Origin of the sequence: Azonexus sp., assembly GCF_049652925.1 — a bacterium.
Lineage (GTDB): Bacteria > Pseudomonadota > Gammaproteobacteria > Burkholderiales > Rhodocyclaceae > Azonexus.
In genome coordinates this window covers 56474-113287 of sequence record NZ_JBASFI010000014.1, presented here as the reverse complement: position 1 = coordinate 113287, position 56814 = coordinate 56474, and the positions used below count along the sequence as shown (strand labels likewise).

The 56814-nt window shown below is 62.0% G+C and carries 52 protein-coding genes (2 of these 52 only partly in view); 30 read left to right on the top strand and 22 right to left on the bottom strand.

All coding sequences use genetic code 11. The annotated features are described in order from the left end of the window. The 10 genes from WBK19_RS06935 to WBK19_RS06890 all read left to right on the top strand — a co-directional run. Positions 1 to 993 carry the 3' portion of an ATP-binding protein gene (locus tag WBK19_RS06935; protein WP_511288192.1) on the top strand. Its footprint begins 489 nt before the window's first position, so the window shows 993 of its 1482 coding nt (coding positions 490–1482); the start codon falls outside the window, past its left edge; the stop codon is at positions 991 to 993. Next, complete coding sequence (locus WBK19_RS06930) at positions 990 to 1679, top strand: response regulator (RefSeq protein ID WP_511288190.1); 690 nt, start codon at positions 990 to 992, stop codon at positions 1677 to 1679. The genes WBK19_RS06935 and WBK19_RS06930 overlap by 4 nt, the downstream gene beginning before the upstream one ends. Before the next feature lie 257 nt (positions 1680 to 1936). Continuing rightward, entirely contained in the window at positions 1937 to 2464 is a 528-nt protein-coding gene (locus WBK19_RS06925; RefSeq protein WP_511288188.1) for a SoxR reducing system RseC family protein, read from the top strand. Further along, a complete protein-coding gene (gene rsxA, locus WBK19_RS06920) occupies positions 2457 to 3035 on the top strand; it encodes an electron transport complex subunit RsxA (RefSeq protein ID WP_511288186.1) in 579 nt (192 codons plus the stop codon). Before WBK19_RS06925 ends, rsxA begins: the two co-directional genes overlap by 8 nt. Positions 3036 to 3064: 29 nt before the next feature. Continuing rightward, on the top strand, positions 3065 to 3601 hold the full coding sequence (locus WBK19_RS06915) for an RnfABCDGE type electron transport complex subunit B (protein WP_511288184.1): 537 nt from the start codon (positions 3065 to 3067) through the stop codon (positions 3599 to 3601). Between the two features lie 11 nt (positions 3602 to 3612). Continuing rightward, complete coding sequence (rsxC, locus tag WBK19_RS06910) at positions 3613 to 5070, top strand: electron transport complex subunit RsxC (RefSeq protein ID WP_511288182.1); 1458 nt, start codon at positions 3613 to 3615, stop codon at positions 5068 to 5070. After that, positions 5067 to 6140: an RnfABCDGE type electron transport complex subunit D gene (locus tag WBK19_RS06905; RefSeq protein ID WP_511288180.1), complete on the top strand. Its 1074-nt coding sequence runs from the start codon at positions 5067 to 5069 to the stop codon at positions 6138 to 6140. The genes rsxC and WBK19_RS06905 overlap by 4 nt, the downstream gene beginning before the upstream one ends. Further along, positions 6137 to 6739 (top strand): electron transport complex subunit RsxG, encoded by a 603-nt coding sequence (gene rsxG, locus WBK19_RS06900; RefSeq protein WP_511288178.1) that lies wholly within the window; start codon positions 6137 to 6139, stop codon positions 6737 to 6739. The genes WBK19_RS06905 and rsxG overlap by 4 nt, the downstream gene beginning before the upstream one ends. Further along, positions 6736 to 7410, top strand: a complete 675-nt coding sequence (locus WBK19_RS06895) for an electron transport complex subunit E (protein WP_511288176.1) — start codon at positions 6736 to 6738, stop codon at positions 7408 to 7410. Before rsxG ends, WBK19_RS06895 begins: the two co-directional genes overlap by 4 nt. Before the next feature lie 10 nt (positions 7411 to 7420). Then, a complete protein-coding gene (locus WBK19_RS06890; RefSeq protein WP_511288174.1) occupies positions 7421 to 7738 on the top strand; it encodes an RnfH family protein in 318 nt (105 codons plus the stop codon). 695 nt (positions 7739 to 8433) lie between these two features. On the opposite strand, the gene WBK19_RS06885 is transcribed toward WBK19_RS06890, so the two are convergent. The 6 genes from WBK19_RS06885 to WBK19_RS06860 all read right to left on the bottom strand — a co-directional run bounded on the left by WBK19_RS06885 (position 8434) and on the right by WBK19_RS06860 (position 18321). Then, the gene (locus WBK19_RS06885; RefSeq protein ID WP_511288172.1) at positions 8434 to 8970 is read right to left on the bottom strand and encodes a hypothetical protein; all 537 of its coding nucleotides are present in this window, start codon (positions 8968 to 8970) and stop codon (positions 8434 to 8436) included. A gap of 401 nt (positions 8971 to 9371) precedes the next feature. Beyond that, positions 9372 to 10829, bottom strand: coding sequence for a complex I subunit 4 family protein (locus WBK19_RS06880; protein ID WP_511288170.1), 1458 nt, complete (start codon positions 10827 to 10829; stop codon positions 9372 to 9374). Continuing rightward, positions 10826 to 12325 (bottom strand): complex I subunit 4 family protein, encoded by a 1500-nt coding sequence (locus tag WBK19_RS06875; RefSeq protein WP_511288168.1) that lies wholly within the window; start codon positions 12323 to 12325, stop codon positions 10826 to 10828. Before WBK19_RS06875 ends, WBK19_RS06880 begins: the two co-directional genes overlap by 4 nt. Next, positions 12322 to 13848 (bottom strand): proton-conducting transporter transmembrane domain-containing protein, encoded by a 1527-nt coding sequence (locus WBK19_RS06870; protein WP_511288166.1) that lies wholly within the window; start codon positions 13846 to 13848, stop codon positions 12322 to 12324. Before WBK19_RS06870 ends, WBK19_RS06875 begins: the two co-directional genes overlap by 4 nt. Then, entirely contained in the window at positions 13845 to 16883 is a 3039-nt protein-coding gene (locus tag WBK19_RS06865; protein ID WP_511288164.1) for a DUF2309 domain-containing protein, read from the bottom strand. Before WBK19_RS06865 ends, WBK19_RS06870 begins: the two co-directional genes overlap by 4 nt. A gap of 1 nt (position 16884) precedes the next feature. Next, a complete protein-coding gene (locus WBK19_RS06860) occupies positions 16885 to 18321 on the bottom strand; it encodes a complex I subunit 4 family protein (RefSeq protein WP_511288356.1) in 1437 nt (478 codons plus the stop codon). Positions 18322 to 18530: 209 nt separating this feature from the next. On the opposite strand from WBK19_RS06860, the gene WBK19_RS06855 reads away from it, so the two are divergent. The 3 genes from WBK19_RS06855 to WBK19_RS06845 all read left to right on the top strand — a co-directional run bounded on the left by WBK19_RS06855 (position 18531) and on the right by WBK19_RS06845 (position 21465). Beyond that, positions 18531 to 19130 (top strand): peroxiredoxin, encoded by a 600-nt coding sequence (locus WBK19_RS06855; RefSeq protein ID WP_494648201.1) that lies wholly within the window; start codon positions 18531 to 18533, stop codon positions 19128 to 19130. A 136-nt stretch (positions 19131 to 19266) separates the two neighbouring features. Continuing rightward, complete coding sequence (locus WBK19_RS06850; protein WP_511288162.1) at positions 19267 to 19854, top strand: excisionase family DNA-binding protein; 588 nt, start codon at positions 19267 to 19269, stop codon at positions 19852 to 19854. A gap of 93 nt (positions 19855 to 19947) precedes the next feature. Continuing rightward, positions 19948 to 21465: a methyl-accepting chemotaxis protein gene (locus tag WBK19_RS06845; protein WP_511288160.1), complete on the top strand. Its 1518-nt coding sequence runs from the start codon at positions 19948 to 19950 to the stop codon at positions 21463 to 21465. A gap of 138 nt (positions 21466 to 21603) precedes the next feature. On the opposite strand, the gene WBK19_RS06840 is transcribed toward WBK19_RS06845, so the two are convergent. From WBK19_RS06840 to WBK19_RS06825, 4 genes are all read right to left on the bottom strand, one after another. Continuing rightward, positions 21604 to 22293 (bottom strand): PEP-CTERM sorting domain-containing protein, encoded by a 690-nt coding sequence (locus WBK19_RS06840; protein ID WP_511288158.1) that lies wholly within the window; start codon positions 22291 to 22293, stop codon positions 21604 to 21606. Positions 22294 to 22564: 271 nt separating this feature from the next. Then, positions 22565 to 23035, bottom strand: coding sequence for a WbuC family cupin fold metalloprotein (locus WBK19_RS06835; protein WP_511288156.1), 471 nt, complete (start codon positions 23033 to 23035; stop codon positions 22565 to 22567). Next, entirely contained in the window at positions 23032 to 26511 is a 3480-nt protein-coding gene (dnaE, locus tag WBK19_RS06830) for a DNA polymerase III subunit alpha (RefSeq protein ID WP_511288154.1), read from the bottom strand. Before dnaE ends, WBK19_RS06835 begins: the two co-directional genes overlap by 4 nt. Positions 26512 to 26553: 42 nt before the next feature. Then, positions 26554 to 27225 carry a Crp/Fnr family transcriptional regulator gene (locus WBK19_RS06825; RefSeq protein WP_511288152.1) on the bottom strand — a complete coding sequence of 224 codons (672 nt, stop codon included), beginning with the start codon at positions 27223 to 27225 and terminating at the stop codon, positions 26554 to 26556. Between the two features lie 146 nt (positions 27226 to 27371). On the opposite strand from WBK19_RS06825, the gene WBK19_RS06820 reads away from it, so the two are divergent. Beyond that, entirely contained in the window at positions 27372 to 28199 is an 828-nt protein-coding gene (locus WBK19_RS06820; RefSeq protein WP_511288150.1) for a hypothetical protein, read from the top strand. 86 nt (positions 28200 to 28285) lie between these two features. Here WBK19_RS06820 and WBK19_RS06815 read toward each other — a convergent pair whose 3' ends face one another. Together WBK19_RS06815 and WBK19_RS06810 are read right to left on the bottom strand one after the other, a co-directional pair. Continuing rightward, the gene (locus WBK19_RS06815) at positions 28286 to 29566 is read right to left on the bottom strand and encodes a cytochrome-c peroxidase (RefSeq protein WP_511288148.1); all 1281 of its coding nucleotides are present in this window, start codon (positions 29564 to 29566) and stop codon (positions 28286 to 28288) included. Between the two features lie 58 nt (positions 29567 to 29624). Continuing rightward, on the bottom strand, positions 29625 to 29927 hold the full coding sequence (locus WBK19_RS06810) for a DUF4242 domain-containing protein (RefSeq protein WP_511288146.1): 303 nt from the start codon (positions 29925 to 29927) through the stop codon (positions 29625 to 29627). A 180-nt stretch (positions 29928 to 30107) separates the two neighbouring features. Between WBK19_RS06810 and WBK19_RS06805 the strand changes: the two genes are divergently transcribed. The 3 genes from WBK19_RS06805 to WBK19_RS06795 all read left to right on the top strand — a co-directional run bounded on the left by WBK19_RS06805 (position 30108) and on the right by WBK19_RS06795 (position 32650). After that, positions 30108 to 30896: an enoyl-CoA hydratase gene (locus tag WBK19_RS06805; RefSeq protein ID WP_511288145.1), complete on the top strand. Its 789-nt coding sequence runs from the start codon at positions 30108 to 30110 to the stop codon at positions 30894 to 30896. Positions 30897 to 30995: 99 nt separating this feature from the next. Next, complete coding sequence (locus WBK19_RS06800) at positions 30996 to 32096, top strand: exo-alpha-sialidase (protein WP_511288143.1); 1101 nt, start codon at positions 30996 to 30998, stop codon at positions 32094 to 32096. Next, on the top strand, positions 32093 to 32650 hold the full coding sequence (locus tag WBK19_RS06795) for a hypothetical protein (protein WP_511288141.1): 558 nt from the start codon (positions 32093 to 32095) through the stop codon (positions 32648 to 32650). The genes WBK19_RS06800 and WBK19_RS06795 overlap by 4 nt, the downstream gene beginning before the upstream one ends. Positions 32651 to 32704: 54 nt before the next feature. Here WBK19_RS06795 and WBK19_RS06790 read toward each other — a convergent pair whose 3' ends face one another. The 5 genes from WBK19_RS06790 to WBK19_RS06770 form a co-directional block, all read right to left on the bottom strand. After that, positions 32705 to 33688 carry an SdiA-regulated domain-containing protein gene (locus tag WBK19_RS06790; protein WP_511288139.1) on the bottom strand — a complete coding sequence of 328 codons (984 nt, stop codon included), beginning with the start codon at positions 33686 to 33688 and terminating at the stop codon, positions 32705 to 32707. An 18-nt stretch (positions 33689 to 33706) separates the two neighbouring features. Beyond that, positions 33707 to 34369: a lamin tail domain-containing protein gene (locus tag WBK19_RS06785; protein ID WP_511288137.1), complete on the bottom strand. Its 663-nt coding sequence runs from the start codon at positions 34367 to 34369 to the stop codon at positions 33707 to 33709. A gap of 260 nt (positions 34370 to 34629) precedes the next feature. Beyond that, entirely contained in the window at positions 34630 to 35430 is an 801-nt protein-coding gene (locus WBK19_RS06780) for a response regulator (protein WP_511288135.1), read from the bottom strand. Between the two features lie 77 nt (positions 35431 to 35507). Beyond that, positions 35508 to 36062, bottom strand: a complete 555-nt coding sequence (locus WBK19_RS06775; RefSeq protein ID WP_511288133.1) for a flavodoxin family protein — start codon at positions 36060 to 36062, stop codon at positions 35508 to 35510. A gap of 34 nt (positions 36063 to 36096) precedes the next feature. After that, a complete protein-coding gene (locus tag WBK19_RS06770) occupies positions 36097 to 36804 on the bottom strand; it encodes a pirin family protein (protein WP_511288131.1) in 708 nt (235 codons plus the stop codon). A 105-nt stretch (positions 36805 to 36909) separates the two neighbouring features. Here WBK19_RS06770 and WBK19_RS06765 point away from each other — a divergent pair, with 105 nt between their 5' ends. Then, positions 36910 to 37833, top strand: coding sequence for a LysR family transcriptional regulator (locus tag WBK19_RS06765; RefSeq protein ID WP_511288129.1), 924 nt, complete (start codon positions 36910 to 36912; stop codon positions 37831 to 37833). Positions 37834 to 37894: 61 nt separating this feature from the next. Then, positions 37895 to 40981: a CHASE domain-containing hybrid sensor histidine kinase/response regulator family protein gene (locus tag WBK19_RS06760; protein ID WP_511288127.1), complete on the top strand. Its 3087-nt coding sequence runs from the start codon at positions 37895 to 37897 to the stop codon at positions 40979 to 40981. A 51-nt stretch (positions 40982 to 41032) separates the two neighbouring features. Here the strand turns inward: WBK19_RS06760 and WBK19_RS06755 are convergent, their stop codons facing one another. The 4 genes from WBK19_RS06755 to WBK19_RS06740 all read right to left on the bottom strand — a co-directional run bounded on the left by WBK19_RS06755 (position 41033) and on the right by WBK19_RS06740 (position 46219). Further along, complete coding sequence (locus WBK19_RS06755; RefSeq protein ID WP_511288125.1) at positions 41033 to 41659, bottom strand: nucleotide-binding protein; 627 nt, start codon at positions 41657 to 41659, stop codon at positions 41033 to 41035. Further along, positions 41656 to 42981 carry a TAXI family TRAP transporter solute-binding subunit gene (locus tag WBK19_RS06750; RefSeq protein WP_511288123.1) on the bottom strand — a complete coding sequence of 442 codons (1326 nt, stop codon included), beginning with the start codon at positions 42979 to 42981 and terminating at the stop codon, positions 41656 to 41658. The genes WBK19_RS06755 and WBK19_RS06750 overlap by 4 nt, the downstream gene beginning before the upstream one ends. Continuing rightward, the gene (locus WBK19_RS06745; RefSeq protein ID WP_511288121.1) at positions 42978 to 43952 is read right to left on the bottom strand and encodes a quinone oxidoreductase family protein; all 975 of its coding nucleotides are present in this window, start codon (positions 43950 to 43952) and stop codon (positions 42978 to 42980) included. The genes WBK19_RS06750 and WBK19_RS06745 overlap by 4 nt, the downstream gene beginning before the upstream one ends. Positions 43953 to 44074: 122 nt before the next feature. After that, positions 44075 to 46219, bottom strand: a complete 2145-nt coding sequence (locus WBK19_RS06740; protein WP_511288119.1) for a UvrD-helicase domain-containing protein — start codon at positions 46217 to 46219, stop codon at positions 44075 to 44077. Between the two features lie 217 nt (positions 46220 to 46436). Between WBK19_RS06740 and WBK19_RS06735 the strand changes: the two genes are divergently transcribed. From WBK19_RS06735 to holA, 4 genes are all read left to right on the top strand, one after another. Beyond that, entirely contained in the window at positions 46437 to 46787 is a 351-nt protein-coding gene (locus tag WBK19_RS06735) for a hypothetical protein (RefSeq protein ID WP_511288117.1), read from the top strand. A 256-nt stretch (positions 46788 to 47043) separates the two neighbouring features. Beyond that, a complete protein-coding gene (leuS, locus tag WBK19_RS06730) occupies positions 47044 to 49656 on the top strand; it encodes a leucine--tRNA ligase (protein ID WP_511288354.1) in 2613 nt (870 codons plus the stop codon). An 11-nt stretch (positions 49657 to 49667) separates the two neighbouring features. After that, positions 49668 to 50195 (top strand): LPS-assembly lipoprotein LptE, encoded by a 528-nt coding sequence (locus WBK19_RS06725; protein WP_511288115.1) that lies wholly within the window; start codon positions 49668 to 49670, stop codon positions 50193 to 50195. Then, positions 50195 to 51202: a DNA polymerase III subunit delta gene (gene holA / locus WBK19_RS06720; RefSeq protein WP_511288113.1), complete on the top strand. Its 1008-nt coding sequence runs from the start codon at positions 50195 to 50197 to the stop codon at positions 51200 to 51202. The genes WBK19_RS06725 and holA overlap by 1 nt, the downstream gene beginning before the upstream one ends. Here the strand turns inward: holA and WBK19_RS06715 are convergent, their stop codons facing one another. Further along, positions 51203 to 51454, bottom strand: coding sequence for a hypothetical protein (locus tag WBK19_RS06715; RefSeq protein WP_511288111.1), 252 nt, complete (start codon positions 51452 to 51454; stop codon positions 51203 to 51205). 113 nt (positions 51455 to 51567) lie between these two features. On the opposite strand from WBK19_RS06715, the gene WBK19_RS06710 reads away from it, so the two are divergent. The 7 genes from WBK19_RS06710 to WBK19_RS06680 form a co-directional block, all read left to right on the top strand. Next, positions 51568 to 52824, top strand: coding sequence for a glutamate-5-semialdehyde dehydrogenase (locus WBK19_RS06710; protein ID WP_511288109.1), 1257 nt, complete (start codon positions 51568 to 51570; stop codon positions 52822 to 52824). A gap of 74 nt (positions 52825 to 52898) precedes the next feature. Then, positions 52899 to 54074 (top strand): acyl-CoA dehydrogenase, encoded by a 1176-nt coding sequence (locus WBK19_RS06705; protein WP_511288107.1) that lies wholly within the window; start codon positions 52899 to 52901, stop codon positions 54072 to 54074. A gap of 49 nt (positions 54075 to 54123) precedes the next feature. Further along, positions 54124 to 54615 carry a methylated-DNA--[protein]-cysteine S-methyltransferase gene (locus WBK19_RS06700; RefSeq protein WP_511288105.1) on the top strand — a complete coding sequence of 164 codons (492 nt, stop codon included), beginning with the start codon at positions 54124 to 54126 and terminating at the stop codon, positions 54613 to 54615. Beyond that, entirely contained in the window at positions 54593 to 55501 is a 909-nt protein-coding gene (gene xerD / locus WBK19_RS06695; protein WP_511288103.1) for a site-specific tyrosine recombinase XerD, read from the top strand. The genes WBK19_RS06700 and xerD overlap by 23 nt, the downstream gene beginning before the upstream one ends. Positions 55502 to 55511: 10 nt before the next feature. Then, entirely contained in the window at positions 55512 to 55721 is a 210-nt protein-coding gene (locus tag WBK19_RS06690) for a hypothetical protein (RefSeq protein ID WP_511288102.1), read from the top strand. Between the two features lie 13 nt (positions 55722 to 55734). Further along, entirely contained in the window at positions 55735 to 56226 is a 492-nt protein-coding gene (ybaK, locus tag WBK19_RS06685; protein WP_511288100.1) for a Cys-tRNA(Pro) deacylase, read from the top strand. A gap of 91 nt (positions 56227 to 56317) precedes the next feature. After that, positions 56318 to 56814, top strand: partial view of a ZIP family metal transporter gene (locus WBK19_RS06680; protein ID WP_511288098.1) — the 5' portion only. 379 nt of this gene lie beyond the right edge of the window; only the first 497 of its 876 coding nucleotides appear in the window; it begins with the start codon at positions 56318 to 56320; the stop codon falls past the right edge of the window.

Here is a 56814-nt window from a genome sequence, read left to right as displayed (position 1 = left end):
GACTTTCCCGCACCACCGACACCCGCCAGTCCGGCCCTCATCGAGGCCTGCGTGGCTCGTCAAGAACTCATCTCGAAGCCGATTTCGGGTGGCCGTTTCTACGCACTGCTTCCACTTTGCGCGACCAGCGGCATTCAGGGCGTACTCAGCATCGATGTTGAATCCGACGTGCTGAAAAATCAGGATTCAATTGAATACATCAAGACGCTCGCTTCTGTGGTGTCGGTCGCCCTTGAGCGCTCTCGCTTTGCCGAGTTAGCCCGCGAAACGGACGTCAAGCATGCCTCCGAGTTGCTGCGCAACTCCATTCTCAGCGCCCTGTCGCACGACTTGCGAACACCGCTGGCTGCGCTGGTCAGCATGGCTGACACGGCCGCTCTCGGCAAAGTCTCGCAGGAGCGGCAGAAACATCTGCTAGAAGCAATCCGCAACCAGGCGATGTCGATTGGCCAGCAGATGATCAATCTTCTCGAAATGGCCAAGCTGAGTTCGGGGGCAATCGAACTCCAGCGAGCCTGGCAACCGATTGAGGAAGTGCTCGGATCAGTGCTGCAACTCATACGTACCCAATGGAAAGATCGCGAAATCAGCCTCGATATCGCTCCGAACCTGCCTCCCATCTGTATCGATGCAGTCCTGATTGAGCGGGTTCTGTGGAATCTGCTGGAAAACGCCATCAAGTTTTCGCCCGACGACGGCATGATCGAATTGGCCGTCCAGCAAGTCGGCGACCAGATTGAAATCTGCGTCAGCGACTCCGGCCCCGGCCTGCCCGAGTTCGATGCCAGCAAGTTGTTCAACGCCTTTCAACGCGGCCAAAAGGAATCAGACATCGCGGGCATCGGTCTTGGTCTATCCATCGCGCGCACCATCGTTGAAGCGCACGACGGTCGAATTTCAGCCGCCAATCGTCTTGGTGGTGGCGCTTGTTTCCGGATTCTGCTGCCGATCGGCGACCCACCGGATATTCTGGCCCAGGAGAACCCGCAATGAGTGACAACCAGACCATTCTACTTGTCGAAGACGAACGCCAAATTCGCGAAGCCGTCGCAACCTCTTTGGAATGCGAGGGTTTCAAGGTCTTCCAGGCTGGCACGGCTGGCCATGCAGCTGTCGAAGCAGGCGCCCGCCGGCCCGATCTGGTCATTCTCGATCTCGGCCTGCCCGATCGCGATGGGCTTGATTTCATCCGCGACTACCGGGCCTGGTCGCAGATTCCAATCCTGGTACTTTCGGCTCGCACTCAAGAGAAGGTCAAGGTCGAGGCTCTTGACGCCGGGGCGGACGACTATCTGAGCAAGCCCTTTGGCGTGGCCGAGTTGCTGGCGCGAGTCCGTGTCCTGTTGCGTCGCCCCCAAGTCAGGGAGCAGATATCCGAGCCGAAAATATGCTTCGGCGAGTTTGAAATCAATTGCGTCAGCCGTGTCGTCGAGCACGCCGGCAAGCCTCTGCACCTCTCCCAGATAGAGTACCGCCTCCTCGTTTTCTTCGCCGCCAATCCCGGCCGTGTGCTGACCCACCGACACCTCCTGACGCAGATATGGGGCGGACAGGCGGCCGACAACCATCAATACCTGCGCGTCTACGTCGGTCACCTTCGGCAGAAGATCGAGGCGAATACGGCCCGCCCTCGCCACATTCTGACCGAGATGGGCGTCGGCTACCGCTTCGAACCTTAGTTCAAGAACTACAGCGCTTACGCCCGACTCAAGGCCGCTGGCAATCCATCTAGAAAACCGGGACTTTTGATGGAATTTTTATATCCATTTTTATAACATCCGGCGGTTTTTGAGCAATTGCGTTGGCCCGCAATTGAGCAATGTAGACTCCCGTCGTCGACATCGGACCACCCGGATTGCCGCCAGTTGTGGGGTTACGGGAGTGCAGACCTGACCGACAAAAAGGCAGGCAGGTGGCGAAAAGGAATATCCGTACAGTGACCGATAACGAACAAGATTTCTTCCCCGGGGCCGGACACCCACCCGCCGAGTCCACCGCGCAGGCTCGCATCGTGGCTATCGAAGCCGGGAAGGTCTGGCTCGAACCGGTACAGACTGGCAGCTGCGGCGGCTGTGCCTCAGCTACGGCGTGCGGCACGAAGGGAATCGGCAGCATCGCCAATCGCCTTGAGGCACGCCGTTTTTCCGTCCCCGGAAGCTTCGCGCTGCGGGTTGGCGATCAGGTGGAAGTCTCCTTCGGCAATCGCAACCTCATAAAGGCAGCGGCGGTGGCTTATGTCCTGCCGCTACTCTCGGCACTCCTTTGTGCCGGGCTGGCCCAGCGCCTTGTCGGCATTGATGGTGTGACGATGCTCGGAGCGCTGTTCGGGTTGTTGGCCGGCTTTGCTGCCATGAAGTTTGTTGCCAAGCGCATGGAGGCTGGTGGAGTTTTACAGGCGCGCATTGTGCGCCGCCATCAACAAACAATCCACTTTTCACATCCTGGAGCGTCGTGCGATGCGTGAATATCTCTTGCTGATGGTCAGTGCCGCTCTGGTCAACAACGTCATCCTGGCCCGCTTCCTTGGCCTGTGCTCGTTCATGGGAGTCACCACGCGGGTCGATACCGCGGTTGGCATGGGTATGGCGACGACCTTCGTTATCACCATCTCGTCGATGGCCGACTGGGCCGTCGAAAACTGGCTGCTGGTTCCGTTCGATCTGGCTTATTTACGCACCGTAACCTTCATTCTGGTCATTGCCGGCGCCGTGCAATTCACCGAGATGGCGGTACGCAAACTGTCGCCGACACTGTTCCAGATGCTCGGCATCTATCTGCCACTGATCACTACCAACTGCGCCGTGCTCGGCGTTGCGCTGCTGCTCGTCGAAGGGAAGATGAGTTTTCTCGATAGCGCGCTGTTCGCCTTTTTCTCCTCGCTCGGCTACAGCCTGGTGATGGTGATGTTTGCCGGCCTGCGCGAGCGTCTCGCGGTCTGCGATTCGCCCCGCCTGTTCGACGGGCCGCCGCTTGGATTTATCACGGCGAGTCTGCTCGCCCTGGCCTTCATGGGCTTTTCTGGCATCGGCGCCTGACTGGAATCGCAAAAAGAAAGAGTGTCAAAATGATCGCAATCCTGATTCTTGCCGTCATGGGTTTGTTGATGGGCGGCCTCCTCGGTTTCGCCTCGCAGCGCCTGGCCGTTGAAGAAAACCCCGTCGAAGTCGAACTGCAGGCCATGCTCCCGGGCTCGCAATGCGGCCAATGCGGCTATGTCGGCTGCGCCCAGGCAGCAGCTGCCCTGGCACGTGGCGAAGCGCCGGTCACGCTCTGCCCGCCGGGCGGCAAAACGCTGGCCGAGGCACTGGCCAAGAAAATGGGTATCGCTGCCGATCTTTCCGGGCACGAAGACAAAGGGCCGCAATACGCCTTCATCCGCGCCGATCTTTGCTACGGCTGCACGCGTTGCATCCCCGAATGCAACGTAGACGCCATCATCGGCGCCACCAAGCAAATGCATGATGTCATCACCGAGCTTTGCCACGGCTGCGCCAAGTGCGTCGAGGTCTGCCCCACGGTCGCCATTGAAATGCGTCCGGTACCCACCACCGTTACCTCCTGGCATTGGCCGAAACCCGAAGCGCTGGCCGGTGCGAACTGAGGAAAGCTGCAATGAAGATTTTTGACCTGCCAGGCGGGGTGCACCCGGCCTACCGCAAGGAGTTGTCGAGCGAACAGGCAATCCGCCCGCAGCCCTTGCCAAAACGGCTGTACATTCCCCTCCAGCAGCATGTCGGGGCGCTCTCCGTACCCATCGTCACTGTTGGCGACACAGTCAGCAAGGGCCAGGTCCTGTGTGTGCGTCAAGGGGGCTTCTCGGCCACCCAGCATGCCCCGACCTCGGGCCGTATCGCCGCCATCGAGTCGTACCTGGCGCCGCATGCCTCCGGGCTGGCGCAGGAAACCATCATCATCGAGTCCGACGGGCTGGACGCCTGGGGTGAACTACCGGCACCGATCGCCGACCCTTTCACTGCCGAGCCGAAGGAAATCATCGACCGCGTTGCCATTTCCGGCATTGTCGGCCTTGGCGGTGCCATCTTTCCGGCCGCCATCAAGCTCAACATGGGGCAGCAATACAAGCTCGACACCCTGCTTATCAACGGCGCCGAGTGCGAGCCTTATTTGACCTGCGATGACCGTCTGATGCGCGAATACGCTGCCGAGGTCATTGACGGCGCCCGCATCATGGCGCGCGCCCTGGGCGCGCGACGGATTATCGTCGCGGTCGAGGAAAACAAGCCGCAGGCCATCGCCCGCCTCAAGGAAAAAGCGAAGACGCATGTTGAGATCAGTGTCACCGGCGTGCCAATCCGCTACCCGGTCGGCTACGCGCAGCACCTGACCAAGATCGTCACCGGTCGTGAAACGCCGGCCGAGCATCGCAATGCCGAAGTCGGCGTCGTCACCCACAACGTTGCCACCGCCCGCGCCGTACATCAGGCGGTACGCTTCGGCCGGCCACTAATCTCGCGCATCGTTACCGTGACGGGTGGCGCCATCCGTCAGCCGTCCAACCTCGATGTGCTGGTCGGCACGCCGGTCAGCGACTTGGTCGATTTCTGCGGCGGTTTCAGCGAAACACCAAAACAACTGGTACTGGGCGGCCCGATGATGGGACAGCCGCTGCCCGATCTTGCCGTGCCCATCGTCAAGGGCAGCGCGGGGATCCTGGCGATGAGCGCCGCCGAACTGGTCGAAGCCGGTCAGCGGCCGTGCATCCGTTGCGGCAGTTGTGTCGATGTCTGTCCCTGCGGGCTGTCGCCGATGGAAATGGCTGCCCTGATCCGCAAGGACAAGCTCGATGCCGCCGCGAAGATTTTCGTCGGTGACTGCATTGGCTGTGGCAGTTGTTCCTGGGTCTGCCCCTCGCACATTCCGCTCGTCCAGTATTTCAATTACGCCAATGGCGTTCTCAGCGAACAGGCCCAGCAGCGCCGCAAGAATGATCGTGTCAAGACACTTTCCGAAGCCCATGCGGTACGCGCCGAACAGGCCGAAAAGGCGCGCCAGGCAGCGCGGGCCGGCAAGACGGCGGCTCCCCAATCAACTTCCGAGGCACAAGCATGATGGCAGTCGGCAAAAGCGCGCCGTTTTCCCACGTCGGAAATAGCGTCCCTCGGGCCATGGTCCTGGTCATGGTGGCCCTGACGCCGGCCACCCTGTTCAATTTGTGGCTGTTTGGCTGGCCAGCCATTTTCCTGTTTGCCACGACCATTGCCGCCTGCCTTGCCGTTGAGGCGCTGTGCCTGCACCTGGCCGGCAAGGAAATCGGCTTTTATCTGGGCGACGGTTCGGCCATCCTCACCGGTTGGCTGCTGGCGATGAGCCTGCCGCCCTGGGCTCCGTGGTGGACGGCCGTGGTCGGGGCCATCGCCGCCATCGCCATCACCAAGCAAGCCTACGGCGGCGTCGGGCAGAACCTGTTCAACCCGGCCATGGTGGCGCGCGTCGCACTGCTCATTTCCTTCCCGCTGGTCATGACCACTTGGGTAACGCCCAACCCGCTGTTTGCCGCCAATTCACCCGGTTTCGCACAGGGGGTAGCGATCACCTTCGGCGGCAACCTGCCCGACGCGATGACCTCTGCAACTACCCTCGGCCACGTCAAGACCGAGTTGACGCGTGGTATTTCCGTGCTTGAATCAACAACCAGCATGCCCGCCTTGGGCGACATGCTGCTCGGCCTGCGCGCTGGTAGCTTGGGTGAGACTTCCGCGCTGCTCATCGTACTGGGCGGCCTCCTCCTGTTGTTCCAGCGCATCATTTCCTGGCACATCCCGGCGGCCGTGATCGTCGGTGTTATCGCACCGGCGGCGCTGGCCCATGCCATCGACCCGACCCGCTATGCCGGTCCGCTGTTTCACCTGTTCTCCGGCGCAACCTTTCTGGGCGCTTTTTTCATTGCTACTGACTACGTGACTTCGCCGGTCTCCAAGCTCGGCAAACTGATCTTCGGCGCCGGCTGTGGCCTGCTCGCCTGGGTCATCCGCACCTACGCCGGTTACCCGGAGGGAATGGCATTCGCCGTACTGCTGATGAATGCCCTGACGCCGATCATCGACCAATACACGCGGCCGCGCGTCTTCGGGCGGGCCCGCGACGGCAGACCGCTGGCTTTCAACGGGAATATCGAATGAAACAGGGCGCCTCCCGTCATTCCGTTGTCCTCGGCATTTTCTGTCTTGGCTTCGGCATGCTGCTGGCCGCAACCCACGGTTTCACGGCCGACGACATCGCCAGCCGCGCCAGCGAAGACCGACTGAATTCACTTAGCCAGGTGCTGCCGGCCGAACTCTACGACAGCAGCCCGCTCGACCACGTTCTTGCGGTCAACGACAGCGAAGGCAAGGAAATCAAAGTCTACCGGGCGGAAAAGGCCGGGCAGGTTACCGGTGTCGCCTATGAAATCCGCGGCACCGGCTACGCCGGCGAAATCCGTTTGATGATGGCGGTCGATGCCGGCGGCCGCATCCTTGGCGTGCGCGTCCTCGCCCACAAGGAAACGCCGGGGCTCGGTGACAAGATCGAGACCAAGAAGAGCGACTGGATCCAGCGCTTTACCGGTCTTTCGCTTGGCCAGCCACCGGCAGCGCAATGGAAGGTCCGGAAGGATGGCGGCCAGTTCGACCAGTTTGCCGGCGCGACAATTACTCCACGTGGCGTGGTTGCCGCCGTGCGGCGTGGTCTTGAATTTTTCCAGACCAACAAGGCCCAACTCACCGAGGTGAAATCATGAGTTCAGACTACCGTCGCATCGTCAAGGACGGCCTGTGGGACAACAACGGCGTACTGGCCATGCTGCTCGGCCTGTGCCCGAGCATGGCGATGACCACCAGCGCCACCAATGGTCTGGGTATGGGACTGGCCACCGCCGTCGTGATGGCAGCCTCGAACCTGCTTGTTGCGCTGTTCCGCAAGCACATCACGCAGGAAGTGCGCATTCCGGTCTATATCCTGATCGTTGCCGCCATGGTGACCGTCGTCGATCTGACCATGAATGCCTGGATGCACGAGCTGTACAAGGTGCTCGGCCTGTTCATCCCGCTCATCGTTTCCAACTGTCTGCCGCTGGCACGCCTGGAGGCCTTTGCCTCGAAGGAGCCGGTGCTGCCTTCGCTGATCGACGGCATTGCCATGGGTGTCGGTTTCACCATCGCCCTGACCTTGATCGGAGCTGTTCGCGAAATCTTTGGGTCCGGTACGCTGTTTGCCGATGCTTCGCTGTTGCTGGGGCCATCCTTCAAATTCATGGAGATGCGCCTGCTGCCGGAAAGCACCAACATGCTGGTCATGATCCTGCCGCCCGGCGGCTTTTTGGTCGCCGGTCTGGTCGTGGTTGGCAAGCGCATGCTCGACCTGCGCGCCGGCAAGGAAATCCGGATGGGCGGAGCCCACAGCGCCGCGTGAGGGTATCGCCATGAAAATAACCATTGCCTATGCCGTTCCCGGTCGCCAGGTCTTGCTGGTTCACGATGTGCCGGAAGGCACTACCATCCAGGCAGCCATCGAATCCTCAGGCATTCTCGAACAATTGCCGCAGGTCGACCTGCAGAAAAACAAGGTCGGCATTTTCAGCAAGGCGAAACCTCTCGACACCCTGCTCAGCGCTGGTGATCGGGTCGAAATCTACTTTCCGGTGACGATCGATCCGAAGACCCTATCCAAACGCAAGACAGTGGAAAAAACGGATGCAGCGAAAGCAGAAAGAACGCCGCCGCTACCATCTGGAGAGTAGGCAAAGCGATTTGATCAATGCTAAACCAAATTTTGCAGAGATTGCCAATGGCCGATAAGAACGCGTAACAGACATTTGCGACGCGTATAGCCAATTTCTATTCAGACCGAGGACTTCCGGTAGCCAGTCGTCAGGAACGACTGCTCCACTTTGTTACCTGCCTTTCAGCAGACGAACTGCCGAAGGGCAGCATTGGGCACAGAGGGAGCCATCCTCCCATCGGATTCATCGCCGGAGAGCAGTCAGTGAAATTTAAATTCCCGAAAGCAGCCATTCGTCATTTAGTACAAGGTGCCCTTTGCGGCCGCAGGCGAATTTGATCACTTCAATCGTTCTAGTTCGATCCGATCAAGCGGAGCGCAACAAAAGTAATCGCAAAAAGTAATAGCGACAAATGTACCCCTCGAAGCAAATTTCCAATGATGGGACGCCTTTTGGCGACTTCCCTTGAAATCGAAACATATGACCCGCCTTGGCTTTCTGCAATTTGCTGAAAGTCATTTCGACAAAGAATGCTCAGCAAAAGGCCAAGGACTTCGAACGCAAGAAGCCCCAAAAACAATAGATCATCCCAAGATGCCATTTGCGCAAACCCAGTGGTTAAACAAGGATGATCCTAGCATAGTGACTGGCTGCTCATGGCCGGTTTGCCTGATTCATCGTCTCGTCCTGGAAGAGCGAGATTGCTCCAAAGCCTATCGGAATTCTATCTGGTGATGAGTAAGACCTACGATGAATGCAATCCCAAACAGCACCCAACCAATCTTTCTTGATAGCTCTCCGAGCCTCTGGTAAATGTGTTCATTGTTACGACGATCGTAGTGATCCATCACGACAGCCGCCAAGTGTACCGAAGCGCATAGCATTGCCGCATACATTATCCATGCGGCAATGCTATGGAAATGTGATGCTGTTCGCTTTGCTATCGGCACTATTAGGTCGTCACGGCGAATACCCCAAAACCCGTATGCAATCATTCCGAGCGATAGCAGGCAGTTTGCGATCCTCGTCTTTAGTGCCACTCGATTTGGAACATACGTGCCATCGGCTGCGATATATCCGGGTGATCCATCGGATGACTCAGACTTAGTTAACACGCCAGTTCCCGAACTCTGGTTGCCTGTGTTGGAAGGCACATCATCGACCGCTTTGAGATCCTTGTTAATCCGCTCGATCGCTTCCTGTCGACGCTTTTGTGCAACGTCTGATGGATATTGAAGCTCTTCATTCATTTGATGACTTTGGTCTTTTATTTTTTTGAAATCAACGAGGCTAGGCTCACGTTTTTAGTAGTGGCCGAGCTATAAAACGCCGATAGCATACCTGTTGCACAACTGATTGTCCGCTTTGGGGCAAAGTGATCTACGGCTGCACTTGGCCAGGTTGCGGCTGTGGGGTCATCAATTTGCTCGCCGAATACCCGACGCTCACCTCGATCACAGGGCCTCTATCAGCGGAAATTGAAACGTAACCCCGACCGGCGGCTCATGGCCGACAGCAGCACCAACACTCTTCTCAACCGCTGCGATACAGCGCCATCTTTCTTCGGCTCCTGTCTGCCAGGGCGCCAAACTAGCCTTCCACGGTCAACCGGAAAAAACGGCCAAAATTGAAATCTTAAGTACGCCCAGGATCAGCGCCCCAACCCCGCCGCCCACGCTTCGGCGGCCGGCCTGACGATTTCTATCCACGGCCCGGGGTAGATGCCGATGCCGGTGATCATGACGATCAGCGCGACGAGCACGGCCCATTCGCGTGGGCGGAGGTCGCTGGCGTTGGCGACTGCGGCCCGGCTGACCGGGCCGAAAAAGGCTTTTCGATAGAGCGACAGAAATCCGCCGGCGGCGATGGCTAGACCGAACAGCGCGGCCATGCCGGCGCCGGTATGGTGTTCCAGAGCCGAGATGATGAGCATGAATTCGCCGGGGAAGCTGCTCGTGCCCGGCATGCCGACGCCGGCCAGGCCGCAGATCATGAAGCCGGTGGCGAGCAGCGGCATGGTTTTGGCGGCGCCGCCCAGCGCATTGACGTCGGTCGAGCCGGTGCGCTGGCGCAGGAATTCGAGCAGCACGAACGCCCCGCCGGTCGCCACCGAGAAGCTGAGCAATAACGACACCGCCCCCTGCGCCGCCTGCGCCGTGTAGGAAGCCAGACCGAGCACGGCCAGCCCGACGTGGCAGATGCTGGCGTAGGCCAGGCCGAGGCGCAGGTTGCTTTGGGCCAGCATGCCGACCGCGCCGTAGAGGATGGCCACGGTACCCAGTCCGGCGAGCAGCCAGTGCAGGTCGAGCGCGGCCTGCGGGGCGAGCGGGATCGCGAAGCGGATCAGCCCGAAGGCCCCCAATTTGAGGCCGACGAGCAGCGCCGTCAGCGAACCGGGCGCGGCCAGCGCAAACTGCGGCAGCCAGGTATGGAACGGCACGAGCGGTACTTTGAAGGCGAAACCGATCAGGCAGAGCAGGAAAACCGCCGTTTGCGTCGACCGCGGCAGGGGCACGCCGAGCAGGACCATCAGGTCGAAGGTCGGCACTGGCTGGCTGGCAGCGAGGATGACGAAAGCGATAAGCAGCGGAATGCCGCCGGCCAGCATGATCAGGAAGTAACGTGCCGCGGCCTGAGCGCTGCCGCTGGTGACACCCCAGCGGCCGAGGAGGAAATAAAGCGGAACCAGCGTCAGTTCCCAGAAAACAAAGAACAGCGCCGTATCGAGCGCGCAGAAAATACCTAGCGTCGCCGCCTCAAGCAGCAGGAGCAGGCTGAAATGCAGGCGCGGCGCGTCGTTAATCGCATTCCAGCTGGCGACCAGCGAGCCGAGGAAAAGCAGCGCCGTGGCGGGCAAAAAAAGCACGGAAATACCGTCTACTCCGACCAGGTAGTGAATATTCAGGCTGGCGATCCACGACACCCGCTCGAGCAGCTGGAAGCGCTCCCCGGCCGGGTCGTAGGCGACCAGCGCGGCGGTGGACAGGGCCAGCGTGACGAGCATGGTGAAAGCCACGACATGGCGGGTCGCCCGCGCCGGCAACAGCCAGATCGCGGCGATACCGGCCAGCGACCCAAAAATCAGCAGCGAGAGCAGCGGCAGGCTCATCGCACGAACCTCGCTGCCGCCGCCTGGCTGGCCGTTTCGGTCAGGTACAACCAGGGTTCGGTGAAGAAGCCGATGGCCAGCATGGCGGCCAGCGCAATGCCGCAGACGACGTATTCCATCGGCAAGGTGCGGTCGACATCGTGGCCGCCCGCTTTTGCCTGCGACAGGAAAGCCCGCTGAAAAGCCCAGAGCAGGAAGCCGGCCGCCGCCACGTTGCCAAGGGCGGTCGCCACAGTCGGCAGGGCGCCGAATTTGTCGATGGAGGCTTCGAGAATCAGGTGAGCGGCATCGAAACCCGGCGTGCCGGGCATGCCGACGATGGCCAGGCCGAAAGTCAGGAAGGCAATGGCGAGGAAGGGAATGCGCTCGAACAGGCCGGAGAGTTCGTGCAACTCGGTCGTCCCGGTGCGCCGAAAAACGAAGCCGACGATGAACCACATGCCGGTCACCGCCAACCCGAAGTTGGCGGCGAGCAGCATGGCGCCCTGAATGCCCGACTCGTGCAGGCTGAACAGGCCGATGACGAGCAGGCTGGTGTGGCTGACCACGGCAAAGGCCAGTAGCCGGCGCAGGTTGCTCTGCTGGAAAGCCAGCGCTGCCGTGAAAAAGACGCCGGCCATGGCGAAGCCGACGACATAGGGCTGCCAGGTTTCGACCGCCGCCGGCGTCAGCGGCAGGACGAAACGCATCATGCCGTAGATGCCGACCTTGACGCCGACCATGAGTGCCGGCGCGACGGCGATCAGGCCATGCTGCGCCATGTTCGGCAGCCAGCCATGCAGCGGAAAGAGCGGCGTGCGCACAGCCAACCCGTAGAACAACAGGTAAAAGGCCGCCGTCTGGAATTTGCCGACGGGAATGGCGCCGGCCAGATCAAACAGATCGAAGCTCCACCGGCCGCCCGTCGCCTCGGCGTGGCCCCAGCCGAGCACCAGGCAACCGGCCGCGAAGAGCACCCAACCGAAGGCCTGATACTGGACGAAGCGGGCCAGCGCGTGGATTTCGGCGCGCGACGAGGCCCAGCGCCGGAGCAGGAAAACCACCGCCCACAATTCGAGGGCCGAGAAGGCGGCGAACCACGCCACATTGACCGTCACCAGCATGCCGACCAGCCCGGCCTCAGCCAGCAGCAGCACGGCAAACAGCCGGCCCGGCGAGATCATGCCGCGGCTCATGCCGTACAGCGTCATGAGCAAAGTGAGCAGCGCGGCGAGCAGCAAAAAGAGCAGGCTCAGGCCGTCGACCGCGACGTGGTAGGCCAGCGGCGCGAAGCGTTCGGCCAGTTGCAGGGCGGGCAGGGTCGGATTGATGTGGCTGACGGCGACGATGCAGAGCAGCAGTTCGCCCAGCGCGAAGACCTTGCCGAGCGTGACGCCGGTTCGCCGCTCGTCGAAGGCATAAACCACGGCCGCGCCGAGCAGCGGCAGCAGTTGCAGGGCGAGCAGCAGCGGCAGGCTGGCCTGCTCGGTCCAGAAGATTTCGGTCAGGCCACTCACAGGATCACCACGAAAGTCGCCATCACGGCCATCATGAGGTAGCGCGGCTGTTCGAGCAGGTTTTCCAGCGTGCGCAGGTAGGCGCCGGCCCGGTGCATGAGCTTTTCGGCCGTGCCGCCCTTGCCGCGCAGCAACAGGCGGTATTCGATGCGCTGCAGGACATCCGAGGCCCAGGCCAGCAAACGCCCCGGCAAGCCATCGGCGACGACCAGCGGGCGGTCGGCGTGGACCGCCTTGCCCTGCCCCGGCTGGCCAATGGCGTGGTCGATGAAATGCTCTTCGAGGGCGTGGGCATCGCGGGAGAAGGATTCGGTCGGCTGGACGAACAGCGTGTCGGCCAGCTTGTCGAGCCAGAAACGTTGCAGCGCGGCGGTGTACAGCAACTGATTGTGGCGCAGCCAGGCCGGCGGCGGTGGCGGCCGCTCACGGGTGATGACCAGCCACGACGGCGCCACGAGAAATTGCCAGACCCGCCAGCCGGCATGCAAGCAGAGATGGACCAGAGCCAGCGTCGTCCAGCCCAGGCCGATGGCGACGAACATCAGCGAGACCTGGAACAGCGTCGCGAAGATCAGCGCCGACTTGACGTCGGTCTGCACCATACCGCACAGCCAGGCGTAGATCGCCGTGAGCGTGCCGGCGACGACGAGGCCGAACATGACGTCGGGCACCTGGATGAGCAAGGGTTCGAGGCGCAGCATCAGATAGACGCCGGCATGGACCATGACCGCGCCGTAGAAAATGGCCGACGACGGTGTCGGCCCTTCGAGCGCCTTGGTGATCCACGCCGAGAAAGGCAGTTGTGCCGACTTGGCGAGCGCCGCGATGACGAATCCGATGACCAGCAGACGGTCGTTGACGACGCTGATCTGCGAGGCTTTCGACAGCAGCGTCCACTCGAAACCGCCGAGCCATGTTGCGGCCAGGCCGAGGGCGAGCAGAAAGCCGGCATCGCCGCCCCGATTGGTGACAAAGGCGAACAGCGCATTGCCGGTCGCCACCGGACGGTGCCAGGCGTAGCCGATGAGCAGGAAGGAGGAGACGCCGCACATTTCCCAGCCGACGAAGGCGAGCAAGCCATTGCCGGCGAGCAAGACGAGCTGAATGCCGGCCAGGAAGAAACTGAGGGCGATGAAAAAGCGATGAAAGCCGGCCTCGCGGTGCAGGTAATTGGCCGAGAAGCGGATGACCAGCCAGCCGATCAGGGCAGTCAGCGTGCCCAGCGTTAGCGACAGCGGGTCGAGCATGAAGGAGAAGGTCGCCTCCCAGTTGCCGTTGCCGAACCAGTGGGCGAGGCGAAGGTGGCCGGGCGGGGCGTCGATCAGGGCCAGGGCGTCGATGGCGAGCAGCAGCACCAACCCGCCGAAAGCGGCGAGCGACGACAGCCGGGCGGTCAGCGGCTCGGCGGCATCGCCGGTGGCCGTGCCGAGCAGGACGCGGGCGGCGTTGATGATGACGGCGACCAGCGGCAGGACGGGGACGAGCCAGATCCAGTCGGGCAGGTTGGCGAGCAGCGGGGTCATCGAACGCCTCCAAGAATGATCGCCGGCGCCAGCGCTTCCGAGACACCGGCAAACCAGTCAACCGAATGGGCGACCTGCGGCAGCACGGCCGGGCCGGACCACGGCAGCCAGCCACGACGCGGGCAGTAAAGCTCGATTGCTGCGGTCAACGGGGATTTTGCGGCAAAAATGATCCATTCGTTGTTGATCAGCTCCTGCAGCGGCGGCTGGCGATTCAGGATGGCGGTCAGTCGCTCCGTGGTCTGTTCGACAACGACGAGCAGGCGCATCGGCTCATGGATCTCGACCATCTGCCAGGGCAGGCCGGTGCGCAGGTCGGAGTCGGCGCCTTCCATGACGCCGAACAGGCCGGTGATGTTGTGGGTGATTTTCGAGCCGCAGCCGAAATGTTCGTTGTCGACCGTCGAGAAATAATATTCGAGGGCGATGCCGGCGCCGACCGGGCCGGCGGCGAGCAGGATGTCTTCGGCGATTCGCCCATCGTCATCGCTCGTCGGATCGTAGGAAATCAGGAAGACGCGGCGGTCAAGGAAGAGGCCACGACTCATTTCGCGCCGGCCGATGAAGGCAGCGGCGTTGGTCGCGTGACCCAGTTCCGGCCGCGCCTGCGAAATGTCGCAGGCCCGACCGAGCATGTGCTGGCGTGCTTTCCACGGAGTCGGGCGCACGGGAGCTGAGGCCAGGCGCCGGCAGCGCTCGGCCGCATGCGCCCGACAGGCTTCGCCGACCTGCGCAAGCAAGGTGTCGAGTGCGGCATGAAAGCGTTCTGGCACGGCTTCGAGGTCGTACCACTCGACGCCGTCATCGCAGGTGTTGTGCTCGGCGGCGATGAACCAGCAGCTGTCGGGAATCGACAGGCCATGCGCGGCCAGCCCGGCCCGGACTTCCGGGCGATTGGCCATGGCCGCGAAAACCCGCGCATTCGGCCCGCCATGTTTGCCCGAGCAGGCGCCGCAGTCGTAGGCCGAGAGGTGCGGGTTGTTCTGGCTGCCCGAGCCGTGGCCGAAAAACAGGACGAGCGGTGCGAAATTGCCGGTCAGGCCGATCATGCGCAGGAAGTCCTCGACGCGCTCGATCTGCTCGGCGTCGGTCAGGCCAAGTTGCGGCTGCTCGGGTGTCGCCTCGACTTGCTGCTCGGCAGTCAGCTGGAGACGGGTCGGCAGCCGGCCGTCGTATTGTTCGCGCCAGCGCCGTGCCGTTTCGGCGAACCAGCCGGGGGCCAGCGTGACGGCGGTCAACGCGGCGAGCGCCGGCAGGCTGCCGAGGGCAGTCAGAATCGGCCCGGCGACAGCGCGACGGCGCGTCGACTGATAAAACCTTTCGCGCCATTGCAGGCGCTTTTCCCGGCGGGCGGCGCGCTGGCCCTGTTCGATTTCGGCGCCGACACCGCCCTGTTCGCGGACGAGCTGGGTTGGCCGGACAACGACCGGGCAAAGGGCTGTCCGACCGGCATCGTCGAGCCCCTGCCAATAGATCGGCACGCCGAAGAAGCCAACGGCGCCGTAGGTGACGATGTCCGGCGCGACTTCTTCAAGATGCCGGCGCGTGCCCTCTTCGCGGTCGTCCATGCACATGACTACCTGGGCCGACGGCGTGGCCGGCGCGGCCTGGCGCGGATGATTGGCGGTCAGTGCCGAGAACAGTTGTTCGCGATAATGCCGTTCGTAGGCGAGCAGCCAGATCTGGCTACGCTGTTCGGCTACCAGACTGCCGGCGCAGAATTGCAGGGCGGCGATTTCTTCACTGCTCAGCGTCTGCACGTCAGCCAGCGTCAGGCCGAGCGGCTGGCTCAGGGCGGCCAGTTGCCAGGCGGCGTTATCGGCCTGGGCGCTATGCATGGCCGGAGCGATGGCTTCGGCCAGATGGCGCCAGTCTTCGACATCGACATGGCCGTTGCGGGCAAGATCAACCAGACAGGCGGCGCGACCTTGCAGCTCTTCGGGTAGCCAGGCTTGGTGCCGGGCGTCGCGGACGAGAAACTCTTCCGGTCGGGCGGCGTAGTGTTCGGGCAATTCGGCTAGTTGCAGTGGGCCGCCGGTCAGCCGGCGGAGGAGGTCGTCGGTGAGCAGACGTTCGAGCAGGACGCGCACGGCGAGGTAATCGAGCATGGCCACCGGCGTACCGTCGCCACGGCCGGGATTGCGGCTGCGCCAGAGGAACATGCCGGACCAGCCGGGCAACTCGAGGCTCAGGCGTTGCAGATAGCCGGGCCAAAGGTTTTCGTCGGCGATCAGGCGCGGCAGTTCTTCGAGCAGGACGTCGATCGGGCTGTCGGGCAGATGCAGGATTTCATCGCGGACGTTGGGCAATTCGTCCATTTCCCAGGCCAGATCGAGGCCGGCGCTGGCTCGCCAGGCGGCGAAGAAGCCCTGCCCTTGCGCCGGGTTGCGCCAGGCCGCGACGCCGAGATCGAGATGTGCCGCGAGATGCCGCTGCAGGATGCTGCGCGCACGCTCGAGCACGTCCTCGCCGCTCAGATGTTCGAGCAGGCTGCGCCAGGTCCAGGATTTGCCGATGCGGCCGCAGAGTTCGGCCCAACGGGCCTGGGCGAGTGGCTGCCAAGGCCGCGCATGAGCCTCGGCCGGCACTTCCACGGTCAACCGGAAAAAATGGCCAAAAATGAAATCGTGGGTCAGCGCCGTTTCGCGCTGCAGCCAGCCCAGCCGGCTGGCATCGGGCGCCTCGCTGCCGGCGATCAGGCTGGCGAGCAGGACGTCGCGCCGGCTCAGGGCGCGGATCAAGGGTTCGTCAAGATCGGCGACGCCAAAATCGTCGAGGGCGGCATTCAGGTCGTCGGCGCTGATCCGTCCGCTGGCCAGACACTCGCGGAATTTGCCTTCCGGCCACCAGGTCGTCGCCCCGGTCAGCGCACTGGCCGCCGTTAGCGCTTCGGCGAAGGGCAAATGCTGGAAACCATGCAGGGTATTGTGATGAACAAAATCTCGGATCGGCGCCTGGGCCGGCAGCACATGGGTCAGATGCTCGACCCAGTGGGCCAGGCGCTGGCGGATGGGCAGGTCGTGTTCGGCGTTCATCTCATGTCCCGAACAGTCGGGCGACCTGGCCGACACTGCCGGCGATCAGGTCAAGCAAAGGCGCCGGCCAGACGCCAAGGCCAAGGATGCACACCGCCAGAATCCCGGCCGCCACCGCTTCCGTCCGCGTCATGTCGGGCAGGTCCATGGGCTTGCCTTTCAGGCACAGGCGACCGACGACGCGCAGGCTGTATGCCGCGCCAATCAGCATGGCGAGGCACAGGATGAGCACCCAGCCGCCCCAGCGCTGATAGCCGCCGACCAGCGCATGCAGCTCGGCGATGAAGCCGGCGCTGCCCGGCAGGCCGATCGCGGCGAGTAGCCCGAAGGCCGTGAAGAAAGCGAAGCGCGGTGCCTTGCCGAGCAGCGAGCCATAATCGGCCAGGTCGCGGCTGTGCGTGCGTTGGTAAAGCAGGCCGACGACGAGAAAGAGCAGGCCGGCGGTCAGCCCGTGCGCCACCATCTGCATGACGGCACCGGTCAGGCCGGTGACGTTTAGCGTGGCGATGCCGAGCAGGACGATGCCCATGTGCGAAATCGACGAATAAGCGACCATGGCTTTCAAGTCCTGCTGGCGCCAGGCCAGGATGCCGCCATACAGCAAACTGATGAAGGCGATGATGGCCAGCCAGTCCTGCGTCGCCAGTAGCGCGGCAGGCAGTGTTTCGGCCGCGCGGATCAGCCCGTAAGCGCCCATCTTGAGCAGCACGCCGGAGAGCAAAATGGACACCGGACTGGGCGCCTCGACGTGAGCCAGCGGCAGCCAGCCATGCAGCGGAAAGACCGGCATCTTGACGCCGAAACCGATGAAAAAGCCGGCAAAAATCAGCAATTGCGTATTGAGCGGTAGGCCGCGCCCGCCTTCGGCCATGTCGGCCATGGCGAAACTGTGACCGGGCGCCGCGTCATACAAGAAGAGCAGCGCGACGAGCATGAACACCGAGCCGCCCAGCGTGTACAGAAAGAAATTGAGCGCCGCGCGCTGCCGGTTCGGCCCGCCCAGTCGGTCGATCAGGAAGAACAGCGGGAGCAGCGTCGCTTCCCAGAAGACATAAAACAGCGACCAGTCGCGCGCCATGAAGACGCCGAACATGGCCGACTCAAGCAGCAGAACCAGCACGAAATAAAGTCGCGCCCCCGCGTCCATACGCCGCGACATGAGCACGGCGATCAGCGAGAGCAGCGCCGTCAGGAGCACCATGGACAGGGAAATGCCATCGACGCCAAGCGCGAAATAGGAACCAAGCCGGCGATTCCACGCCCGGCTCTCGAACATCTGCAACGCCGGCCCGGCCGCATCAAACTGCCCTGCCAGCCACAGCGCGTAACCCAGCGCCCCAAGCGCAAAAGCCATCGCCACCTGCCACAGCGGCAAGGCGCGACGCACTGGCAGCACGGCAAGCAGGATCGCCCCCACCACCGGCAAAAAAACCAGCACCTTCAGCAAGTCCCGGCCCCTCCGCCAGTCTGCTCGGCTATCATTATTTTCATGCCGTAATTATGCCAGCGAGCCGTGCTTTCCGGACAAGCCATGCCGCATCCCGCTCGGCCTGCTCAGACCAGAATACCCGTTTGACACGATATGCCCGCTTGGTTAAATTGCATGTTTCCCCCAACCGACAAACCACTTATTACAAGGAGTTCCCCATGGCCGTTCTCGTTGGCAAGCAAGCCCCGGATTTCACCGCCACTGCCGTGTATGGCAACAATGAAATCAAGGAGCTGAAGCTGTCCTCCTTCAAGGGCAAGCCCGTTGTCCTGTTCTTCTACCCGCTCGACTTCACCTTCGTCTGCCCGTCCGAACTGATCGCCTTCGATCACCGTCTGGAAGAATTCAAGCAGCGCGGTGTTGAAGTCATCGGCGTTTCCATCGACTCCCAGTTCACCCACCTGGCCTGGAAGAACACCGCGATCAAGGACGGTGGCATCGGCCAGGTCGGCTACCCGCTGGTTGCCGACGTCAAGCATGACATCTGCCGCGCCTACGACGTCGAACTCGAAGCTGCCGGCGTTGCGCTGCGCGGCTCCTTCCTGATCGACAAGACCGGCGTGGTCATGCATCAGGTCGTCAACATGCTGCCGCTCGGCCGCAACATCGACGAAATGCTGCGCATGGTCGATGCCCTCCAGTTCTTCGAAGAGCACGGCGAGGTTTGCCCGGCTGGCTGGAACAAGGGCAAGCCCGGAATGACTGCCTCGACCGAGGGTGTCGCCGCCTATCTGGCCAAGAACGCCAAGAAACTGTAATCACCGCTTTTGCCCACGGGCTGGGCATCTCCGGCAAAAACCCGAGCGCTGACGCGCCTCGGGTTTTTTTTATTGTAGTTTCGCGCGATTACAGGATAAAATTTGGCGAATTTGTAATTTCAGTAAAGACAAAATCATGGCCGATTCCGAATATCTCAGCACCCGGCAAGCAGCCCTCCGTCTGGGCGTTTCCTTGGGCACCGTTCAGAACATGGTTGAAAGCGGCGCGCTCGAAGCGTGGAAAACGGCCGGCGGCCATCGCCGGATTCCGGTTGCATCTGTTGATGCCCTGCTCGCCCGTCGGCGCAATCTGACGCCAAGCGCCCAGGAATATGGTGGACAGATTGAAATCCTCGTCGCCGAGGACGATCTGACCCTGCAGATGCTCTACCAGATGACCGTCGATAGCTGGAACCTGCCAATCAAGCTGCGCATCGTTGCCAACGGCTTCGACGGCCTGCTGCAAGTCGGCCAGCGCGTTCCTGACATTCTCATTGCCGACCTCATGATGCCCGGCATGGATGGTTTCGAGATGATCCGCCGCCTGCGGGCCAATACCGATCTGGCGCGCATGGACATCATCGTCGTCAGCGCCATCGACCGCGACGAAATTCTCGAACGCGGCCTGCCATCTGACATCACCGTTTTCGGCAAACCGATTCCCTTTCATGAGATCAAGGGATTCATCCTCGGCCGCCTAGCAGCGCGCCAGCGCAGCAGCTAAAAAAATATTGCCGCCACCCGGTTGCAGAGATCGGGCGGACGGCAAAAACTGCACCGCAATCCCGTTCACTAAAAAAGGTTCAGGAGACACACCATGGGATTTTTTGGCAACAGCGGCGCTCTCGAAAAGATTGACCGCGACATCGCGGCGATCGCTGACGGCAGCGCTGATCTTTCGTACTCGGTAGGCAAAGTCGGAAATGATCCTGCCGGACGCATTTCCGCCAACATCAACCGCTTTTTCAGTCGCGTCCGCGGCCTGATTTCGCACGCTCGCGAACGCAGCGTCAGCATTGCCGCCGATGCCGCCCGGATGAACAGCCAGGTGCAGCAGACCGACGATGCAGTACGCCGCCAGGAGGCTCTGGCGGCCAACGTTTTCGAGTCGAGCAACCTGGTCAACCAGGCGGTCAGCGAGGTGGCGAGGAATTCGGACGCGATCCAGGCATCGACCCAGAACAACCTCGATCTCGCCCAGCGCTCGCTCGAGCAGATGGAAACCGTGGCATCGACCATGCGGTCTACCAACGCCCACATCGAGCATTTCTCATCGACGGTTGCCGAGTTGCACACCAACTCGATGAAGATCGATCAGATCGTGTCGCTGATCAACGACATTTCCGACCAGACCAATCTGCTGGCGCTCAATGCCGCCATCGAGGCAGCCCGGGCTGGCGAGGCTGGCCGCGGGTTTGCCGTGGTCGCCGACGAAGTGCGAAAACTGGCGGAAAAGGTCAAGACCGCGACCCAGGTCATCGGCCAGAACACCCAGTCGATGATCAACCTCGTCTCCGATACCTCGGCCAAGACACAGACCATCGTCAGCGAAGTGACGCGGGCCAACGGCTACATCGAAACATCGGCAGCCGACCTGACAACCATGGTTGCCGACTTCAAGCAGACCACCGAGCAGTTGTCGTCGATCTCGAGCGCGATTTACAACCTGCGCGAAAGCAATCAGACGATACATCACGAAGTCGAAGGCATTCGCGACCACTCGCGCGACATTTCCGGCCGCATGAAACAGTGCCTGGACAGTGCCAAGACCCTGCGTGAATCGACCGAAGACCTGCAATGCACGCTGGCTGATTTCCGTACCGGTAACAGCATGTTCGACACGCTCCACGACAAGTGTGCCGGCTTCCGCGACAACGTCGTTGCCGTGCTGCAGCGAATGGCTGACCGCGGGGTCAATGTCTTCGATCAGGCCTACAAGGAAATCCCCGGCTCCAACCCGAAGCGTTACACGACGGCCTACGACAACCAGTGCGATGCCGAACTGACCCGCATGTACGACGACCTGCTACGTGACGTGCCCGGCCTGACCTATTCGCTGTCGGTCGACACCAACGGCTACGCCCCAGCCCACAACGGTGTCTTTTCCAATCAGCCAAGCGGCGACCCTGCCGTGGATCTGGTCAAATGCCGGCACAAGCGGATCTTCAACGACCCGGTCGGCCTCAAGTTGGCCAAGAACCAGAAGTCCTCGCTGTTCCAGACTTACGTCCGCGACACCGGCGAAATTCTGGCTGACCTCTCGATGCCCATCCTGATCGGTGGCCGCCACTGGGGCGCCGTGCGCATCGGTTTCAAGACCGATCTGGTCAAATAAAAATCCGACGCCAAGGTCTGGCAAAAACAAGGGCAACCGCCGACGGTTGCCCGACGGGTACATAAAAAAGCCTCTTGCATGCAAGAGGCTTTCTGCCAACTACGCCATCCATGCGGATGGCGTTATCAGACTGATCTTTCAGACACCAATCCGGCGACGGCGAACCATGGCGCCAACCACACCCAAACCGGCGAGCAGCATGGCGAAGGATTGGGGTTCCGGAACAGCTGCAACGCTGACATCAAGAATGACGTTGCTTTTCCCGATAGTCGCATAGCCGTCGTTCGCGGAAACAGCCCAAGCACCGAGGATATTGTAGATACTCACCGTAGCCTGGGTGGTACCAAGTTGGGCACCAGCCGAAGCCGTCCAAGGTGACGATACCAAGTCATCAAATGTGGTGCTATCAGTCAGCGGTGCCGACACCACGAGTTGCTTGGTCACGCTGGCGCCGGTGTTTACCAAATCCTGCACTGTCAAATTTCCGCCTGCAGACACTTTGGAGCCATCACCAAACTTGAGGTAAGAACCTTGTTCGCTCAGGTTGAAACCAGTCAGGGTGTAACCAGCATCTGCAGTGATGGTCAGCGCAACGATGGAACTGGTGTTTTTAATTCCCGAATAGCTTTCTACGCTGAAACCATCGCCGCTCGGAGCGAACGAAATTCCCGAAGCGGTAGGCATCAAAAGACCGAATTTTCCAAGGGCCGCATCATCATAGGTGATGGTGTAGTTGCCGGCGTCCAGCGTCTGCGTTGCAGCCAGCGCGCTGGTTGAGATCAAGGCCGTGGCGATTAGCGCGGCCAGCGGTTTAAGTTGATTGAACATTAGCACTCCTGCAAAGGACTAGCGAAGGGAAAGGTATTTGCAAAGACAATGCAAACGGAATGTCATGTTAGCAGCAGAAATTCCAATGTCAATTATATTTTTGCATAGCAACATGTCGCAATTTAGCGACAACCATTTAATTTAATTGGGTATTTTTTATAGCTGCCAAATCCATGCTGCGCCGCAATATTTTGTAAAAATGACAATGTCAGCGACAAATATTACGGCGCATCTAGTCCGTAGACGAACCGGGCACACGGAATTGGGCGACTCAGGCGAACAGTGTCTGCAGCGCTTTCAGGTAGTCGAAAGCAGCAGGCGCCCCCTCGGCTGGCGCCCAGGGGGCGCGTTCGGTTTCGGCGACAGGCACGTAGGGGCCAGCCTTGGCCTCGAAGAAGACGGTGCCTGGTTCCAGCGCGAGAACTGTATGGAAAACGCTATGCGGAATGTCGATACCGATCGCCTCGCCGCCGGCCTGCAGCACAATGCTACGGTCAACGGCATTTTCGGCCCGAAAAATGACAATTCCCAGTCGCCCACGGACGACAAGCAGCGTCTCATCCTTGTTCGAATCGAGGTGTCGGTGTGGAGCGACATACGATCCGGGCTCGATGGCAATCAGCAAACGGTGGGCCGGATAGGCATCCCCCGGATGAAAATTGCGATTTTTACGCCGGCGAGGTGCCTGCTCGGCCTCGGCTGTCAGGCTATCGAGCAGCGCCCGGTCGATCAGCCTCGTCACGAATAGACTATTTCCACGTTTTCGGGCTGTAGCCAGCCTGACAAGGCTTCGAGCAAGGCATCATCGAGCCGGACCCGCAGATCCTTGCCGAGTTGCAGTTCGCACTCGGCATCGGCATTCCGGTAGCGCACGCGCACGTCTGCCGAGCCCGGCGCGAACGGCGTCAGCAAGGACTTCAGTTTGCGGGCATCGGAATTGCCGTTCATTTTGAGCAGCAGATGCCGGGCGAAACGGGCGCGGGCTTCGCCCAGCGTCATGAGCTTGTCGGCAGTAACGCTATTGCCGCCGGAAAAGTCGTCGTAACGCACCTTGCCTTCAATAATCAGCACTTCGTCGGTGACGATCTTGGCGCGTTCGGCTTCGAACAGCTCGTTGAAGACGGTGACCTCGATCATGCCGGTGCCGTCGTCGAGTTGCACGAACAGCATTTTGCCGCGGCGGGTCATCTGGGTGCGGACGCCGACCACGACGCCAGCCAGCGTCGTCAGCTCCTTGGAAGGCTCCAGCCGATTGAGCGGCCGGCGCACGAAGCGCGACAGTTCTTTCTTGCAGGTGTTGTACGGGTGGCCGGAGAAGAAGAAGCCGAGCGCCGTCTTCTCTTCCATCAACTGCGTCTTTTCGTCCCACGGACGAACGTTGACGTATTCCGGGGCATGCTCGTCAGCCACGTCGCCGACGTCGAACAGGCTGGTCTGCATGGCGTTGCGTTCCATCTGCTCGGCAAAGTCCATGGCAATGCCAACAGTAGCCAGCAGCTTGGCGCGATCAGCGCCTTTGCCCGGCGCAACCAGCGGTGCGATGGCGTCAAAGGCGCCGGCCTTGATCAGCGCCTCGGTGGTCCGCCGATTGACCATGCGTTTGTCGCAACGCTGGCAGAAATCGAACAGATCCTTGAATGGGCCGCCGGTCTCGCGGGCCTTGAGGATCACGTTCACCGCCTGCTCGCCGGTACCCTTGACCGCGCCCAGACCGTAACGGATGGTGCCGCGGTCAACCGGCTCGAAACGGTAATTCGAGACATTGACGTCGGGGCCGAGCACCTTGATCTTGTTGGCGATGGTGTCTTCGTAAAAGATCTTCACCGAGTCGGTGTTGTCGAGATCGGACGACATCGTCGCCGCCATGAAGGCCGCGCAGTGGTGCGCCTTGAGCCAGGCGGTGTGATAGGTGACGACCGCGTAGGCGGCGGTGTGCGACTTGTTGAAGCCGTATTCCGCGAACTTGGTCATCAGGTCGAAGAGCTGCTCGGCCAGCGCCGGATCGTAGCCCTTTTCCTTGGCACCCGCCGCGATGGTCTCGCGGTGCTTGGCCATTTCCTCGGCCTTCTTCTTGCCCATCGCCCGGCGCAGCATGTCGGCGCCACCGAGCGTATAGCCGCCGATGATCTGCGAAATCTGCATAACCTGTTCCTGATACACGATGACGCCATAGGTCGGCGACAGGCAGGCGGTCAGGTCGGGGTGGAAATAGTCGATCTTCTGCTGACCCTTCTTGCGCAGGATGAAGTCATCGACCATCCCGGAACCGAGCGGGCCGGGGCGATAGAGCGCAAGCACAGCGATGATGTCTTCGAAACGGTCGGGCGCCAGCTTCTTGAGCAGCTTCTTCATGCCCTCCGATTCAACCTGGAAGATCGCCGTCGTATTGGCGTCCTTGAGAATCTGGTAGGCGGCCGGGTCGGTGAACCCGAGGCTCATCAAATCGAGCTTCTCGCCCGTCATCCGGCGGATGTACTCGACGGCCAGCTCGATAATCGTCAAGTTGCGCAGCCCCAGGAAGTCGAACTTGACGAGGCCGACCTTCTCGACGTCATCCTTGTCGAATTGCGACACCGTCGACGCGTCGCTGCCGGTGGCCTGATAGATCGGGCAGAAATCGGTGATCTTGCCCGGCGCGATGAGCACGCCGCCGGCATGCATGCCGACGTTGCGCGTCAAATCCTCAAGCCGGCTGGCCAGGTCGAACAGTTCGCGGACGGTTTCGCCATCGCCGTCGCCCTGCATCATTTCCTTGAGCTGCGGCTCCTGCTCGAGCGCCTCGGCCAGCGACACCGGCTTGTTCTGAACGATCGGAATGAGCTTGGAAATCCGGTCGCACATCGAATAGGGCAGACCAAAAACGCGGCCGACGTCGCGGATCACCGCCTTCGACGACATCGTGCCGAAGGTGGCAATCTGACTGACCGCGTCCTCACCGTAGTGCTGACGCACGTACTCGATGACGCGCCAACGGTTGTCCTGGCAGAAGTCGATATCGAAGTCGGGCATCGACACCCGTTCCGGATTCAGGAAACGCTCGAACAGCAGGGCGTAGGCCAGCGGGTCGAGGTCGGTAATGCGCAGGCTGTAGGCGACCAGCGAACCGGCGCCGGAACCCCGGCCCGGGCCGACCGGCACGCCGTTGTTCTTGGCCCAGTTGATGAAGTCGGCCACGATCAGGAAGTAGCCGGGGAAGCCCATCTGGAGAATGGTCTTGCACTCGAAGACGAGACGCTCGTCGTATTCCGGCCGGCGCTGGGCGCGCACTTCCGGGTCCGGGTACAACTCGGCAAGGCGAACTTCCAGCCCCTTCTTCGCCTCCTCGACCAGATATTCGCCATCGGTCATGCCCGGCGGAATCGGGAAATCGGGCAGGAAGTTCTTGCCCAGCGTCATCGTGATATTGCAGCGCCGGGCGATTTCCAGCGTATTTTCCAGCGCCTCTGGCAGATCGGCGAACAGCTCGACCATGTCGGCCTGGGTCTTGAAATACTGTTCCTCGGTATACAGCTTCGGCCGCCGCGTATCGCCCAGCACGTAGCCTTCGGCGATGCAGACCCGCGCTTCGTGGGCGCGGAAGTCGTCGCGGTTGAGGAACTGGATGGGATGCGTCGCGACCAGCGGAATGCCCGTTTCGCCGGCCAGATCGGCCGTCTGCTGGACGATGGCCTCCTGCTGCGCCTGGCCGTAACGCTGCACTTCGAGATAGAAGGCGCCGGGGAAGATCGCCTCCCAAGCCTTGGCCCGCTCGCCGGCCAGATCGAAATTGCCGTTCAACAGCGCTTCGCCGACATCGCCGAGATGCGCTCCGGACAAAGCGATCAGGCCGTCGCAGCCAACCTCGCCAAACCAGTCGCGATTGAGTTCAGCCCGGTCACGCCGGCCTTCGACCAGATAAGCCTTGCTCAGCAACTGGCACAACTGCTTGTAACCGGCGTTGTTGCGCGCCAGCAGCAGCAGGCGATAAGCATCGTCCGGCGACTCCGGATTGGCAATCCACACATCCGCCCCGGCAATCGGCTTGACCCCCTTGCCGCGCGCCCCGGAATAGAACTTGACCAGCCCGAACAGATTGCCGAGATCGGTCAAAGCCATGGCCGGCATGCCATCCCCCGCCGCGCGCTTGACAGCATCGCCGATGCGCACGATGCCATCGGTGACGGAGTATTCGGAATGGAGGCGGAGGTGGACGTAACGCGGCGAATTCATGGGCGACATTTTACCGCGGCCGGCCGGAGCGTTCCCGATTACATGATCAGGCTAGCCCTCGCTGACCACCCGCCGCAACCCGGCCACGTCGCGAATCAACGAAACCCCGCGCCGCGTCTCGACGAAATCCAGCGTGACGAATTCGCCCAACAGTCGGGCCACCACCTCGCGCGTCGTCCCCAGATGGAAGGCCATCTGCTGCTGCGTCATGCGCAGCACCCCGTCCGACGAAGCGTGCGTCAGCAGCAGGTTGGCCAGCCGCTGGTTGAGCTTGAACGAATGCACCTCCTCAAGCTCCGCCATGAGCCGGAAGACCAGCGTCGACAGCGTGCGCACCGTCAGATCGCGAATCACCGGCTCCTCGGCAAAAAGCGCCCGGAACAGCGGACCGGGCAGGAAAGCCAGCGTCGTTTCCGCCACAGCCTGCACCCAGGCCGGATAGAGCAGATCGTTGAACAGGCTGTTCAGGGCAAAGACGCAAGTCTCGCCGGCATCGATCAAATACATCGTCGCCTCAGTGCCGTTCGGCGCCAGCGAATAAACCCGCAAGCGCCCTTCCAGCACGAAGTAGGCCCCGGAAATCTGCTGCCCCTTGAACAACAAGGGCGCCTCGGAAACCGCATGCCGACTCACCACACCCTCGCGCAACCGGCTCTTGCCAGCCGCCGTCAGGCTGGAAAACGGACTGAAATCCTCAAGCTTGATCATCGCCTGCCCTTGCATGACCGACCCCCTCCCTGCTCACGGCCGGGCAACGAAAATCAGATACACCACCGACCGGCAGTGCCGACGAGTTTAATGCCATAGGAATTAACCAAACAAGAACCCGGCGATATGGCGAGACGTATTGCTACGGTCAACCGGAAAAAATGGCCAAAATTGGAATCCTTTTGCTGGACTTCCACGGCGCCCAAAACACTGCGCCAGAGACATGTCATTTGCAATTTCAGCCAAAAATTCATACTGTCCGGTATGTCATCCGGAACCAGTCGAATATATGCAAGCTCCCGCTCAAAATAAATGCTGCACATTCACCTTTAGTTGTCATATCCACCAGCTTATTGGACACGTTTCCGAATTGGGCAAAAGTTTTGTCGTCTGGTATTAGTAGACGTCACATGTCTTCCCCTTCCCCTGAGCTCCTGGCACTCCTCGAACACCGGGTTACCGCCGTTGCAATTGGGCATCTTGCGCTTAGACACTCCATGACTTGGGATGAGCCCCCATCCCTTCAAGTGTGCTTCGATGGAAAGCAGGTTATCGAAGGCAAAGCCACCGGCTTCACAAACGGAGCAATAGAAGCCGCTATCGTTCATTGTCGAGCGCTGCTGGAATTCCTTGGCCTTGCTGGTAAGAATCAAACGCAATTATTAGAGCGCAAAGCCAAAGCCAAAGCCAAAGATGATGACATCGGTGTTGAACACTTTCCTGGGTTATCCATGCTCTCAATTGAAAAAGCGGTGAGTTCGTATCCTGGCCCACACCTTGAGGCCGAATCCGCTCTAGCTTATGTCGCATACCTCGCAAACAAAGGTCTGGCACATACAACGTCCTCTTTCACCACGCACGACAGTGGAGCTGAACTGCTTGAAATTGCGTTCCGAGGCATCCCGGTACTGGTTGTGAACAATTTCTACGTGCCTCTCGGTATCCAACCTCCCTCCTATGAACTTCAAAGCCGCCTGCGTGCTGCCTAATTAGTAATTTGGCCTCATTCAAGCAGATTTCATTTTTAGCCACTTTTTCCGGTTGACCGTAGCAACGGCGCCCAATCCTCCGGAAATCAGCTTCTCCCCTTTCCAGCCCCGGCCACCAGCCGATCACTGCTCAACGCCTCCAGAAACGCCACGAGGTCGGCCACTTCCTTGTCGCCTATCGGTGAGCGGTCGGCCTTGCCGAGCTGGCGGTCATCGTTGAGCCAGGTGTTGAGTTTGCCGGAACGGCCGAGTTGGGCGCTGGCCATGATGCGGACGACGTTTTCGAGTTTGTCGACCGATCCGTTGTGCAGCCAGGGGCCGGTCAGCGCGACGTTGCGCAGCGAGGCTATGCGCCAGGTGCCGCGTTGGCCGTCGAGCAGCAGGTCGTACTGCTTTTCGTAGGGCGAGGCGTTGGCAGGGAAGATGCGGAAGGCCGATTCGCCGCCGATCAGGCCGGCGTCGCTGAAGCTGGGGCCGCGATGGCAGAGCACGCAGCCGACCGACTCAAAAAGGGCCATGCCGCGTAGTTGGGCCGGGTTGAGCGCCGTGGCGTCGCCGCGCACGAAGCGGTCGTAGGGGGCGTCGGGCGTGATCAGCGTGCGTTCGTAGGCGGCGATGGCCTGGGCGATGCGCTCGAAAGTGATCGGCTGGCGGTCGCCGAAGGCGCGGGCAAAGTCATTGCGGTAGCTGGCGTCCTGGCGCAGTCGGCGTTCGGCTTCGGCCGGCGTGGACAGGCCCATCTCGATGGGGTTGAGGATGGGCCCCGTGGCCTGTTCTTCGAGCGATGCGGCGCGACCGTCCCAGAATTGGCGCGACATGAAGGCGGCGTTCCACACCGTGGGAGTGTTGCGCGGGCCGCTCTGGCGGTCGATGCCGAGCGCCGTCGGCCGGGCATCGGCGCCGGCATGGCTGTACAGGTCGTGGCAGGCGGCGCAGGACAGCGTGCCGTCGCCGGAGAGTTTCTTTTCGTTGAAGAGCCGCTGGCCGAGGGTCACCTTGGCCGCGTTGCCGGGGTTGTCGGCCGGCTCGGGCGCCGCTTCCGGCAGCGCTTCCCAGACGTAGTGGGCTTGGCGGGCCGGCGCCGGGTTGATGAAGCCGGTGTCGAATTGTTCATCTCCCCTTGGCGCCACGGCCTGAATGGCCAGCAAGGGTGCGATTGTCTGTTCGGGCAGGCGTTCGATGGCCAGGGCGACGGCCATCTTGATGCCGAAGGCGACAAAGCCCATGCCGAACAGGCCGGTGAGCAGCCAGCGCCCGGCAACGTTGAGGCCGGCGAACGGCCCGAGTTCGCGGTGCACCATGAAGGCGAGGGTGGCGAAGCCGATGAGGACGGCGGGAAGGCCGATGGCTAGTAGTGCGTTGTCCATGATGGAACCTTTGGGATAACCAGCGGCAGGCGCTTGTGGCCCGCCGCCCGGCCGGCAATCAGGCGCGACGACGGAAGAAGGTGTCGCCCGGCGTGGCTGTAGTGATTTCGCTGATGTCGTCGTAGGGCAGGCCGACGCGCTGGTGGGCGCGGCGCACCGACTCGGCGTCCGGCGCCAGATTCAGGCAGAAGGCGCGGCCTTCGGCAAAGCCGACATGGGTGCGCAGGGGAATGACGCCCTCGGCCTGACAGGCGGTTTCGTACTGGGTGAAGAAGACTTCGAATTCCTCCGGGCTCAGTTGCGCAGGGAAGGTGCCGCGAGCGCGGTCGTGGGTGTCGAGAAAATAACGCATGCCTTGCATTTGGCTGTTCTCCTTGAATGATCACGGGATGCTGCGGGAGCTACCTTAATCACCGGCCAAACCGCGGTCTGTACCAAAAGCCACACAAGCGACAGCCCGATCTCCGGGGGTAGAATCAGCGTTTATTGATAGACCATCGGCCACACGGCCGGCCCCATAACACCAACGATGGAGACACCCATGACCACCACCGAACCCCTCGTCCTGCGCACCGACCGCGCCGACGGCCTGACCACACTGATCCTGAACCGTCCCGGTCAGTTCAACTCGCTGTCGAAGGACATGCTGAGCGCCCTGCAGGCTGAACTGGACGCCATCGCCGGCTCGAACGGCGTGCGTGTGGTTGTTATCGCCGGGGCTGGCAAGGCGTTTTGCGCCGGCCATGACCTCAAGGAAATGCGCGGCAATCACAGCAAGGAGTTCATGCAGGCGCTGTTCAAGCAGTGCGGCCAGCTCATGCTGAGCATCACGCAGATGCCGCAGCCGGTCATCGCCCGCGTGCATGGCATCGCCACGGCTGCGGGTTGCCAGCTGGTGTCGATGTGCGATCTGGCGGTGGCGGCCGATGTCGCCAAGTTTGCGGTTTCCGGCATCAACGTCGGGCTGTTCTGCTCGACGCCGGCCGTTGGCCTGGCCCGCAACCTGGGCCGCAAGGCGGCGCTCGAAATGCTGCTCACCGGCGAGTTCATCGACGCCATGGAAGCCCGCGCCAAGGGCCTGGTCAATCGCGTTGTCCCGCTTGATGCGCTGGATGCTGAAATCGAACGACTGGCCGGCAACATCCTCGGCAAGAGCGCCGTCGCCATCCGCATGGGCAAGGGCATGTTCTACAAGCAGCTGGAAATGGGCCTGACCGAGGCCTATGACTACGCCGGCGAGGTGATGGCCTGCAACATGATGAGCGAGGATGCCGGCGAGGGCATCGACGCTTTCATGCAGAAGCGCAAGCCGGAATACAAGGGTTGCTGAGCGGCTGGTGGTCATTCCCGCTAAAGCGGGAATGACTCTTGACCCAAGCGGATCTCAGCCGACCGGAACTCGCCGGAAAGCGGGTTAGAATTCCGGCCCATGCCGGTCGCCGCCCGCCCTCTCCTGTTGCTGCTGTTCATTGGCGCGCTGGCCGGGGCTTTCTGGCGGGCGCCAAGCCCTGCCGCGCCGGCTTTCGCGCCGCCCCCCGCCGCCACGCTATCGACGCTGCCTGCGCTCTTCGTCAATGAAATGCTGTGGCGTGAAACAGGTGCGGCAGCCGCCCCCAATCTGACCGAATTGCCCGACGGCCGCATTGCCGCGGCCTGGCTGGCTGGCCCTGAGGACGCGATGACCGTCCATTTCAGCGTGCGTGATCGTGGCGGCTGGCGTAGCCCGGTGCGGGTCGCCACAGCCGAAAGCACGGCCGGCGGCACCTTTGCCCAGATCGGCCGACTCGGCAATCCGGTCCTGCACGCCGAAGGGAGCTGGCTGCATCTGTGGTATGCCAGCAGCACGCTGGGCAGTTCGATCAACCATAGTTTTTCTACCGACGGCGGCAAGAGCTGGACCAAACCGGCCCGCCTGCAAACCTCGCCGTTCGCCAATTTCGGCGGCGCTGTCCGGACCGCCCCCGTGCCGCTGGCCGATGGCAGTCTGGGGCTGCCGATCAGCCACGATTTCATCGGCCAGCATGGGGAATGGCTTCGCCTGTCAGCAACCGGCCAGATTCTCGACAAGACTCGCCTGCCCGGCGCTGGTGCCACGCTGCAACCAGCCGTTGCCGCCCTCGACGAGCAGCGGGCGATAGCCGTGTTGCGTGATGCCGGCCCGGCGCCCGGTTCGGTTCGCGTGGCGACAACCGACAATGGCGGCCGGCACTGGCAGGCGGGCGACGCCCTCGGCGTAGCCAACCCGAATTCCTCCGTCGCCCTGCTGCGCCTGAAGAGCGGCCGGCTTCTGCTCGCCGGCAACCCGGCCAGCGGGCGGCAAGCCTTGATGCTCTGGCTGTCGGCCGATCAGGGCAAGACCTGGCAGGAAGTGCGCACCGTCGAAACCGCCCCCGACGGTGGCGCCGACTACGCCAACCCGTCCCTGCTGCTCGGCCGCGACGGACGCATCCACCTCGCCTACGACTGGCGCCGCCAAGGCATCAAGCATGTCGTCTTCAGCGAAGCCTGGCTCGACGGAGGGCAGCCATGAACCTGCTGGCCGCCTACGGTCTACTCGCCCACGCCCTCATTTTCGGGGCGCTGACCGCCCTCGTACCCTTCGGCGAGATGCGCGCCCGCGTCGCCCTGGCGGCGACCACGCTGGCTTTGGTGGTCGGCATTGCGCCCGGCATGCACGCTTTTTTCGGGACGCCGTCGCTGACCCTGGTGGCGCTGGCCGTCCTGCAACTGGCTGACAAAACGCCCTTGCCGATTGGCTACCGCCCAGCTCTTGGCCTGCTCGTATTCGCCATACCGTTCTATGCGGCATCGCTCGGCTTGGGATCGTTCGATCCGTATGCCCTCGGCTATCAGCCGACATTACTGCTGGCCGCGTTGCTGCCGCTCGGTCTGGCCTTGTGGTGGAAGCGGCTGGATATCTGGCTGGCGATTCTCGCCATCGACCTCGCCGGCTACGCCAGCGGCGTTTTCGCCAACCTGTGGGATGTTCTGCTCGACCCGATGCTCGTGCTGCTGGCGCTGATCGTCGTCGTCCGCCGGATCACCATCCGCCGGCTGGCGACAAAAATTGGCAAGGCCGGCTGAGTCAACGAAAACGGGGGCCGAAGCCCCCGTCTGTCTCGCTGAAAATCCCGCGGATCAGGCCGTCAGTTTCCTGCGGCGAGCCACGGCACCGAGCAGACCAAGACCAGCCAGCAACATGGCATAGGTTTCCGGCTCGGGAACCGGGGCGGCCAGCACTATCAGCCGCGAACGGGCCAGGCTGTCGAGCACGCTGCCATCCTGTTCCTGCTCGGCGACCAGATAGATGATGCCCTTTTCGTCGATGGTCACGCCTTCGATTGCGTTGTGCGGAACGATGCCCGACAGGTCGAGGCTGCTCTTGATGACGCCGGAACGGGTTACTTCAACCAGCATGTTCGAACCGAGGCTGAGAATCAGCAGGTTGTCGGCAGCCGTGGTACCGACCAGCGAATTGACGCCGGAGAGGGTCTGGATGTCAGACAGCGTCGCCAAGCCCAGGGAACCGGGGTTGAACAGTTGCGTCATGTTGGCCGCACCGCCGCCCGAGGCAAAACTGAGGGTGCCGCCCAAGACATCTTCCGGGTCAAGCTGTTTGACGGTGATGAAGCTGCCACCGTTGCGCGCATCGTAGCTGATGCCTTCCATGCCGTTATTGCCAACAGAGTCATTGCTGATCGACACGCTGCTGCTGGCCAAGGTGGCTGTACCGCCGGCCACGTAGGAAAAGCGATAGGCGTCGTACAGGCGCTCTTCGCCGACGACCAGCACGCCACCGCCCAGATAGGTCAGGCCTTCGGTGTCGTGCTTCGTGCTGCCGGTGCCGGCCCATTCGAAGTTCATGTAGCCCAGCGTCTGGCCGGTCTTGGAAATTTCGATGACGCCAGTGCCCTCGTCGCCGACGAAGAACAGCGAGCCACGATCCTGGGCGTAGGTAATGGCCGAGGCTTCCAGGCCGGAAATACCGCCGCTCGTGCCGTTAAACGCATCCAGCGAGTAGATACCGCTCACCGCGTAATTGGCCAGATTCAGTGAATCTGCGGCGTGCGCGGCAAAGCTGCTGGCGGCGGCCAGAGCGAGAATCAGATGTTTGAGTTTCATGGTCGATGCCTTCCTGAATCAGCGCTGACGCTTGCGCGCCAGGGCGCCGACAATGCCAAGCCCGGCGAGCAGCATGGCGTAGGTTTCGGGTTCCGGAACGGCGGCAATACTGCCCGGCGAGCCGATTTCGCTAACACTGTTGGCGGCCACGAAGGCGCCGTTGATACCGACGACGCTGAGCTGGGAAACGGCCGCGTTGTTGAGGCCGGCAGCGTTGTCGAAGCTCTGGTAGGGCGTGCTCGAATCCGATGCGCCGAAGGTGACCTTTGCCTGCAGGGCGCCGGAGGCGTTGAAAATATTGAGCGCATCGCTGCTGGTGCTCAGGCCGATACTCGAGCCACTGTAATAGCCAACGGCGAGGCTGGCAGGAACGCTGCCGCCAAACCAGTTGGTCTTGAAGAGTTCAGTTTTGGCGGCATTGCCTTCGAGAAAAATCACCGACTGGCCCGCAGCAATGCTGGTAATGCCGTTAAGGGTCGCAGCAGAGGAGAACAAACCCGAGCTGTCATCCACCTTCCAGCCGGTGATGTCGACCGCGCTGCTACCGGTATTGGTCAGTTCGAACCAGTCGGCGCCGACCGGTGAATTGCCGCTGCTCCACGGAGCGACTTCGGTAATGGTGACCGCCGCGGAAGCGGCAAACGAAGTGACAGCCAGCATGGCCGCGGCGATGTAACGCATTGAGTTCTTCACAATTGCTCCAGTCGATTCCGAATAGGGGAAATGGCACCCCTCGGCCGAATGCGAGTTGTGGCGACACCGGCACCGGGGAATGCTCTGGAGATTGGCGGATGCACATTGCAGGTTTGTGACACAGGCCGCAAACGGCATAGTCCGAATGGATCAAGGCCTCATTGCTGGCGCGCCGAAACCGTGAAGTTTTTCAGGTTTCGTCGCAAAAACCTGCCGGGAAGCGCGGCGCTTCAACGGCACGAGCGTGCTTAGCGGGTCAGCGCTTCGCTGATCAGGCGGCGAATGCTGCCGGCCTCGAAAGGCTTGTCGCAGATGGCGGAAACACCGGCCCGCTCGACGGCGGCCAGACGGCCCATGTTCTGCTCGCTGGTCACCATGAGCACCGGCACCTCGGCCTGCCAGCTTTGCGTGCGGATATATTCGGTCAGTTCGCGACCATCCATTTCAGGCATGTTGTAGTCGGTAATGACCAGATCGACCATGGCCTGTTCGAGCAGCGCCACGGCCTCCTTGCCATTGACCGCCTCGGTAACGCGCTCGATGCCGAGTTCAGTCAAGAGCCGGTGCAAATGGCGACGCGACGACAGGCTGTCGTCGACGAGCAGGACGCGCAGGTTTTCGATTTCGGCGACATCAAGGTCTTCCGGCGGATTGAGGTAGTCGGCGGCGGCATACAGCGCGCGCGACAACTGCTGTTCGTTGAAGGGCTTGGCGACGATGCTGCAGGCACCGGACTGGCGCACCGGCTCAAGCACCTGCGGCCGGGTTTCGCTGGAGACCAGGATGAAGGGTACGGTTTCGAAATCCGGATTGGCGCGCATGGCGGCGACCAGCTCGGTGCCGGCCAGATCGGGCAGGTAGAGGCTGCTGATCACGATGACGTTGGCGCTTTCTGCTTTGAGCAAAAGCAGCGCGGCTCCGGCCGTGTCGACGGTGGTGACTTTGCGGACGCCCTGGTGTTCCAGCATACGTGTGACCAGATGCGCCTGCATCTGCGACGGCTCGACGAGAATGATGGCGAGGTCAGCCAGCGAGGTAGTCAGTGCCATGCGATCACTCCGGAGCAAAGGGGAATGATCTCACTATAGCAGCGAGCGGGCAGCCGGGGGGCCACCCGCTCAAGCCTTTAGCCCTGCAGGCGGGTGGCGATTTCGGCGACGCGCTGGCCGTAGCGTTTGGCAGTATCGAGATCGCCGGTCGGGACTTCGTCGACGCTGGCGTCGGAGGGCGAGCGGACGAGCAGGCCGGCCGAGCCGCCGAGATGGTTCACATCGGCATGCGTTGCGGCCTTGCTATTGGCCGGCAGGATGCCGAGGCTGACCCAGATGCCACCATGCTGCGAGGCCAGCGTGTGCAGCTGAATCATCGTCGCGCCTTTATCGCCGACCGGGCTGGCGCTGTTGGTGAAGCCGCCGAAGACCTTGTCCTGCCAGGCCCGCGAATACCAGGGCTTGGACGAGGCATCGGCAAATTTCTTGAACTGCCAGCTCGGGCCGCCCATGTAGGTCGGCGTGCCAAAGATGATGGCGTCGGCGGCGGCCAGCTGTTCCCAGCCAGCTTCGGGCAGGTTGCCTTCGGCATCAATGGCCAGCAGCTCGGCGCCGGCGCCTTCGGCGACGACTTCGGCAACTCGCTTGGTGTGGCCGTAACCGGAGTGATAAACGAGGATGGTGTTGCTCATGCTGTTTTCCTTTTATTAATTATTGAAAGTCGGGTCATGCGACAGGCGGCAGGTCAAAGAGCAAAAATTCCGCTTCTTCACTCGCCAAAAACTTGAGATCGGTTTCATCGGCAATCTTGGCGCCGTCGCCGGCATTTACGTTTTTGCCGTTTATTTCCAGTTGACCGTAGATAACCTGAACGTAGCCCAGCCGGCCGCCCTGCAGGCGGTAGTCGATGCTTTCGCCGGGCGCCAGTACGCTGGCCCACAGCCGGGCATCCTGGCCGATGGTCGTGCTGCCGTCGGCACCGTCCGGCGAAGCCACGAGCCGCCAGCGGCCGCGCATTTCGTCGAGCGGCAGGGCCTGTTGTTCGTAGCTGGCCGGCGTACCGTGCTGCGCCGGTTGGATCCAGATCTGCAGCAGGTGCGTTTCTTCGTCGGCCGACGGGTTGGATTCGCTGTGCAGGATGCCCTTGCCGGCGCTCATGCGCTGCACTTCGCCGCGCCGGATCAAGCCGCCGTGGCCGAGACTGTCCTTGTGCTCCAGCGTACCGGAGAGAATGTAGGTGACAATTTCCATGTCGCGATGGCCGTGCCGGCCGAAACCGGTGCCCGGGGCGACGCGGTCCTCGTTGATGACGCGCAGGGCGCCCCAGCCCATTTCGTCCGGGTCGTGATAATCGGCAAAGGAAAAACTGTGTTTGGCGCGCAGCCAACCGTGATCGGCATAACCGCGTTCGGCAGAAGGGCGAAGCTGGATCATTGCAGTCTCCTTGTGAATGAATCGTAATGATTAGTCACCATAGTATTGATGGTGTTCAACAATAAACAGCGAATAATTGCGGCGTTACCGGTTAATATTTTTCACATGAAAATCTCGCTCGATCTGCTCCTCATCCTCGACGCCATCGAACGCCTGGGCAGCTTCACCGCGGCCGCCGCTTCGCTGCATCGTGTGCCGTCCGCGCTGTCACATGCCGTGGCCAAACTCGAATGCGATCTCGGCATCACGCTGTTCCGGCGCGAAGGACGCAAGGCCACGCTCAACGAGGCCGGGCGCACGCTGCTCGACGATGGCCGCCACCTGCTGCGCGCGGCGAGCGAACTGGAGCGCCGCGTCCAGCGCATCGCCGACGGCTGGGAAGCCGAACTGCGCATCGCGCTCGATGCGGTCATTCCGATTGAACGCATCTTTCCGCTGCTCAAACGCTTCTACGCCGCCGGGCACGGGACGCAGATCAGGCTCTCCAACGAAGTACTCGGCGGCACCTGGGACGCCCTGGCGACCGGCCGGGCCGACCTGGCCATCGGGGCGCCGGGCGACCCACCGTCACGCAGCGGCATCGCTACAAGCCTGTTGTGCACGCACACCGATTTCGTCTTCGCCATCGCCCCAGAGCACCTTCTGGCCGCCTGGCCGGGCATCATCCCGGCCAGCGAACTGCTGCACCACCGCGCCGTCGTCGTCGCCGACACTTCGCAGGAGCTCGATGCCCGCACCATCGGCCTGCTTGAAGGGCAGGATGTTTTGCGCGTTCCCGACATTCGCGCCAAGGTGGCGGCCCAGGTCGCCGGACTGGGCATTGGCCACCTGCCGCGCTGGCTGGCCGAGCCAGAAATCGCCAACGGACGACTGGTGAAAAAAGACCTCGCCACAGCCCGCCCGTCCATCCCGATGCACACCGCCTGGCGCACCCGCCAGGACGGCAAGGCGCTCCTCTGGTTCATTAATGAACTGGCCGACAGCACAATGACAAACGCATTAACCGAAGGTCTCCATTCCGGGCATTAACCCGGTCCACAGCTGCGTCATATAGTGCTATCGTAAAGAGCGTTCGACAAAAAACACAGCAATGAAAAAGTCCAGCCCAAGCCCGTTCGACAGCATGCAAAGGGGCCACTATCTCCCGCAGTTTCTGCTGCACGAAGGCGGTGCCTGGATTGCCCTTGGCATCATTCTGGCCGTCACGGCGGTGCTCTACGGCATCGTTCGGCAAAGCACCGAGGAACAGATTTACCAGCGATTCCTCTACCGGGCCGAACAGGAACGGAGCACCCTGCTCTTTCGCCTTCAGGCCCACGCCCAGGTCCTGCGGGGCGCTGCAGCCTTCGTCGAGGCGAGCGATGACGTCAGGCGCGACGAATGGCAACGCTATGTGCGCAACCTGCAGCTCGACAAAACGCTACCCGGCATCCAGGCCACCGGGTTTTCGCTGATGGTCGAGGCGCGCGACAGGGCTGCACATGAGCAGACAGTCCGCAACGAAGGTTTTTCGGGCTATGCCATCAAACCCGAAGGGGCACGCGAGCAGTACAGCAGTATCGTTTTTCTCGAACCATTTTCCGATGTCAACCAGCGCGCATTCGGCTACGACATGTTCTCCGAGCCCGTTCGCCGCCTTGCCATGACGCGGGCGCGGGACAGCGGCGAACCAGCCCTGTCGGGAAAAATTACCCTCCTTCAGGAAAACGACGGGCAGCCCCAGCCGGGCTTCCTGATTTACGTACCGGTGTTCCGCAGCGGCCAGCCCCACGACAGCATCGAAGAACGCCGGGCGGCACTGCGCGGCTTCAGCTATGCCGCTTTCCGCGCCCGCGATCTGCTCGGCAGCATCTTCAACCCGAATAACAAGGATGTCGAAATCGAGTTATACGACACGACAGTGGCGCCGGAAAATCTGCTTTTTGATTCGCACCCCGGCAACAAGGCAAGCACCTACGGGCGCCAGCGAGTAACCCTGCCCATCGAATATGCTGGCCACCAGTGGATCGCCCAGCTACGCAGCAGCCCGGAGTTCGACCGCATCACCCTGACAGCGCTGCCCTTCAGCATCGCCTTCAGCGGCATTCTGGGCGGCCTGGCGGCCTTTTTCTGGGTGCGCCGCAACAATGGCTACCGGCGGCACATCACGATCTACGCCGATCGCCTGCGCAAGAATGAGAAACGCCTGCGCACGCTGATCGACACCTTGCCTGACATTGTTTGCCTGAAGGATGGCGCCGGCCGCTGGACGGAAGCCAACAGCACCCTGCTCCGCATGCTTGGCCTGGGCAACACCGACTACCGCGGCTCGACCAGCCAGGAGTTGGCCACCTCGGGCAAATTCAACACGATGCCGCTGACGCTGCTCGATGCCTCGGATGAACGCACCTGGGGCAACGGCGGCCGTCTTGATGAAGAACTGATTTTTCTTGACCACGAGGGCAACGAACAGGTTTTCGAGATTGCCAAGGTGCCGCTTTTCGGGCCCGACGGCAACCGGCAGGCGCTGGTCATGGTCGGCCACGACATCACCAAGCGTGTTCAGGTTGAAAAGGAGTTGCGCTCAGCCGAGCACAAGTTCCGCGGTCTGGTCGAGCAGTCGCTGGCTGGCGTCTACATTATTCAGGGGCGCTATTTCCGCTACGTTAACCCATGGTTTTCCAGGGTCTTCGGCTACGACTCGCCGGGGGAAATCATCAACCACGTTGCGGTCATCGATCTGGTGGCCCCGCAAGACCGGCAGATGGTTGCCGACAACGTCCGCCGGCGGGAAAGCGGGGAAATCGAAGCTCTGCACTATGGGTTCACCGGCCTGCGCCGGGACGGCGGCACGGTGGACGTCGAAGTCTTCGGCACGGCGGTCGATTACGAAGGGCAACCGGCCGTGATCGGGATCATCATCGATATTTCCAAGCGCAAGCAGGCCGAGGCTGAACTGAACCGCCACCGATTGCACCTCGAAGAGCTGGTCGCCACACGCACGGCCGATCTGCAACTGGCCAAGGAGTCGGCCGAAGCGGCCAGTCGCGCCAAGAGCACTTTCCTCGCCAACATGAGTCACGAATTGCGCACGCCGATGAATGCCATCATCGGCCTGACGCATATCCTGAACCGGCGCAGCAGCGACCCTGATCAGCGCGACAAGCTGGGGAAGATAGACAAGGCGGCCAGCCATCTGCTGAGCCTGCTCAACGACATTCTCGACCTGTCGAAAATCGACGCCGAGCGGCTCAAGCTGGAACAAACGACGCTGCGCCTGGGCAGCGTCATTGCCAATATCGAAAGCCTGGTCAGCGACAAACTGGCCGCCAAGGGCCTGCCGCTTCTACTCGACATCGAGCCGCGGTTGGCCGATGCCAAATTGCTGGGCGACCCGCTGCGCCTGCAGCAGATTTTGCTCAACGTAGTCGACAACGCCGTCAAGTTCACCGAGCACGGCAGCATTTCCATCGCCGCCACAACGGCCGACGAGACGGCGAGCTCGCTGACCGCCCAGCTGACCATTCGGGACACTGGCATCGGCATTTCACCCGAGGCGCAGGGCAGGATCTTCTCGCCGTTCGAACAGGCCGACGGTTCGACCACCCGGCGCCATGGCGGCACGGGACTGGGACTGGCCATCGTGCACCAGCTCGTCCGGCTCATGAATGGCCGCATTGAACTGCACAGCACACCGGATGTTGGCAGCACCTTCACACTGACCATCTGCTTCACCAAGGCGGAGACGGATACGGCGGATCTCTCCGCGACGCCGACCGAAACGGCAACCGACGCCTGGCTCGGCGACTTCAGCGGCAAGCTGGTGCTGCTGGCGGAAGACGACCCGATCAATCAGGAAGTGGCGCTCGAATTGCTGCAATGCCTGCCCGGGCTGACCATCGACGTCGCCGATGACGGGGCCATTGCGCTCGAAAAGGCCGGCAAAAACCGCTACGACCTGATCCTGATGGACATGCAGATGCCGAACCTGGACGGCCTGGAAGCGACGATTGCCATTCGCCTGCTACCCGGCTATGAGGCCACGCCGATTCTGGCCATGACCGCCAATGCTTTCGCCGAAGACAGGGCGATGTGCCTGGCGGCGGGCATGTCGGACTTCATCGCCAAGCCGGTCAAGCCGGAACTGCTCTACGCCAAACTGGAGCAATGGCTGGGCATGACGGCCAATTCGGCCTGATTTCGTTTTCGGCTGTTTTTCCCGGTTGACCGTGGAATTGCGCCGAGTCGGTCAGTTGGCGTCGACCCAATTGATGATCGCCTGCCATTGCTCGATATCGCGCTCGGCACGCGACGGCGGCAGGTCGAAAATGGTCATGCCGGCGGCGGTAGCCTGGACATAGGTCTGCGTGTCGCGCAGATAGGCCAGCACCGGCAGCTCGAAGGTGGCGAAGAAGCGTTCCAGTTCGCCGGCGGCGCGCGTTCGCGCATCGACCCGCATGCCGATCACGGCGACGTCGGCCTTGCCCTTGCGGATGGCCTTTTCGGAGAGCAGTTCGGTCAGGAAATGGCGCGTCGCCAGCATGTCGAACATCGACGGCTGGACCGGGACGATGACCCGTGTCGACAATTTGAGGACGCGCTCGAGCATCTTGCCGTGCAGGCCGGCCGGGGTGTCGAGGACGACGTGCGTGGTGCCCTTGGGGGGCCGCGAAATCTTGTCCTCGCCGACCTGCCAGGTGTCGATGGTCGGCAAGGCGAAAGGACGGATGTTCAACCACTCGCGCGACGACTGCTGACGATCGATGTCGCCGAGCATCACCTCGGCCCCCCGGCTGGCGAAATAGCCGGCCAGGTTGGTGGCCAGCGTACTTTTGCCGGAACCGCCCTTGGGATTGGCGACGAGAAATGCCTTCATGCCGAAACTTCCTTTTTATCCAGGATGTGGCGAACCAGATTGACGTGTTCGCGCAGGGTATAGGCCAGATCGGTGAAGCCGAGCGGAATATGCAGTGCACTGGCTTCATCGTCGAGGGCATCAAGCCGGCCGCGGTAGTCGGCGAGCTTGGCCGGATCGAAATGCAGTTTGAGATCGTCCTCGAGGAATTTCAGCTCGCCGTAGATCCGGAAAACCTTGGAGCGCACCCGCCAGTTGTAGATCGCCGGCGCCACCTTGAGCAGCGGGATGAGCAGCACGAAGATCGGGACCAGCATGACGATCAGCCGGTCGACCAGCACAGCCAGCCAGAACGGCAGGTAGCGCTGCAGGAAGGACGGACCGGACTTGAAGTAGCGCTGAGCCTCGGGCGACAACGGCAACATCGGGTCCATGTAGGCAGGGAACTCGCCCGCATCCTGGAAGAAGCCGGTCTTCCCGTGGACCTCGCTGGCCGCCTGCAACAGCAAGGTCTGCAAGGCCGGATGCAGGTCGTCGCGGACGATCAGATTGGCCGTCGGCGCCAGCACCTTGATGTCATCCGGCGGGAAGTCGCGGACCAGATCGGCGACCCCGCGCGGGAAGGTCAGCTTGGTCAGGAAAGGAAAACGGCGCTGATAGGCGCGGTCCTGGGCGAAGCTCATGAGCTTGACGCCGGGCGAGCGGATCAGCACCTGAACCACCGGCGCCGTTTCGGCGGCGATGATGAAGGCAGCGTCGATCCGTCCCTGCTGCAGTTCTTCGGCCGCCGACAGGCCGGCCAGCGGGACCAGATGGGCGCCAGCGGGAATTTCGTTGGCATCGAGCAACTGCTGCGCCAACTGGCGCACCCCGGAGCCTTCCTGGCCGATGGCGATGCGCTTGCCCTTGAGCTCGGTCAGGCGCGTCAGCACCTTGTCACCACGATAGAAGACCCAGACCGGTTCGTAGAAAAGGCTGCCGAGCGAGAGCAGGCCGGATTCGTCCTCGGCGTCGGGATCTTCTTTGGGCGGCACCACGCCGCCCTGAACAAAGCCGATCTGCACCTCATCCTTTTTCAGGCGATCCAGATTTTCCAGCGAGCCGGCCGAGGTCCGGACTTCAAGCGTGATGCCGTTCTTGGCCAAGATGGTCGCGTAGCGCTTGGCGAACTGGTAGTAGGCGCCGCTTTCGGCGCCGGTGCTGATGGCAATTTTCGTCGGTGGCGCCGGTTCGACGAACTGGTAGGCCACCGCGAAGCCGATGCCGGCAAGCAGGACGATCCACCAGGCGGTGGCAAACAGGTCGCGCAGCGAAAGCAGTCCTGCCTTGATTTTGGCCATCATGGCAGCAGAATGGTTGAGCCCGTGGTCTTGCGCGCCTCCAGATCACGATGCGCCTGGGCGGCATCCTTGAGGGCATAGGTCTGGTTGACCTCGATCCTGACCTGGCCGGAGACAACGACATCGAACAGCTCGCTGCCCAGCGCGACGAGATCTTCGCGCTTCGCCGTGTAGTTCATGAGGGTCGGCCGGGTGACAAACAGCGAGCCCTTTTGCGAGAGGACGATCAAATCGAGCGGCGGCACCGGGCCGGAGGCATTGCCGAAGGAAACCATCATGCCCATCGGGCGCAGGCTGTCGAGCGAGCCGGCGAAGGTGTCCTTGCCGACGCCGTCATAGACCACAGCGACGCCTTCGCCGTTGGTGATTTCGCGGACGCGCTGGGCGAAATTCTCGGTGCTGTAGTTGATCACATGGTGGCAACCGTGCGCCTTGGCCAGTTCAGCCTTGGCTGGCGAACCAACGGTGCCGATCACCGTCGCGCCAAGCGCTCGCGCCCACTGGCAGGCGATCAGGCCGACACCGCCGGCCGCTGCCTGGATCAGCACGGCATCGCCAGCTTGTACGCGATAGGTCTTGCGCAGCAGGTAGGCCGCCGTCAGACCTTGCAGCATCATCGCCGCGCCGGTCTCGAACGAAATGGCGTCAGGCTGTTTGAGCAGGCGATGCGCCGGAATGTTGCGAATCTCGGCATAAGCGCCGAGCGGCCCGCCGGCATAGGCGACGCGGTCGCCGACCTTGAGTTCGCTGACGCCCTCACCGACCGCTTCGACCACGCCAGCGCCTTCCATGCCGATGCCGGAAGGCAAGGCGAGCGGATAGAGGCCGGTACGGTGATAGACGTCGATGAAATTGAGGCCGACGGCGTGGTGGCGAACCGTCGCTTCGCCGGCGGCCGGCGCCGGCAGATCGACGGCTTCCCAGGACAGCACTTCCGGGCCGCCGTTTTGGTGAAGGCGAATGGCGTAGGGCATGGTGATCTCCTCGTTATCTGCTTATTTTTGCGAGATAACGAGGTTATCACCGTGCCGGCCGGTGATCTACCGTCCGGCGATTTGAATTTTGGTCATTTTTCCCGGTTGACCGTGGGATTGCCTCAAACCGGCGTCAGCTTGGCGTATTCGAGCGCCAGCCACTTCATGCCGCTGCCGCCGAAGTTGATCTGGACGCGCGCATCGGCGCCGCGCCCTTCGGTCGACACGATGACGCCGATGCCGAACTTGGCGTGCTCGACCGTCTGTCCGATGCGCAGCCCGCCGGCCGCCGCCGGCTCGGCATAACCGCCGCCGAACGAGCCAAAGGCCGGAAAAGCCGCTGCCGGCGCCGCCTTCTTATTGAGTTTGAGCAGCAGTTGCTCGGGGATTTCATCGAGGAAGCTCGACGGCACGCAGTAGCGCGTCTGGCCATGCAGCATGCGGGTTTGCGCGCAGGACACATAAAGGCGCTGGCGGGCGCGAGTGACGGCCACGTACATCAGCCGACGCTCCTCCTCGAGCCCATCCTTGCCGGCGTTGATCGAGTTTTCATGCGGGAACAGACCCTGCTCCAGTCCAGTGATGAAAACCACGTCGAACTCCAGGCCCTTGGCGGCGTGCACCGACATCAGCTGCACCGCCTCCTGCCCCTCGCCGGCCTGATGCTCGCCAGCTTCGAGCGAAGCCAGGGTCAGGAAGGAAACCAGCGCCCCGCCCTCGCCGATGGCGCCTTCATCGTCGATGAAAGTCGCGGCAGCGTTGATCAGTTCGTCGAGATTCTCCAGCCGGTCCTGGCCTTCCTTGTCGGTCCGGTAATGCTGGGCCAGACCGGATTTTTCGATGATGTGCTCGACCATTTCCGGCAGCGGGAGGCCTTCGGTCTCGACGCGCAGCTGCTCGATCAATCGGATAAAGGCACCGACCGTCTGGCCGGACTTGCCGGTCAGCGAAGCGGCCGCGTTGTACAGGCTGGAATTGGTCTGATGTGCCGTGGCCTGGAGGTTTTCGAGCGAACGGGCGCCGATGCCGCGGGTCGGGAAATTGACGACGCGCAGGAAGGCCGTGTCGTCGTCCGGGTTGCCGAGCAGGCGCAGATAAGCCAGGGCGTGCTTGATTTCCTGCCGTTCGAAAAAGCGCAGACCACCATAGACCTTGTACGGCACATTCTTGGTGAACAGCTCGTTTTCGAGCACGCGCGACTGGGCGTTGGAGCGGTAAAGCAGGGCAATCTGCGTCGGCGAGATGCCGTCGCGGACCAGTTCGCGAATTTCCTCGACGACGAAACGCGCCTCGTCGAGATCGGAATAAGCCTCGAAGGCGCGGATCAGCTCGCCCTCGCCGGCATCGGTCCACAAATTCTTGCCCAGGCGCTCGCGGTTATTCTTGATGATGGCGTTGGCGGCAGTCAGGATATTGCCGTGCGAACGGTAGTTCTGTTCGAGCCGGATCACATTGTCGCCCGCGTAATCGCGCTCGAAGTCGCGCATGTTGCCCACTTCGGCGCCACGGAAGGCGTAGATGCTCTGGTCGTCGTCACCGACGGCAAAGACCACGGCACCGCCACCCGCCAGCAGTTTGAGCCAGGCGTACTGCAGCTTGTTGGTGTCCTGCACCTCATCGACGAGGATGTAACGGAAACGATCCTGATAATGTTTGCGCAAAGGTTCATTGCGCTGCAGCAATTCGTAGCAACGCAACAACAATTCGGCGAAATCTACGACGCCTTCGCGGTTGCACTGGGTTTCATATTCGGCGTACAACTCGACACGTTTTTGCGTGTAGTTGTCGTAAACCTCGGCCTGCGCGGCTCGCACGCCCTGCTCTTTATGGGCGTTGATGAAATGGCACAGCTCGCGCGGCGGATACTTCTCGTCATCGACGTTGAGGTTCTTGAGCAGCCGCTTGACCATCGCCAGCTGGTCGGCCGAATCGAGTATCTGGAAGGTCTGCGGCAGCCCGGCCTCGCGGTAATGCGCCCGGAGCAGGCGGTTGCACAAGCCGTGAAAAGTGCCGATCCACATGCCGCGCGTATTGATCGGCACCAGCGACGACAGCCGCGCCGTCATCTCCTTGGCTGCCTTGTTGGTGAAGGTCACCGCCAGCACGCCGTGCGGCCCCACTTGACCGGTCGACATGAGCCACGCAATGCGTGTCGTCAGCACCCGGGTCTTACCACTTCCGGCGCCAGCGAGGATCAGGGCATGAACAGGCGGCAGCGTAACTGCCTGAAGTTGCGGCGAATTCAGGTTTGCAAGGAGATCGGACATGAAGTCTCAAGGTTAAACCGGGCAACACCCGGTCAATTGGTCGGACCAATTAGTTGCGTTTGTACAACGAAAACTACAATTACGTGCATTTTTTCACAGTCACGAACCGAGTGCACACGTATACTTGCCTCAGATATATTGCAGTGCACAAAACTATTAGCCCACAAGGCAGTCTTACCCAACAGTAGCTACCGCTACACAGAGAAGGAGAATCAGCATGAACAGCATGAATGCACCGAAGATCCTGCCATGGATCGCCCGCAAAGCCGGCATCAGTGACGAGCTCGCGCTCAAGCTGTGGCGCCGCGCCGTCAGCGAAGCCGAGTATCTCACCGGCAAAACCGAAGGTTCCGCCTACTGGGGTCTGGCCATCGATCGTTTCCTGGCCATCGTCGAAGACGAAGTCGGCAACGTTCAGTCCTACAATCTGGCTCCCGCCCCCCAGCTTTCCTGGATGTGGCGTCACCAGTCCAGGATGTCCTTGCTTTCCCTTGCAGCAACCCAGAACGCTTACCGTTACTGGCAGAACACCTGGGAAGGCATCTACCAGCAAAAAAAAGCGGCGTGACCGGGCGACAATAAAGTAAGACCCGCGGGTGAGGAGCGTGCAGGCTCCGCACCCGCCGTACCCGGTCACTGACCATCTGTTTGCTGCAGTCGCTCCGTGTCGTTGCGCCCCATCGGGCCTGCTACGGTCGACCGGAAAAAAAGGCAAAAATCAAAAGGCTTGAGGCATGCCTCGCCCTCATCGCCGACGAGTCGGGATCAACCGGTATAATTCGCGGTTACTCTCCGATTCTCAGCGAATGAACCCCGCCATGCCCATGCAGGACAAATACACCCCGGCCGACATCGAGCGCGCCGCCCAGGCCCACTGGAACAAGACCGGCGCCGCCCGCGCCGTCGAAGACACCAGCAAACCAAAGTACTACTGCCTGTCGATGTTCCCGTATCCATCCGGGAAACTGCACATGGGCCACGTCCGCAACTACACCATCGGCGACGTGCTTTCCCGTTTCCACAAGATGCAGGGCTTCAACGTCCTGCAACCGATGGGCTGGGACGCCTTCGGCATGCCGGCCGAAAATGCTGCACTGCAAAATAATGTGCCGCCGGCTGGCTGGACCTACTCCAACATCGATTACATGCGGAAACAGTTGCAGTCGCTCGGCTTCGCCATCGACTGGGAACGCGAGTTCGCCACCTGCACGCCCGAGTACTACCGCTGGGAGCAGTGGCTGTTCACCCGCCTTTACGAAAAGGGCCTGGTTTACAAGAAGCTCGGCACAGTGAACTGGGACCCGGTCGACCACACCGTGCTCGCCAACGAACAGGTCATTGACGGCCGCGGCTGGCGTTCCGGCGCGCTCATAGAAAAGCGCGAGATCCCCATGTATTACATGAAGATCACCGCTTACGCCGAAGAACTGCTGAGCGAACTCGACAACTTGCCGGGCTGGCCCGAACAGGTCCGCCTCATGCAGAAGAACTGGATCGGCAAGAGCACCGGCGTGCGCTTCGCCTTCCCGCTGGCCGACAACGCCGACGAAAAGCTCTGGGTTTTCACCACCCGCGCCGACACCATCATGGGCGTCACCTTCGTCGCTGTCGCCGCCGAACACCCGCTGGCCACCCGCGCTGCGGCCAACAACCCGGAACTTGCCGCCTTCATCGAGGAATGCAAGAAAGGTGGCGTAGCCGAAGCCGACATCGCGACGATGGAAAAGAAGGGCATGCCGACTGGCATCTACGTCAGCCATCCGCTGACCGGCGAACAGGTCGAAGTCTGGGTCGGCAACTACGTGCTGATGAGCTACGGCGACGGCGCCGTGATGGCCGTGCCGGCGCACGACGAGCGCGACTTCGCCTTTGCCCTGAAATACAACCTGCCGATCAAGCAGGTCGTCGCCGTCGACGGCGAAACCGCCTTCAGCCACGAAGCCTGGGCCGAGTGGTACGCCGACAAGCAACGCGGCAAGCTGATCAATTCCGGTAAATACGACGGCCTCGGTTACGAAGCCGCCGTCGACGCCATCGCCGCCGACCTCGCCGCCAAAGACCTTGGCGACAAGAAGGTGCAGTTCCGCCTGCGCGACTGGGGTATTTCGCGCCAGCGTTACTGGGGCTGCCCGATCCCGATCATTCACTGCAAGACCTGTGGCGACGTGCCAGTGCCCGACGACCAATTGCCCGTTGTGCTGCCCGAAAACGTCGAGATCACCGGCGCCGGCTCGCCGCTGGCCAAAATGCCCGAATTCTACGAGTGCAAGTGCCCGAAGTGCGGCGGTGACGCCCGACGCGAAACCGACACCATGGACACTTTCTTCGAGTCGTCCTGGTATTTCCTGCGCTACGCCTGCCCCGACAACACCACGGCCATGGTCGACGAGCGCGTCCAGTACTGGTGCAAGGGCGGCATCGACCAGTACATCGGCGGCATCGAGCACGCCATCCTGCACCTTTTGTACTCGCGCTTCTTCACCAAGCTCATGCGCGACGTCGGCCTGATCGGCGACCTCGGCGAACCGTTCGCCAACCTGCTGACGCAGGGCATGGTCGTTGCCCCGACCTTCTACCGCGATCTCGATGCGGGCAAGAAGCTGTGGATCAACCCGGCTGATGTCGACGTCGTCACCGACGAACGCGGCCGCCCGACCGGCGCCACGCTCAAGGCCGACGGCCTGCCGGTGGTCATCGGCGGCACCGAGAAGATGTCGAAGTCGAAGAACAACGGCGTTGATCCGCAGGCGCTGATCGATCAGTACGGGGCCGACACGGCCCGCCTGTTCATCATGTTCGCCTCACCGCCCGACCAGTCGCTGGAATGGTCCGATGCCGGCGTCGAAGGGGCCTACCGCTTCCTGCGTCGCCTGTGGAAGACGACTTACGACCACGTGCAAGCCGGCCTCGTCGATTCCAAATTTGAGCAAAATTCCCTGTCGACCGTGCAAGCCGATCTTCGTCGCAAATTGCACCAGACCATGAGCAAGGTCGCCGACGACTACGGCCGCCGCAAGCAATTCAACACAGCCATCGCCGCCGTCATGGAGCTGCTCAACGCCTACGACAAGACCGATCTCGCCGACGCCACCGGCCGCCAGCTGGCCCAGGAAACACTGGAAAGCATCGCCCTGCTGCTCTTCCCCATCGTCCCGCACATCGGTCAGGCACTCTACGCCGAGCTGAAGCCGGGTCAGGATGCCGGCGTCCAGCCCTTCCCAAAGGCCGATCCAGCCGCCCTCAAGCAGGACGAGATCGAGCTCATGGTGCAGGTCAACGGCAAGCTGCGCGGCTCCATCCGCGTTGCCGCCGAAGCCGACAAGGCGAGCATCGAAGCCGCTGCGCTGGCCTCCGAAGGCGCCGTCAAGTTCATGGAAGGCAAGCCGGCGAAGAAGGTTGTCGTCGTGCCGGGCCGTCTGGTCAATATCGTCGTCTGAGGAAAGCAGCCATGCGTTCGCCGCTCCGTCTATTGCTCGCCCTGATCATCGCCGCCGCCCTCACCGGCTGCGGTTTCCATCTGCGCGGCGTCGGCAGCGGCAACCTGCCCTACAAGGCGATGTACATCGCCTTGCCGGACACGGCTGACGTCAATATCTGGCTGCAGCGCTACATCAAGGCCAGCGGCAGCACCGAAATTGTCGAAGACGCCAAGGCAGCCGATGCCATCTTCCAGCAACTGGGCGACAACCGGCTGAAAACCATCCTCAGCGTCAATGCCCAGGGCCGGGTGCGCGAATACCGGCTGCAACTGACCTACACCTTCCGGGTCGTCAACCAGAAGGGACAGGTACTGGTTCCGTCCAACGAAGTGGCCCTGACCCGCGACATTTCCTTCGATGACTCGAACATTCTCGCCAAGGATCTTGAAGAAGGCCTGCTCTGGCGGGACATGACCAATGATCTGGTCAACCAGATCATGCGCCGGTTGAGCATCATCAAGCCGAAAAACCCCGACGCAGCAGAAGACAGCGAGTAATGCTGCTCAAGGGCGACCAACTGGCGGGCCATCTCGAACGGGAGTTGCGTCCGCTTTATGTTCTGTACGGCGATGACCCGCTACTCGTCATCGAAGCCGCCGACGCCATCCGCGCCAAATCACGCCAGCAGGGCTACAGCGAACGCGAAGTGCTCACCGTGCTGCCGCAGTTTGACTGGGGAACCTTGCTCGCCGCCGGCGGCAACATGTCGCTGTTCGGCGATAAAAAACTGATCGACCTGCGCGTTCCGACCGGCAAGGTCGGCAAGGAAGGCAGCGCGGCGCTGCAGCAGTGGTGCCAGAACCTGTCGATGGACAACCTGCTGCTCATCACGCTACCCGAACTCGACTGGCGCGAGGAAAAGGCCGTCTGGTTCACCGCCCTGGTCAATGCCGGCGTCGCCATCAAGCTCATGGCGCCGCCGCTGGCCGAGTTGCCGGGCTGGATCGTCGGCCGGCTGCGTCGACAGCAGCAGAGCGCCGACCTCGAAAGTCTCAAGTTCATTGCCGAGCGCGTCGAAGGCAACCTGCTCGCCGCCCATCAGGAAATCCAGAAGCTCGGCCTGCTCTACCCGGCCGGCCAATTGAGTCTGGCGCAGATTCGCGATGCCGTGCTCAATGTCGCCCGCTACGACATCGATGGCCTGCGCGAAGCGCTGCTCTCGGGCGACGTCGCCCGCCTGACCCGGACGCTGGACGGCTTGATGCAGGAAGGCGAAGCGCCGCCGCTGGTGTTATGGGCGATGAGCGAGGAAATCCGGGCGTTGACCATCATTCGGGCCGGCATGGATGCCGGCAAGCCGGTGGACATGCTGCTCAAGGATGCCAAGGTCTGGGGCCCGCGCGCCAACCCGGTCAAAAAAGCGCTGCAACGCTTGTCGACCGCAGCGCTCGAAGCAGCGCTGCAACATGCCGGAAAAATCGACCGACTGGCCAAAGGCATCGGTCACGGCAATATCTGGGAAGAATTCCTGCGGCTCGGCCTGCGCCTCGCCGCGGTTAAATAATCAAGCCGCCTTGGGGTCGGCGGCCTTGTCCTCAGGTGGCGAGTCCGGCTCAAGATCTTCCCAGAGGCAAGTGTGCTCCTGACGCACGTCATGCAGACCAGGCTTGTTTTTCTCCTGCACCAGGCATTCGCCTGAACATTCCTCGGAAACCACCACCAGCTTCATTTCGGCATCCACCTGGCGTTCGCCATCCCAGTAGCTACACGTAGCGCAGACCTTAACCTCGGTCGGCAAAATCAATTTTTCAGCCATCTTGTCCTCGACGGAAAGCCCTATTGTCACTGCGGATAAGAGTTTACCCGGTTCTGGAAGTTCCCGTTTATTTGTCTGGCTATAATGCTCCTTTGCCCGCACGAAAAAACATCATGGACATCAAGCACTACATGCAGACCGTCGGCCGTCAGGCCCGTGCTGCCTCGCGTCGCGTCGCCTCGGCTTCGACGGCCGAAAAGAACGCCGCACTGCTCGCCATCGCCGCTGCCATCCGCCGCGAAAAGTCCGCGCTGATCGCCGCCAACCAGGAAGACCTGGCCGCCGCCCGCGCCGCCGGGCTTGAAACCGCCATGCTCGACCGCCTGACCCTGAGCGAAAAAGGCGTCGACAGCATGGCCGAAGGCGTCGAGCAGGTCGCCAAGCTGCCCGATCCGATTGGCGAGATGGGCGAGTTCAAATACCAGCCGTCCGGCATCCAGGTCGGCAAGATGCGCGTGCCGCTTGGTGTCATTGGCATCATCTACGAAGCCCGCCCGAATGTGACAGCCGACGCCGCGGCGCTCTGCCTGAAATCTGGCAACGCCGCCATCCTGCGTGGCGGCTCGGAAGCCATCCGTTCCAACCGCGCCATCGCCGCACTGGTCCATGAAGGCCTGCAAGCCGCCGGGCTGCCGGCCGATGCCGTGCAGGTCATCGACACCACCGACCGCGCCGCCGTTGGCGAATTGATCACCATGCGCGAGTTCGTCGATGTCATCGTGCCGCGCGGCGGCAAGGGGCTGATCGCCCGCCTGCTGGCCGAATCGCGCGTACCGATGATCCAGCACCTCGACGGCAACTGCCACGTTTACCTCGAAGAGGAAGCCGACCCGAACAAGGCGCTGAAAATCGTCGAGAACGCCAAGACCCAGCGCTACGGCACCTGCAACACGGCCGAATCGCTGCTCGTCGACCGCTCGGTCGCGGCCATGCTGTTGCCGCCGATTGCCCACATGCTGAGCGCCAAGGGCGTCGAGATCCGCGGTTGCGCCGAAACCTGCGCCATCGTGCCGAATGCAATCGCGGCGACGGAAGAGGATTACTACACCGAATTCCTGGCGCCGATCATTTCGGTCAAGGTCGTGGCCGGCATCGACGAAGCTATCGACCACATCAACAAGTACTCGTCGCACCACAGCGAAGCCATCGTCACCGACAACCACCCGAAAGCCATGCGCTTCCTGCGCGAGGTCGACTCGGCCTCGGTCATGATCAACGCCTCGACGCGCTTCGCCGATGGTTTCGAATATGGCCTGGGCGCCGAAATCGGCATCTCGACCGACAAGATCCACGCCCGCGGCCCGGTCGGTCTGGAAGGACTGACCAGCCAGAAATGGATCGTGCTCGGCGACGGACACGTTCGAAGCTGAGCGGACAAGCGCGGCATTCCCTGAAATCCACAAGTCCCCGCGCTGGCGGGGACAACTTTTTCCGGAGCAAGCAGATGGCCAAACCCTCCTTCACCTGGGAAGACCCCTTCCTCCTCGACAGCCAACTGGCCGCCGACGAGCGGCAAGTCCGCAATGCCGCCCGCGACTTCGCGCAAAAGGCGCTCAAGCCACGCATCCGCGATGCCTTCCGCAATGAAACGACTGACCCGGCGATCTACCGCGAAATGGGTGACATGGGCCTGCTCGGCGCCACGCTGCCGCCGCAGTTCGGCGGTGCCGGACTGAATTACGTCTCCTACGGACTGATCGCACGCGAGGTCGAGTCGGTCGATTCGGCCTACCGCACGTTGCTCAGCGTCCAGTCCTCGCTGGTCATGCTGCCGATTTACGAATTCGGCTCCGACGAACAAAAAGAGAAATACCTCAAGAAGCTCGGCAAGGGCGAGTTGATCGGCTGCTTCGGGCTGACCGAGCCCGATTCCGGCTCCGACCCGGCCAGCGCGACCAGTGTGGCGCGCAGCGTACCGGGTGGCTGGAAGCTGTCCGGGCGCAAGACGTGGATTACCAACTCGCCGATGGCCGACATTTTCATCGTCTGGGCCAAGGATGACGCCGGTGCCTTGCGCGGCTTCATCCTTGAAAAGGGCATGGCCGGGCTGTCGGCGCCGGTCATTAACGGCAAGGTCAGCCTGCGCGCCTCGATCACCGGCGACATCGTGATGGACGAAGTTTTTGTTCCCACCGAGAACCAGCTGCCCAAAGCCAGCGGCCTCAAGGGGCCGTTTACCTGCCTCAACTCAGCCCGTTTCGGCATTTCATGGGGCGCCCTCGGCGCAGCGGAAGCCTGCTGGCACACGGCACGGCAATACACGCTGGAGCGTCTGCAGTTCGGCAGGCCGCTCGCCGCGACCCAATTGATCCAGAAAAAACTGGTCGACATGCAGACCGAAATCGCCCTGGGCATCCAGGGTGCACTCCGCCTCGGCCGCATGATGGACGATGGTAGCGCGACGCCGGAACTGGTCTCGCTGATGAAGCGCAACAGCACCGGCAAGGCGCTGGAAATCGCCCGCAACGCGCGCGACATGCTCGGCGGCAACGGCATTTCGGATGAATTCGGTGTCATCCGCCACATGGTCAATCTCGAATCGGTCACCACCTACGAAGGCACGCACGATGTGCACGCGCTGATCCTCGGCCGCGCCCAGACAGGCATGTCGGCTTTTTGAATTTTGGCCGTTTTTTCCGGTCGACCGTAGCATTGACCATGGAGGCATCATGAAAACCAACGCCTATCAAGCCATCGTCGCCGCGCCTGGATTCTCGCTCGGCGTGCAGTGCAGCGACGACGAAATCACCGGCATAGATTTCCTCGAACCGCGCCCGGAACAAGCTCCGACGAAGCCGCTGGCGGTCGAAGCTGTACGCCAGCTCAAGTCCTACATCGCCGATCCGGGTTTTGTCTTTGGCCTGCCACTGCGCCCGGCCGGCACGACTTTCCAGCGCCGCGTCTGGGAACAGATTTCGGCCATCCCGACCGGGCAAACACACACCTACGGCGAAGTGGCGAAGAACCTCAAAAACGCACCGCGCGCCGTCGGCCAGGCTTGTGGCGCCAATCCCTATCCGGTTGTCGTGCCCTGCCATCGCGTCGTTGCCACCGGTGGCGCGGGTGACAAAAAACTCGGCGGGTTTGCCCGTGAACGTGGCGGCTTCCTGCTCGATGTCAAACGCTGGCTGCTGACCCATGAAAACAGCCTCCCCGGCTGACCTCGCCGAGATCGACAATTTCTGCGACGCCCTGTGGCTGGAAGACGGTCTGGCCAAGGCGACGCTGAACAGCTATCGCTCCGACCTTGGCCGACTGTCCCTGTGGCTCGCCAATAACGCCCACGAGCCGCTGCTTGACCTGCGTGAAACGACGCTGACCGGCTTCATTGCCGACCTCTCGAAGCAAACCCGCGCCACCTCGCAGGCCCGCTACCTGTCCACGTTGCGCCGCTTCTACCGCTGGCAGCTTGGCCGCGGCCGCATCGTCGCCGACCCGACGCTCAAGCTAGCTAACCCGAGCCGTCCGTCACGCCTGCCCAAGGTGATGTCGGAAAAACAGGTCGAAGCCCTGCTCGACGCCCCCGACCTCGACACCCCGCTCGGCCTGCGCGACCGCGCCATGCTCGAAACAATCTACGCCACCGGCTTGCGCGTCTCGGAACTGGTCGGCCTTCGCCTGCACGAAGTCAGCCTCGCCGACGGCGTGTTGCGCGCGCTCGGCAAGGGCAGCAAGGAGCGCCTCGTGCCGCTCGGCCAGTTGGCCATCGAGTGGATTCAGCGCTACCTCAAGGAAGCACGGCCCAACATCCTGAACGGCCAGCAGAGCGACGACCTGTTCGTCACTGCCCGCGGCAGCGCCATGACCCGCCAGGCCTTCTGGCAACTGATCAAGCGCTATGCCCTGATCGCCGGCATCGCCCCGGAAAAACTCTCGCCGCACGTCCTGCGCCACGCCTTCGCCACCCACCTGCTCAACCACGGCGCCGACCTGCGCGTCGTCCAGCTTTTGCTCGGCCACGCCGATATCTCGACGACGCAGATTTACACCCACGTTGCCCGCGAACGGCTCAAGACGCTGCACGCCGTGCATCACCCGCGCGGCTGAGAGGGACCCCATGTCATCGCCACGTTGCAGCCAGTGCACCCATTATTTCATCACCCATGAACTACCGTTCCGCTATGGTTGTCGCGCCCTCGACTTCAAAAGCCGGCGCACGCCCGAGTTCGATGTGATCGCCTCCTCTGGGCAAGCCTGCCTCTATTTCGAGCCCAAAGCACCGGCAAATCAGCCTCAGTCGGTGTATAAAATTAATCCCGGATACTGAACTTGACACCCCCATGAGCAAACTTGAACACGCCCCCGAAACGCAAGCCACCAAGTTCCTCAAGGCAAACAAGGTGGCCTTCTCGACCCATCTCTACGATTACGAGGAACACGGCGGCACCAAGGTGTCGGCGCGCGAACTCAACGTCGATGAACATGCAGTCGTCAAAACCCTGGTTTTCGAGGACGAGAACGCCAGGCCGCTCATCGTCCTCATGCACGGCGACTGCAAGGTTTCGACCAAGGAGCTGGCGCGGCAGATCGGCTGCAAGAAGGTCGAGCCGTGCAAACCGGAAGTCGCCAACCGCCACACCGGCTTTCTCGTCGGCGGCACCAGCCCGTTCGGCACCAAGAAGGCGATGCCGGTGCATATCGAAAGAACCATCCTCGACCTGCCGCTGATCTACATCAACGGCGGAAAACGCGGCTTTCTCGTCGGCGTCCATCCGCACGACATCCTGCACACACTGCAGCCAAAGGTGGTCGAGGCAGCACTCAAGGGCTGATTGCCAATGACAATCGTCAGTATTTAAGCAATCGATTGGCACTATAGCCCTGTGGTTCGTAAAGTGGCACTCAAGACAAAGGAGCGCCACCATGACCCAACTCGTTATCCAGCACTACGCCCGGCCGACTACCCGTCGCCATCTGTGGATCGGCATGGCGATGGCCGTTGTTGCCATCGCCTTCGGCATCGAACAGGCGGCCCAATGGCTGGCTGCCCATCCGATGGCCGCCAAGGGGCTTGAAGCCAGCCTGCTCGCTGGTGCAGCGACCGGCCTCGGCGCCATTCCCGTGCTCATGCTCCGCCGTCCGTCGGAACGCCTGATGGCCCCGATGCTCGGTTTGGCTGGCGGCATGATGCTCGCCGCCAGCCTTTTCTCGCTCCTCGTCCCGGCCGTGCAGACGGTGATGGCCAGCGACGCCGTGTGGTCGCTCGGTATCGCCACAGCCGGCGCCTTGCTGGCCGGCGTCGCGGCCATGCAGATGCTGGATCGCCGCTTGCCGCACGAGCATGTCGAAGAAGTCGAAAGCAGCGGCATGCAGCCCAACGTCGCCCTCGTCGTCGCCGCCATCGCCATTCACAACGTGCC

What these genes read in the sequence shown, in the direction of transcription:
- WBK19_RS06810 (WP_511288146.1), bottom strand. Translation starts at nt 29,927, where the DNA reads ATGCAAGGCATGCGTTATTTTCTCGACACCCACGACCGCGCTCGCGGC.
- xerD (WP_511288103.1), top strand. Translation starts at nt 54,593, where the DNA reads ATGAAAACAGCCTCCCCGGCTGACCTCGCCGAGATCGACAATTTCTGC.
- WBK19_RS06700 (WP_511288105.1), top strand. Translation starts at nt 54,124, where the DNA reads ATGAAAACCAACGCCTATCAAGCCATCGTCGCCGCGCCTGGATTCTCG.
- WBK19_RS06690 (WP_511288102.1), top strand. Translation starts at nt 55,512, where the DNA reads ATGTCATCGCCACGTTGCAGCCAGTGCACCCATTATTTCATCACCCAT.
- WBK19_RS06840 (WP_511288158.1), bottom strand. Translation starts at nt 22,293, where the DNA reads ATGTTCAATCAACTTAAACCGCTGGCCGCGCTAATCGCCACGGCCTTG.
- WBK19_RS06845 (WP_511288160.1), top strand. Translation starts at nt 19,948, where the DNA reads ATGGGATTTTTTGGCAACAGCGGCGCTCTCGAAAAGATTGACCGCGAC.
- WBK19_RS06890 (WP_511288174.1), top strand. Translation starts at nt 7,421, where the DNA reads ATGAAAATAACCATTGCCTATGCCGTTCCCGGTCGCCAGGTCTTGCTG.
- WBK19_RS06915 (WP_511288184.1), top strand. Translation starts at nt 3,065, where the DNA reads ATGATCGCAATCCTGATTCTTGCCGTCATGGGTTTGTTGATGGGCGGC.
- WBK19_RS06805 (WP_511288145.1), top strand. Translation starts at nt 30,108, where the DNA reads ATGACCACCACCGAACCCCTCGTCCTGCGCACCGACCGCGCCGACGGC.
- rsxA (WP_511288186.1), top strand. Translation starts at nt 2,457, where the DNA reads ATGCGTGAATATCTCTTGCTGATGGTCAGTGCCGCTCTGGTCAACAAC.
- WBK19_RS06790 (WP_511288139.1), bottom strand. Translation starts at nt 33,688, where the DNA reads ATGAAACTCAAACATCTGATTCTCGCTCTGGCCGCCGCCAGCAGCTTT.
- rsxC (WP_511288182.1), top strand. Translation starts at nt 3,613, where the DNA reads ATGAAGATTTTTGACCTGCCAGGCGGGGTGCACCCGGCCTACCGCAAG.
- WBK19_RS06785 (WP_511288137.1), bottom strand. Translation starts at nt 34,369, where the DNA reads ATGCGTTACATCGCCGCGGCCATGCTGGCTGTCACTTCGTTTGCCGCT.
- WBK19_RS06820 (WP_511288150.1), top strand. Translation starts at nt 27,372, where the DNA reads ATGGCCAAAATTGGAATCCTTTTGCTGGACTTCCACGGCGCCCAAAAC.
- WBK19_RS06885 (WP_511288172.1), bottom strand. Translation starts at nt 8,970, where the DNA reads ATGAATGAAGAGCTTCAATATCCATCAGACGTTGCACAAAAGCGTCGA.
- WBK19_RS06760 (WP_511288127.1), top strand. Translation starts at nt 37,895, where the DNA reads ATGAAAAAGTCCAGCCCAAGCCCGTTCGACAGCATGCAAAGGGGCCAC.
- WBK19_RS06710 (WP_511288109.1), top strand. Translation starts at nt 51,568, where the DNA reads ATGGACATCAAGCACTACATGCAGACCGTCGGCCGTCAGGCCCGTGCT.
- WBK19_RS06745 (WP_511288121.1), bottom strand. Translation starts at nt 43,952, where the DNA reads ATGCCCTACGCCATTCGCCTTCACCAAAACGGCGGCCCGGAAGTGCTG.
- WBK19_RS06740 (WP_511288119.1), bottom strand. Translation starts at nt 46,219, where the DNA reads ATGTCCGATCTCCTTGCAAACCTGAATTCGCCGCAACTTCAGGCAGTT.
- WBK19_RS06735 (WP_511288117.1), top strand. Translation starts at nt 46,437, where the DNA reads ATGAACAGCATGAATGCACCGAAGATCCTGCCATGGATCGCCCGCAAA.
- WBK19_RS06865 (WP_511288164.1), bottom strand. Translation starts at nt 16,883, where the DNA reads ATGAACGCCGAACACGACCTGCCCATCCGCCAGCGCCTGGCCCACTGG.
- WBK19_RS06770 (WP_511288131.1), bottom strand. Translation starts at nt 36,804, where the DNA reads ATGATCCAGCTTCGCCCTTCTGCCGAACGCGGTTATGCCGATCACGGT.
- dnaE (WP_511288154.1), bottom strand. Translation starts at nt 26,511, where the DNA reads ATGTCGCCCATGAATTCGCCGCGTTACGTCCACCTCCGCCTCCATTCC.
- holA (WP_511288113.1), top strand. Translation starts at nt 50,195, where the DNA reads ATGCTGCTCAAGGGCGACCAACTGGCGGGCCATCTCGAACGGGAGTTG.
- WBK19_RS06775 (WP_511288133.1), bottom strand. Translation starts at nt 36,062, where the DNA reads ATGAGCAACACCATCCTCGTTTATCACTCCGGTTACGGCCACACCAAG.
- WBK19_RS06765 (WP_511288129.1), top strand. Translation starts at nt 36,910, where the DNA reads ATGAAAATCTCGCTCGATCTGCTCCTCATCCTCGACGCCATCGAACGC.
- WBK19_RS06725 (WP_511288115.1), top strand. Translation starts at nt 49,668, where the DNA reads ATGCGTTCGCCGCTCCGTCTATTGCTCGCCCTGATCATCGCCGCCGCC.
- ybaK (WP_511288100.1), top strand. Translation starts at nt 55,735, where the DNA reads ATGAGCAAACTTGAACACGCCCCCGAAACGCAAGCCACCAAGTTCCTC.
- WBK19_RS06815 (WP_511288148.1), bottom strand. Translation starts at nt 29,566, where the DNA reads ATGGACAACGCACTACTAGCCATCGGCCTTCCCGCCGTCCTCATCGGC.
- WBK19_RS06715 (WP_511288111.1), bottom strand. Translation starts at nt 51,454, where the DNA reads ATGGCTGAAAAATTGATTTTGCCGACCGAGGTTAAGGTCTGCGCTACG.
- WBK19_RS06895 (WP_511288176.1), top strand. Translation starts at nt 6,736, where the DNA reads ATGAGTTCAGACTACCGTCGCATCGTCAAGGACGGCCTGTGGGACAAC.
- WBK19_RS06755 (WP_511288125.1), bottom strand. Translation starts at nt 41,659, where the DNA reads ATGAAGGCATTTCTCGTCGCCAATCCCAAGGGCGGTTCCGGCAAAAGT.
- rsxG (WP_511288178.1), top strand. Translation starts at nt 6,137, where the DNA reads ATGAAACAGGGCGCCTCCCGTCATTCCGTTGTCCTCGGCATTTTCTGT.
- WBK19_RS06930 (WP_511288190.1), top strand. Translation starts at nt 990, where the DNA reads ATGAGTGACAACCAGACCATTCTACTTGTCGAAGACGAACGCCAAATT.
- WBK19_RS06780 (WP_511288135.1), bottom strand. Translation starts at nt 35,430, where the DNA reads ATGGCACTGACTACCTCGCTGGCTGACCTCGCCATCATTCTCGTCGAG.
- WBK19_RS06905 (WP_511288180.1), top strand. Translation starts at nt 5,067, where the DNA reads ATGATGGCAGTCGGCAAAAGCGCGCCGTTTTCCCACGTCGGAAATAGC.
- WBK19_RS06705 (WP_511288107.1), top strand. Translation starts at nt 52,899, where the DNA reads ATGGCCAAACCCTCCTTCACCTGGGAAGACCCCTTCCTCCTCGACAGC.
- WBK19_RS06855 (WP_494648201.1), top strand. Translation starts at nt 18,531, where the DNA reads ATGGCCGTTCTCGTTGGCAAGCAAGCCCCGGATTTCACCGCCACTGCC.
- WBK19_RS06825 (WP_511288152.1), bottom strand. Translation starts at nt 27,225, where the DNA reads ATGCAAGGGCAGGCGATGATCAAGCTTGAGGATTTCAGTCCGTTTTCC.
- leuS (WP_511288354.1), top strand. Translation starts at nt 47,044, where the DNA reads ATGCAGGACAAATACACCCCGGCCGACATCGAGCGCGCCGCCCAGGCC.
- WBK19_RS06750 (WP_511288123.1), bottom strand. Translation starts at nt 42,981, where the DNA reads ATGATGGCCAAAATCAAGGCAGGACTGCTTTCGCTGCGCGACCTGTTT.
- WBK19_RS06795 (WP_511288141.1), top strand. Translation starts at nt 32,093, where the DNA reads ATGAACCTGCTGGCCGCCTACGGTCTACTCGCCCACGCCCTCATTTTC.
- WBK19_RS06800 (WP_511288143.1), top strand. Translation starts at nt 30,996, where the DNA reads ATGCCGGTCGCCGCCCGCCCTCTCCTGTTGCTGCTGTTCATTGGCGCG.
- WBK19_RS06880 (WP_511288170.1), bottom strand. Translation starts at nt 10,829, where the DNA reads ATGAGCCTGCCGCTGCTCTCGCTGCTGATTTTTGGGTCGCTGGCCGGT.
- WBK19_RS06850 (WP_511288162.1), top strand. Translation starts at nt 19,267, where the DNA reads ATGGCCGATTCCGAATATCTCAGCACCCGGCAAGCAGCCCTCCGTCTG.
- WBK19_RS06870 (WP_511288166.1), bottom strand. Translation starts at nt 13,848, where the DNA reads ATGACCCCGCTGCTCGCCAACCTGCCCGACTGGATCTGGCTCGTCCCC.